Origin of the sequence: Pseudomonas bubulae (genome assembly GCF_900618535.1) — a bacterium.
Lineage (GTDB): Bacteria > Pseudomonadota > Gammaproteobacteria > Pseudomonadales > Pseudomonadaceae > Aquipseudomonas > Aquipseudomonas bubulae.
The window spans coordinates 1,323,797-1,381,152 of record NZ_UYJA01000001.1 but is presented as its reverse complement, the minus strand read 5'-3'; the positions used below and the strand labels follow the sequence as shown (position 1 = coordinate 1,381,152).

The window sequence follows — 57,356 nt, the reverse complement described above, 5'->3', positions numbered from 1 at the left end:
GCTGCGGCTTCCAGGGCTTTTAAATCGACATCGGCGGCCATGGCCGATGTGCACAGGGCAATGCTTGAACCTAACAGTGATGCGAGGAAAAACTGTTTCATCCGAAGCTCCTTGGGCGTTTTCAACGCTGGGTTTTATTGCTCTTTTGCGGTGGGTTGGTCTAGGTCAGCAATACCTGAGCCAATTTAAGCCCGGCAGATGACACTTTAATGTCGGCATTGGTTGTGCAAGGCATATCGCCAGCCAGCGTGTGTGTTCCGGCTAAGCGTAGACCATCGGGAAGGCCCCGGCTGGCAAGGGGTTTGGCGCATTTTGACGGGTATATGAGCGCCCTCTTGTCATCGAACAGTCATATGTTCTGCCTAGGCTGACAGGTTCAGGGAGTGACCGTTTGACGGCCATGTTTGCCCACTTTTGGTGCTGGACTAGTCCAGCCAGGTAACGTTGATGCGAGAAGGTGCACCCAAGGCGGTAACAGCGATAAGTCGCACGCTGCAAGAGCAGATTGAGCACGGTCTACTGGCGGGAGGCAGTCAGCTGCCGGCCGAGCGCAAACTCAGCGAGTTATTCGCCACCACCCGCGTCACCGTGCGCGAAGCGTTGTTACAGCTTGAATCCCTGGGGCTGGTGTATCGGGAGGAGCGGCGCGGCTGGTTTATTTCGCCGCCGCGTCTGGCGTACAACCTGATGCAGCGCAGCCACTTTCATGCCATGGTCACGGCCCAGGGGCGAGTGCCAACCACCGAGGTGATCTCGGCGCGCCTGCTGCCGGCCACGGCTGCGGTGTGTGAGCGCTTGCAGTTGCCGGCGTTATCCAGCGTGATCCAGATCTGCCGGGGCCGGCGGATTGACGGGCGGCTGGTGCTGTATGTGGAGCACTACCTGAATCCGCAGTACTTCCCGCAGATCCTTGACCTTGATCTGACGCAGTCGATTACTGAGCTGTATGCCCGACATTACGATTTGCATTACGGCCGGGTGCGTTTTGAGATTGTGCCTACGGCGCTGCCGGTAGAGGCTGCAGCGACGCTCAAGGTATCAACCGGCAGCCCGGGTTTGCGCATTGCGCGGGTCAATTACGACCAGCACGAACGGCTGATCGACTGTGATCTGGAGTATTGGCGACATGATGCGATTCATGTCGGGGTGGATGTGCAGGAGCGTTGAACAAACCTGCTTTTGTGGGAGCGAGCCTGCTCGCGATGCATACTGCGCGGTCTGTCAGGAGAACCTGGCCGATATCATCGCGAGCAGGCTCGCTCCCACAAGTTATTGGCTCAATCCTTTTGCAGGATACCGCTGCCCGCCGTCACCACCTGCACACTCAAGCGCGGGGTGGCCAGGTCCAGCCCGGCCTCATCCAGGTGACGCTTGAGCGACAGGTTGAACGCCCGCGACACTTCCCATTGCTTGATCGGTGCCGTCTTGAAACGGGCACGCAAAATGGCGCTGCCGGACTCGAAACTCTCGACCCCCTGAATCTCCAGCGGCGACCAGATATTGCGCCGCTGCAGCGGGTCGGTGCGCATCTTTTGCCCGACTTCACGCATCAGCTTGATGGCGTCGTCGATTTCCATGTTGTAGGGGATGGCGACGCGGAAGATGGCGTAGCCAAATTCCCGGGAGTAGTTTTTGATGCTTTTGATTTCACTGAACGGGATGGTATGCACGATGCCGTCGATATCGCGCAGGCGCACGGTACGAATGGTCAGCCCTTCAACCGTGCCCAGATGCCCGCCGACATCGACGTAGTCGTCGATGGCCAGGGAATCTTCGATGATGATAAACAGGCCCGTGATCAGGTCGGCAACCAGTGACTGAGCACCAAAACCGATGGCCAGACCGATTACGCCGGCACCCGCAAGCAGGGGGGTGACGTTCATGCCCATATTGGCCAGGGCGACGATCAGCGCAATGATGAAGATCGCGGCAAACAGGATGTTGCGAATCAGCGGCATCATGGTTTGCGCGCGGGCATTGGCCAGGCCCTTGCGCGATCGGGTCAGGGCATGGTGGATGGCGGTGTCGGCGAGAATCCAGATCAGCCAGGCAAACAGCAGCGTACCGCCAAGGCCGAACAGCTTGACGCTGATCTCGTGACCCTCACCCTCGGTAAAGCCGATCAGCGACATACCCCACACCCGCAGCCCCAGCTCGATAAACACCAGCCACACAATCAGGTGGGCCAGGGTGTAGACGAAACTTTTCAGACGCTCGGAATACAGCGCATGGCGCTTGTGGCCACGTTGCGGCTTTTGCGCATGACGGCGCACCAGCCCGTTGATCACCATGCACAACACCACCAGCACGGTACAGATCAGCGACTGGCGCAGCGCGGTGCTGGTGTCGCCTGCCGAGATAAACGTGGCCGCCAGCGAGATGCCCACCAGAATCAGCGCCGCGACATACCAGTAAGTGCCGAGGATCTCGATGCTGTCGCTCAGGGCGCGACGGGTCAGGCGGCGCGACAGGGGTTGATTGCGGATCAAGTGGGCGATAGGGCGGCGGAAACGGATGATAAACAGGCCGGTGGACAGCGCCGCCATCACATTGGCAAAGGTCGCCGCGGTATGCGCCAAGTGCACGCCCAGGGTGGCCACCAGTCGCGGATCGCTCAGGGCTTCGCCAAAGGCTGCGAAGCTGCCGATCCACCACAGCGGGCGAAATGCCTGGTGCCGCAGGATATGCAAGGCGCGGTGCCGGTGGGGGCCATCGAGCAGCGAGAAAAGGATCACGCAGATGGCCGAGAAACAGGTGCCGATAACCAGCGCGTACGCCAGCACCATTGCCAGGTCCTTGCCCAGCGAAGACGGCAGGGAGTAACTCATGTACACCGTGATCATCAGCGCGACCATCCACGGCCCCAGCTTGCGCAAGGCAAAGCGCAGCATGTCGACGGCCTTGGGGTGTTGCGGCAATTCCTCGCTCAGGCCAAATCGCAATCGCACCCGGTGGCTGACCCAGATCAGCAGGGCGGCCAGCAGGCTCCAGATCATGATGACCAGGGCAAAGCCAAAAATGATCGGCAGCCATTCATTGGCTGGCAGCATCAATGCAGAGAGTTCTTCCTTGGCCTGGGAGATTTCCTTGGTCCAGCGATAGGTTGGACTGTCATCGCCGGAAAACTGCTTTTCGAGATCGGCCAGGGTGCTGCCGATCAGCCCCAGAACGCCTATCTCGGCTTCGGGCTGGGCTTTTTTGGTGGCATCGCGAAGTTTTTTCAGGTCGGCCAACAGCTTGCTGCGCTGCTGATCGTTTTCGAGGTTCTTGATCACCTCGTCCAGCGATTGGCCCAGTGGCTCGGTAGGTTGTGCCTGGGTTTTGTCCGAACTGCCCAGCATGCCCGGCAAACCGACGGCCTGCGCAGAGGTCATGGGCAAGAGCGTCAGCAGGCAAACCAGCAGGAAACAGGGCAGGGCGACAAGACGGGAAAACACTGGGCGATCAACCTCGAGGGGGAGCGAATTGGCCGAGTGTACGCTAGGCCCCGTGATCATTCATTTCTTGTCACATAAATAAATGATCGCGGGCCCGGGGCGGGAAAATGTCGGGGCTACTCATTCAGTTTGGCGAGGATTTTGAAGATGATGGTGCCGAATATCAGCAGCATGCCAGCCCAGATCATCAGCACGCCGATGCCACTACTGCGTTCGCGAAAGTTGAAGCCAATGGTCAGCAGCAGCATGCCGCAGATAATTGGAATCATCATGGAGTGGAAGGCAGTGGTTTCAAACATGGTGAGAGGGACCTGTGCAAGTGAGTGCCCCAAGTCTAGGTCGGTTTGCGCAGATGTGTGGTGATGTGTATCAAAAATGAATCAGCCAGACGCAGAACCTTGAAGCCGCTGCCGCAGTCTGCGACGGGTTGCGCAGCGACCCTGCTTTATCGAAGGTCCTGCGGCCCTTATCGCAGCCTGCGGCAGCGGCTTCAAGGAATATGCCTTACGGCAACTGGTTGCTGGCGTAGAACGCGCTCAGCACTTTGACCAGGTGAGCCAGGTCATGGCTGCCGGCCAGTTCGCGGATCGAGTGCATGGCGAAGGTCGGCAGGCCGATATCCACGGTGCGCACGCCCAGGTGGCTGGCAGTGATCGGGCCAATGGTCGAACCGCAACCCATGTCGCTGCGCACCACAAAACTTTGCACCGGGACTTCCACGGCCATGCACAGGTGGCGGAAGAATCCGGCGGTTTCGCTGTTGGTGGCGTAGCGCTGGTTGCTGTTGACCTTGATCACCGGCCCGGCATTGAGCTTGGGCCCGTGATTGGCATCGTGCTTGTCAGCATAGTTGGGGTGAACGCCGTGGGCGTTGTCTGCCGAGACCAGCAGAGATTTCTGGATCGTGCGTACGTACTCGTCGCCCTCAGGCAACAGGCGCTGCAGGATTTGCTCCAGCATCGGGCCATCGGCGCCGCAGGCCGAGCACGAGCCGACTTCTTCGTGGTCGTTGGCCACGAACAGACAGGTTTCTTCGGTCTCGGTGGTGAGCAGGGCTTGCAGGCCTGCGTAGCAGGACAGCAGGTTATCCAGGCGCGCACCGGCGATAAAGTCGCCGTTGAGGCCGATCACCGCAGCGCTTTGGGTGTCGTAGAAACTCAGCTCGTAGTCCAGCACCACGTCGGCATTGAGGCCGTGCTCGCGGGCCAACTGGTCGGTGAGCAACGCGCGGAAGTCAACGCGCTCATCACCGGCCACCTGGGCCAGGATCGGCGGCAGTTCGGTCTGCGGGTTGATCGCCCAACCTTCGTTGGCAGTGCGGTTGAGGTGGATCGCCAGGTTGGGGATCGTCGCAATCGGCGCCTTGAAATCGATCAGCTGGCTTTCGACCTGGCCATCGCGGCGGAAAGTGACGCGCCCGGCCAGGGACAGGTCACGGTCGAACCAGGGCGCGAGCAATGCACCGCCGTAGACCTCGACGCCCAATTGCCAGAAGCCCTGGCGTTGCAGTTCGGGTTGTGGCTTAACCCGCAGGCAGGGGCTGTCTGTGTGGGCGCCAACCATGCGGATACCGCCGTGCAGGGGCGAATGGCGACCCAGCTTGAAGGCGACGATGGAAGAGTCATTACGGGTGACGTAATAGCGGCCATTGGCTTCGGTGAACCAGGTTTCGCGCTCGTCGAGGCGCTGGTAGCCGGCGGCCTCAAGGCGCTGAACAAGACTGGCAGTGGCATGAAAGGGGGTAGGGGAGGCCTTGAGGAAGTCGATCAGGCCTTGGTTCAACTCTTCGCGCATAAGTTACTCCAGACAGCAAGGCCGCGAGTTTAGCGCATTGATCGCAAGATTTGGCTCTCTAATGCAGCTCTTGTGGGAGCGGGCTTGCTCGCGATGGCATCAGTGCGATGTTCCTGCAAAACCGCGTCGCCTGTATCGCGAGCAAGCCCGCTCCCACAAGGGGTGGTAGGTATTTAGAACGGTGCCGGGCACTCAAAGCGCAGGCGTTCACCGGTTTGCGGGTGGGTGAAGCTCAGCATGCTCGCGTGCAGGCACAAACGCGGCCATGCGGCCAGGGCTTGCGGGTGCGCATACAGGCCATCACCGAGCAGCGGGTGGCCGATTGACAGCATGTGCACGCGCAACTGGTGCGAACGGCCGGTAATCGGTGTCAGCTCAACGCGGCAGTAATCGCCACACCGCTCCAGGATCTTCCAGAAGGTCAGTGCGTTTTTACCGAATTCATGGTCAACCACGTGCCGGGGTTTGGTCGGCGGGTCGTAGCGCAGGGGCAGATCGATGCTGCCGCTGTCCAGCTCGGGCTGGCCCCAGGCTAGTGCGGTGTAGGCCTTTTCGGTTTCGCGGTCGTGAAACTGGCGGGAAAGCTCACGGTGAGTGTCAGCGTCCCGCGCCAGCAAAATAATACCGGACGTTTCCCAATCCAGGCGGTGGACAATGCGCGCCTCGGGGTAGCCGTTTTCTTGCAGGCGGGTAATCAAACAGTCCTTGTTGTCATCGGCCCGGCCCGGCACCGAAAGCAGCAAGGTCGGCTTGTTGACCACCAGAACGCCAGCGTCCTCATGGATAATGTGAATATTGGACAACGGCATTAAAACAGCCTCTTGAAAAACGCCAACGGCGACAAAGGAGCCTCCCCTGCAGGGAAGGCACCGAGGTCGCCGTGGTGCCCGCCGGATCGATTAACGATCTGGCAGTGTGATGTTGAGTTCCAGAATCGAGCAGCTACCTTCGTTTTCAAGGGCGATCTGTACAGAATCGTCGCCGATGTTGACGTATTTGCGGATCACCTCGACCAGCTCTTTTTGCAGGGCAGGCAGGTAGTCCGGGGTGCTGCGTTGGCCACGCTCGTGCGCCACGATGATCTGTAGACGCTCTTTCGCCACCGACGCGGTTGTTGGCGTTTTGCGGGTACGAAAGAAGTCAAAAATGTTCATTGTTTAGTTGCCTCCAAACAGGCGCTCGAAGAATCCCTTCTTCTGTACATCAAGGAACCGGTGCTCCACGGTTTTGCCCAGCAGGCGATCAACGGCATCGCTGTAGGCCTGACCGGCGTCGCTTTGATCGTCAAGGATCACTGGCACGCCCTGGTTGGATGCCTTGAGAACAGCCTGGGACTCCGGGATCACGCCCAGCAGGGCCACGGCCAGAATCTCTTTGACGTCTTCAACGCCGAGCATTTCGCCTTTGGAAACGCGATCAGGGTTGTAGCGGGTCAGCAGCAGGTGTTCCTTGATCGGATCCTGGCCCAGTTCGGCGCGGCGCGACTTGCTGGCCAGCAGGCCCAGCATGCGGTCCGAGTCACGTACCGAGGACACTTCCGGGTTGGTCACGACTACCGCTTCGTCAGCGAAGTACATGGCCAGGTGGGCACCGGTTTCGATACCGGCCGGGGAGTCGCAGACCACGTATTCGAAGGTTTCCTTAAGCTCCATAAGAACTTTTTCGACGCCTTCCTTGGTCAGCGCGTCCTTGTCACGGGTCTGGCTGGCGGCCAGCACGTAGAGGTTTTCCAGGCGCTTGTCTTTGATCAGCGCCTGCTGCAGGTTGGCTTCACCGTTGACCACGTTGACGAAGTCATACACCACGCGGCGCTCGCAACCCATGATCAGGTCGAGGTTACGCAAACCGACGTCAAAGTCGACGATCACTGTTTTGTGGCCGCGCAGAGCGAGGCCGGTACCGATAGCGGCGCTGGTGGTGGTCTTACCCACACCACCCTTGCCGGATGTAACCACTAGAATCTTGGCCAAGGTGTTTCACCCCTAAGGAAAAAGGACTTTTTAGCCCCTGAATAACATCTCTATGAACGACTGCAGGTGAACAGCCTTGGCGGGTCATTGTTCAAGTCGCGTTTACGCTGTGTAAACGCTGCCTGATTGCTTGTCCCTACAAGGAAAAGTCTGTTTTCACTACGATTTTGAGATGCTTGGAAAATGGCGAGAGTATCCGTTAAAGCCGGGTGATGTTCAACATGTCACTTGACAGACTGATCTGAACACCTGTTCCCCACAGAGGATCCCGACGCAGGTCTTCGGATACCTTGTACTTGCCCGCAATTGACACTAGCTCGGCGCTCAGCTGCTGGCAAAAAATCCGTGCCTTGGTGTTGCCCTTGTGCCCGGCCAGTGCGCGGCCCCGCATAGGCCCGTACACATGGATGTTGCCATCGGCCATAAGTTCCGCACCGGGGCTGACTGAAGCGATCACCACCAGGTCACAGCCTTCGGCATACACCGTCTGGCCGCCGCGTACCGGGCTGGTGATGATCCTGGTCGGCTTGATCGCCGGCTCTGGCGGTTTTTCCGGTTTTTTTGCCTCGACCACCACTTCAACCGGATCAATCGGCCGCTCACGGGCGCCGGAGGGTGGCAGTACAGGCAGGTCGATGGCAATGGCAGCAGCGATGTCCTCGATGCGGTTGGCGCGAATGGCCAGGGTGCGCAGGCCATGTTGGCGGCAGACGCGCATCAGCCCCGGCAAATCGATGGCGCCTTCACTGGCGGGCAGCTTGTCCAGCGCCAGTACCAGCGGGGTATTGCTGAAAAAATTCGGGGCCTGGGCCACTTTGGCGGCCAGTTGGCGGTCCAGGGCTTCAAGGTTGTTGTGCGCAAGTTCCAGCACCGTGATGGCGAGCATACTGCCCTTAAGCTGGAACACGGGGGCTTGGTCTAGCGATTCGGTTTGGCTCATGGTTGCTTAACGCGACTTGTCACTTAAAGTGCTGAGACTTATAACGAGAACGCCGGCAGGCCGCAAGCCGGGTCTAACGATGTAGAATGGCCGACCCTTGTGTCTGTCCGGAATCATTAATGGATCGCCCGCGTTTTCGTGCCGCTTTTTTTCATCCGCGTTTCTGGCTGCTATGGCTGGGTCTCGGCGTGCTGTGGCTGGTCGTGCAACTGCCTTATAAAGTACAACTGTGTATCGGCCGTGGTCTCGGCGCCCTGATGTATCGGGTGGCCGGTGATCGCCGACGTATTGCCACGCGCAACCTTGAATTGTGTTTCCCTGAAAAGACCCGCGCCGAGCGCAAGCAGTTGCTCAAGGACAACTTCGCCTCGACCGGTATCGCCTTCTTTGAAATGGCCATGAGCTGGTGGTGGTCAAAACCGCGTCTGGCCAAGCTGGCCCATGTCGAGGGGCTGGAGCACCTGAAGCAGGCTCAGCTTGAAGGCAAGGGGGTAATCCTGATGGCATTTCACTTTACCACCCTGGAAATCGGCGCTGCCTTGCTGGGTCAGCAACACACCATCGACGGCATGTACCGCGAACATAAAAACCCGCTGTTCGACTTTATCCAGCGTCGTGGCCGTGAGCGGCACAATGTAGATTCGCTGGCTGTCGAACGTGATGACGTGCGCGGCATGCTCAAGCTGCTGCGCTCAGGGCGGGCGATCTGGTATGCGCCCGACCAGGACTACGGCGCCAAGCAGAGCATCTTTGTGCCTTTGTTCGGCATCCAGGCGGCCACCGTTACCGCCACCAGCAAGTTCGCCAAACTGGGCAAAGCGCAGGTTGTGCCCTTTACTCAACAAAGACTGGCCGACGGCAGTGGTTACAAGCTGGTCATTCATCCGCCACTGAGGGATTTCCCCGGAGAAAGCGATGAGGCTGATTGCCTGCGAATCAATCAATGGGTTGAGCGGGCGGTGCGTGAATGCCCCGAGCAGTATCTGTGGGCCCATCGCCGCTTCAAGACCCGCCCGCCCGGCGAGCCGAAACTGTACGACAAACGCGGCTGAGGCGGCCGCACTGGCGTGACTGCGGTTGCGCCGGTGACGGGCCTGATACTGTCTGGTGGTGGTGCGCGGGCGGCCTATCAGGTCGGCGTGCTGGCGGCGATTGCCGAGTTGCTGCCTGCCGGTGCCATCAACCCGTTCCCGGTGATTGTCGGGACGTCAGCGGGCGCGATCAATGCGGTCAGCCTGGCTAGCGGGGCGATGGATTTCACCCGCGCGGTCGAGCACCTGACCCTGTTCTGGCAGGGTTTTGAAAGCAGGCGCGTGCTACGCAGCGACTGGTCGGGGGTTTTGCATCAGGCCACGCGTTTTTTTGCTCACAGTCTGCTCGGGCTAGGCTCGCATGTGCCGGTGGCGCTGCTCGACAGTTCGCCCTTGCGCGATCTGCTCCAGGACCGGATCAACTTCCCCGGTGTTGAACAGGCGATTGCCGGGCATCACCTACGGGCTGTCGCGGTTACTGCATTTGGCTATTCTTCCAGTCAGGCGGTGACCTTTTATCAAGGCAAGGGCACCATCAATGGCTGGTTGCGCCATCGGCGCATCGGCATGCCCACCGCTTTGACGGTTGAACATCTGCTGGCCAGTTCGGCCATCCCTCTTCTGTTTGCTCCGGTCAAAATCGGCGAAGAGTATTTTGGCGATGGCGCAGTGCGGCAGTCGGCGCCAATCAGTCCTGCGCTGCATCTGGGAGCCAACCGGGTGCTGGTGGTGGGGGTGAGCGGCAACCTGCACGGGCCGGACCTTCAGGCCGGCCAGTCGCACTACTACAACGCTCAACAACCGACGCTGGCGCAAATTGGCGGGCATATGCTCAACAGTACGTTTATCGACAGCCTGGAAAGCGATATCGAGCTGCTTGAGCGGCTCAATCACTTCAGTCGCCTGCTGCCCAGGCAATCCGACAACCTCGGTTTGTCCCCCGTGGAGGTGCTGGTGATTGCGCCGAGCCAGCCTATAGACGAAATCGCGGCCCGCCATCGGCATGAGCTGCCGGCCGCGCTGCGCATGTTCCTGCGTGGCCCCGGTGCGACCAAAACCAGTGGTGCAGGGGTGCTCAGCTACCTGCTGTTCGAGGCGGGTTATTGTCGGGAGTTGATCGAGTTGGGGCGACGCGATGCGATGGCCAAGCGCGATGCGCTGTGCCAGTTTTTGCGGGTTTGAACTACTCGCTTTTGTAGCCGCTGCCGCAGGCTGCGATAAGGGCCGCCGGCCCTTCCTCGGGGTCGCTGCGCAACCCATCGCAATCTGTTGCAGCGGCTACAGGTTTACTCGGCAATCTGCAATTTGCGCGCTTCAGTGTAGATGTAACGCAGCTTGTCGTATTCGAATGGCGAGTCGAACTGACCATAACGGAAGCTGGTGGTATAGCGTTTGTCGACAGCGCCCAGCACCCAGATCTCGGGATGGCGAGTGCTCTCGTGCGGCACGTTCAGGAAGTTGATCTCCTGGTTGACGCCATAGTCGACCACCAGGCCCGTGGTGTCGCGCAGGTTCGACGGGCCAAGGATCGGCAGCATCAGGTATGCACCGCCGGGTACGCCATAAAAGCCCAGGGTCTGGCCGAAGTCTTCACTTTGACGGGGCAGGCCCATGGCTGTGGCCGGATCCCACAGCCCGCCGATGCCGATGGTCGTATTCAGCAACAAGCGCCCTGTGGTTTCCATCGAGCGATGGCCCTTGAGCTGCAGCAGGCTGTTGAACAGGTTGGGTACATCCCCCAGGTTGTTGAAGAAGTTGCTCACACCCGTGCGCAAAAAACTGGGCGTGACATAGCGATAGCCATTGACCACCGGGAGGAACACCCACTGGTCGAAGCGGTAGTTGAAATGGTAGATCCTGCGGTTGATCGGCTCCAGCGGGTCATAGATGCTCAGAGCGTTCATGGTGGCGCGCTCGAACTCACGCTGATCCAGGCCCGGATTGAACTTCAACAGTTTCAACGGCTGGGTAAACCCGTCGACATCGGGGGTCAGTTCCGTGTGAGCTTTGCTGTTGTCGGCTTGGGCGAAGCCGGCGCCGAGCAGGGCGGCGAGAAGCAATAATTGTTTAGCCACGGAAGAACTCCAGCATATCGTCAGCGTTGACTCGGTAATTGATGTTGCCGCAATGGCCGCCATAGGGGTAAACCGTCAGGCGATTACCGAAGGTTTTACGCAGGAATCCGAGGTCGCCAGGGCCCAGGATGATGTCGTCGGCGTTATGCATGACGGCAATCTTCGGGCTGTTTTTCAGGTAATCCTGCAGGGCGTACAGGCTGACCTGATCGATCAACTGCAGCAGGCTGCCGCCATCGGTCTTGGCGCGCCACATGGGGATCACCTGCTCGGTCAGGTAGCAGTCAAAGTCACACTGCAGCGAACGCTTGAGGAAAGGTGTCAGGCTGGTGCCCTCGGTGATCGGGTAGTTCGGCGGGGTGATCAGGCCACGGCGGTTGATCAGGTCCGAGGTGAACACGATATCGGCTGACGAGAAACGAAACACCGTGCCGATCAGCATGGCCATTTGCTCGTTGGTCAGGCGCTCCTTGGAGTTTTGCAGGTCATACACCAGTGCCGCATTGAGGTCGACCCGGCCTTTATCCTGGAAGTAGCGGGTCAGCTTGCCCAGCACCAGTTCGTAGAACGTGGTGGAGTTGTTGATGCCTTTGACCTCGGTCTGCACCAGCTTGTCGAGGTTGCTGATGGAGGTAAAGAGATTGACCGGCGGGTTGAGCATCAACACTTTTTTGAAGTTGAAGCTTTTGCGTGTTTCATCCAGGTGGCTGACAAAGGCAGCATCCAGCGCACCCAGGCTATAACCCGCGAGGTAGTAGTCGGTAACGGGCAATTTGGCCTGTTGGGCGCGTACAGCCTGCATCACATGATACAAATCCTCGGCGTCGTACTGGCTTATGCCGGGTGTGGCCAGGCGCGAGGCCGAACTCATGAAGTCATAGCTGGTGGGCGATGACAGCTGAACGACGTGATAGCCTTCCTGATAGAAGAGCTTTTTAAGGTATTCGTTGAGGCTGCTGTCGTAGGCAGCACCGGTGCCGGCAATCAGGAACATCAAGGGCGCCGGGTGATCCTGTTTGGCCATGCGGTAAGTGAGCTTTTTCACCGCCCAGAAATTGGCCGGCAGTATGTGCTCACGTTCAGGGCGCAGGTTGAGGGTGTAGTCCGACTGGTTGATATCATCTTCGTCGGGCAGCAGCGGGCGCATTTGCGGCGGAGTGGTGGCAATCGTAGCTTCAAACGGATTGGTTATCGGGTAGCCATACGTTGCGGGGTCGACATCGACCGCCTGCGCGGACGCACTCAAGATAAGGCCGCCCAGTAAGGCAGCGAAGGGCAGAGAACGGAGCATGGAGGCTATCCCTAAATAAGATGCGCAAAAGTTTCGCAGGCTATGACCACAGGGCTCGTACTGAAGTGCCATTCAATGGCACTAAATAATTCCCCAAACAGTCCCGAACAGGCAAAAAGTCACTCAAGATACACGCTGAATGACTTTAGTTAACAGATATCTGATTGCAAGGCTTGTATAGCTGTAGATGGGGATTAAGCTGGGCGCCGTTTTTGCCTATCGGAGTTTGTTATGCGACCTCGTTTGCCGTGGATCTTGCTGCTTATCGCTCTGCCTGTATGGTTGCTCGCCAGTTATGGGCTGCGATACGGCTTGATGGAGGACTCGCAGTGGGTGGGGACCTGTGTGGCAGAGGCTGCGCGCTGGGAATGCCAGTTGCGGGCAAACCTGGGCTTGTTGATTCATTTCCGGGTATTGGGCTGGGTCGCGCTGGTGCTGTCGATTATTGCTTTTTGCGTGCGTGGTCGTGTCGGCTGCGCACTGGCGGTGCTGGCCCTGCTGTTCGGCCTGCCCGCACTGGCGTTGTATAACGCCAGCCTCGCAGTGTTTGCCGTGGTGATCGCCGGGTTGCGCCTGGTGCGGGCCGCGAAGTAAGAGTTTGAAACATTTGTGGGAGCGAGTCTGCTCGCGAAAGGTCTTTGAGGCCTTCGCGAGCAGGCTCGCTCCCACAGGGGGATTGCACTAGAAAGGTGTCATGCGCGCTTGCGCACACTGCGCCACAGCGCCATCACCATCAGTACGCTGACCAATGCCCACATCCAGGCCTGTTCATTGTGCAGGCCTTCGCGGTACAGCTGCACCGGTATGCCTGCCCCGATGATCAAGGCCAGCAGGCCGAACTCACGGCGCGGGCCGCCCACCGGGCGTAGCAGATAAACCAGTGCAGGCAGGAGCAGGGCGGCACTCGGGAAACTTCGATAGCGCGGTTCAAACACCAGCCCAAGCATCATCACCGCTGCGGCAAACCCGGCGGCTGCCAGCCACCAGCCCGCACGGCGCTCCAGTGCGTTGAACAGGCGTTCTCGCCAGCCGTCTTTCTGGCCCAGGGCCAATGCACCATGGGTCAGTACGATCAGGTTCAGGCCAACCAGCAAGCCAGCCCATAGCCACTCGCCAGCAAAGCGGCTGGTGACTGACGCCAGCTCGGCCCATGCCACGATGCTGCATCCCGCCATCGCACCCAGTGCTGGCAGTGTCAGAGCGGCGCGTTTTGTACGGGCCCGGCCGCCAATCAGCAGTGTGCCCGCAAACAGGACGGCGCCAAAGCCCAGCCAGACCCGCCAGTGCGGCAGGTTGGATACCGGGCCGGCGAGGATACCCTTGTCCTGGCGATCGGCATCAAACAAACCCCAGTAACCGCCTACCGCCCCCTCGCTGCCACGCTTCCAGGGTTGGTCGAAGGCTTCGATCAGGTTGTACTTCCAGCCGTTTTGTTCGGCCATAGTGACAAATCCACGAATGAATTTTGCTTCGTTCACCCGGCTTGGCTGGGCAGTTTCCCGCTGGCGACCTTCGCTGGGCCAGCCGGTCTCGCCGATCAGGATATCTTTGGGGGCGAACTTGTTGCCGAATACCTGGCGAACCTGCGCTACATGTTGTACCGCCTGGTCAATGCCGGCAGGGTCATCTTCCCAGTAAGGCAGCAGGTGGATGGTCAGAAAGTCCACGGCCGGGGCAATTTCCGGGTGTTGCAGCCAGAACTCCCAAACGTCTGCATACGTCACCGGTTGCTTGACCTGGCTTTTCACCTTGTCGATCAGCCGGACCAGCTGCGGGGCAGTGACCTCCTTGCGCAGCAAGGCTTCGTTACCGACTATCACTGCGCTGACCACATCCGGGTTGGCATTGGCTGAAGCGATCAGGGCTTGCACTTCCTGCTCCGTGGCCACGGGGTCGCGGCTGACCCAGGCGCCTGCCATCAGCTTGAGCCCGTGTTTGCGTGCCAGCTCGGGCAGAGTTTCAAGGCCCGCCTGGGAATAGGTGCGGATGCATTGAAAGCGCGTGGCCAGCAACGCCAGATCGGCATCCAGACGCTCTGCCCGTGGCACAAAAGGCTGGTCGAACGGCGACTGGTCCTTATCGAACGGCGTATAGGATGCACATTGCAGTTTATGGGTCGGTGTTGCTGCATCGGGCAATATCACCGGTTGGCCCAGGCCGTACCAGAAGCCGGCAATGGCAAATGCGCCCAGCAGGCAGGCAAGGAGATAAGGCAGCACGGGGAAGCGGACAGTCGCAGACATGGTCGGGCCGTATGGGAGCAAAGCCGCGCATCTTACCTGCAATTGAGCAGGCGCAGCGCCTGTGTATGATTTTGACATCTAATGTTTGTCAGTCAGGCCGTCCAGCGTCCGCACGCATCAATTTGGCTGTGATCGCCATGTCGCTGCTGGTTGTATGGGGGTCGTCGTCAGAGCAGGACGCTAAACAGGCGCGGTTGATTATCCGGAGCAAGTGATACGAGGCTGTAAAGCCTTGCAGGAATCTTGAAGTGGCCCGGCACTCGTCGGGCCCGGCACTGTGGGGAATCAAAGATGAAGATGCGACGAATTTTGAGCGCAGGAGCAGTCTTGGTGCTGGCGATGAGTGCGGGTCTGGCGAGCGCGCAGAACAAACCGACCCTGAATATAGGTTATGTGGATGGCTGGTCCGACAGCGTGGCCACCACCCATGTCGCAGCAGAGGTGATTAAACAGAAGTTGGGTTATGACGTGAAATTGATGCCGGTAGCCACCGGCATCATGTGGCAGGGGGTGGCCACGGGCAAACTCGATGCCATGTTGTCCGCCTGGTTGCCGGTGACCCACGGCGAATATTGGACCAAGAACAAGGACAAGGTGGTCGATTACGGGCCCAACTTCAAAGATGCAAAAATTGGCCTGATCGTGCCTGAATATGTAAAGGCACAGTCGATTGCTGACTTGAAGGGCAGCGATGAGTTTAAAAACAAAATTGTCGGTATCGATGCCGGGTCGGGTGTGATGCTTAAAACCGATGAGGCCATCAAGGATTACGACCTCAAGGGTTACAAGTTGCAGGCAAGTTCCGGGGCGGCCATGACCTCGGAGCTTGGGCGTGCCTATGCCAAGAACGAACCGATTGCCGTCACCGGCTGGGTGCCGCACTGGATGTTTGCCAAGTGGAAACTGCGTTTTCTTGAAGATCCCAAAGGCGTTTATGGTGCCGCAGAAACCGTTAACAGCATCGGCAGCAAGGAGCTGAATAAAAAAGCGCCGGAAGTTGCGGCATTTCTGGAGAAGTTTTCCTGGAATTCAAAAGACGAAATTGGTGAGGTGATGCTGGCCATTCAAGAAGGTGCCAAGCCTGAAGTGGCGGCCAAAGAGTGGGTTGCCAAACACCCGGAGCGTGTTGCCCAGTGGACCGATAAATAATCGCGAAGCGTCTAGCTCGCAGTACACAAGACCGCCTGGTGTTTTCGCCAGGCGGTTTTTGCATTTTCGGGCGGGGCAATGGTTGTCATCGTCCTTGCAGACTAGGTAAACCGGGGGCTGCAGCAAATCAGAGGCTCTACTACTAAAGTCGTCTGGAATAGAATTTGCGCCGCCCTAATAGTGAAAACGTTCCATCTCATCTGTGCTGCGAGGACAAAAATAATGAACGACAGCATTTATATCTCGATTCAAAACAGCCCGCGTTTCAAGGAGCTGGTAAAAAAGAGAGAGCGTTTTGCCTGGCTTCTTTCGGCAATCATGCTCGGGTTATATGCCGCTTTTATCCTGTTAATTGCTTATGGGTCACACATCATGGGGACCAAGTTGAGTCCCGATTCGTCCATTACCTGGGGTATTCCGATTGGTGTGGGGCTGATTGTTTCGGCCTTTATCCTGACCGGTATCTATGTGCGCAGGGCCAATGGCGAGTTTGATGAGCTGAACAATGCAATTCTCAAGGAGGCTGGGCAATGATCGGGCGCTTATTGGCAACGCTGGGCGCTACAGCCCTTGCACCGGCAGTTTGGGCGGGGGAGGCCCTGACTGGAGAAGTGCAAAAACAACCGCTCAATATTTCGGCGATCATCATGTTCGTCGTCTTTGTGGGTGCGACCCTGTGCATTACTTACTGGGCATCGAAACGCAACAAGTCGGCAGCCGACTACTATGCAGCTGGCGGCAAGATTACCGGTTTCCAGAACGGTCTGGCGATTGCCGGCGACTATATGTCGGCAGCCTCCTTTCTGGGTATTTCCGCGCTGGTGTACACGTCCGGCTATGACGGCCTGATATATTCGATCGGCTTTCTGGTGGGCTGGCCCATCATTCTGTTCCTGATTGCAGAGCGTCTGCGTAACCTGGGCAAATACACCTTTGCCGATGTGGCCTCGTACCGCTTGGGGCAAACCCAGATTCGCTCGTTGTCAGCCTGTGGTTCGCTGGTGGTGGTAGCGTTCTACCTGATTGCGCAAATGGTCGGTGCTGGCAAGCTGATCCAGTTGTTGTTTGGTCTGGATTACCACGTTGCGGTGATCCTGGTAGGTATCCTGATGTGCATGTATGTGTTGTTCGGCGGCATGCTGGCAACGACCTGGGTGCAGATCATCAAGGCGGTCATGTTGCTGTCGGGTGCCACGTTCATGGCCGTGATGGTCATGAAGCATGTGAACTTTGACTTCAACGCACTGTTCGCCGAAGCAGTGAAGATTCACCCTAAAGGTGAAGCAATCATGAGCCCGGGCGGGTTGGTCAAAGATCCTATCTCTGCATTCTCCCTCGGTTTGGCCCTGATGTTCGGTACTGCTGGCCTGCCACATATCCTGATGCGCTTCTTTACCGTGAGCGATGCCAAGGAAGCGCGCAAGAGCGTGTTCTACGCAACGGGCTTTATTGGCTACTTCTATATCCTGACCTTTATCATCGGTTTTGGCGCAATCATCCTGGTCAGTACCAACCCGGACTTCAAGGACGCGGCTGGCGCCTTGCTGGGTGGTAACAACATGGCGGCTGTGCACCTTGCGGACGCGGTTGGCGGCAGCATGTTCCTGGGCTTTATTTCGGCAGTGGCTTTCGCCACCATTCTGGCGGTTGTTGCGGGGCTGACCCTGGCGGGCGCTTCTGCGGTGTCCCATGACCTGTATGCCAGCGTGATCAAAAAGGGCAAGGCCAACGACAAGGAAGAGATTCGGGTCTCGAAGATCACCACTATTGCATTGGCGGTACTGGCAATTGGCTTGGGTATCTTGTTTGAAAGCCAGAACATCGCGTTTATGGTGGGCCTGGCGTTCTCCATTGCTGCGAGCTGCAACTTCCCGGTCTTGCTGCTATCCATGTACTGGAAAAACCTGACCACCCGTGGCGCCATGATAGGCGGCTGGATGGGGCTGGTAAGCGCGGTTGGCCTGATGATCCTGGGCCCGACCATCTGGGTGCAGATCCTGCATCATGAAAAGGCCATCTTCCCTTACGAGTACCCGGCGCTGTTCTCCATGATCATCGCGTTTGCGGGTATCTGGTTCTTCTCCATTACGGACAAGTCCAAATCGGCAGAGAAGGAGCGTGCGTTGTTCTTCCCGCAGTTTGTGCGTTCGCAGACGGGGTTGGGGGCGAGCGGTGCGGTGGATCATTAATCCGTAATAGACAGTATGTTTAATCGAATCCCCCTGTCGCAAGGCAGGGGGATTTTTTTGTGCCTATTCTCGCTGTGCAAGTGCGAAGTTCCGTAGCAGCTGCTACAAGACGCACACACAAAAAAATACGGCCTCTATAAATAGAGGCCGTATTGTCTGCAATCAGGGCACTATCGTGGGATATGCCTTACTTGCGGTCTTCCAGCTTGGTGATGTCACGCTGCTCGTAGCCGGTGTACAGCTGGCGCGGACGGCCAATCTTGTACGGGCTGGAGAGCATTTCTTTCCAGTGCGAGATCCAGCCCACTGTACGGGACAGGGCGAAGATCACGGTGAACATGCTGGTCGGAATGCCGATCGCCTTGAGGATGATCCCCGAGTAGAAGTCGACGTTCGGGTACAGCGAACGTTCGATGAAGTACGGGTCGGTCAGGGCGATCTCTTCCAGGCGCATGGCCAGTTCGAGTTGCGGATCGTTGGTGATGCCCAGTTCCTTGAGAACTTCGTCGCAGGTCTTTTTCATGACAGTGGCGCGTGGGTCACGGTTTTTGTAAACCCGGTGACCGAAGCCCATCAGCTTGAACGGATCGTTTTTGTCCTTGGCCTTGGCGATGAACTTGTCGATGTTGGACACATCGCCAATTTCGTCGAGCATGGTCAGCACGGCTTCGTTGGCGCCGCCGTGGGCAGGGCCCCACAGTGCAGCGATACCGGCAGCAATACAGGCGAACGGGTTGGCACCCGAAGAACCCGCCAGGCGCACGGTAGAGGTCGACGCATTCTGTTCGTGGTCGGCATGCAGGATAAAGATCTTGTCCATTGCCTTGGCCAGTACCGGGCTGATCGGTTTGATCTCGCACGGCGTGTTGAACATCATGTGCAGGAAGTTTTCGGCGTAGGTCAGGTCGTTACGCGGGTACATCATGGGTTGACCCATGGAGTACTTGTAAACCATCGCTGCAAGCGTCGGCATCTTGGCAACCAGGCGGATCGCGGAAATTTCGCGATGCTGCGGGTTATTGATGTCCAGGGAGTCGTGGTAGAAGGCCGAGAGGGCGCCGACTACACCGCACATGACCGCCATCGGGTGGGCGTCACGACGGAAGCCGTTGAAGAAAGTCTTCAACTGCTCGTGAACCATGGTGTGGTTCTTCACGGTGCTGACAAATTGAGCCTTCTGCTCTGCGGTCGGCAGTTCGCCGTTCAGCAGCAGGTAAGCGGTCTCAAGGTAGTCAGAGTGTTCAGCCAGCTGTTCGATCGGGTAGCCGCGGTGCAGCAGGATACCGTTGTCACCATCAATATAGGTGATCTTCGACTCGCAAGATGCGGTCGACATGAAGCCAGGGTCAAATGTGAATCGGCCCGTGGCCGTCAGGCCTCGCACATCGATTACATCGGGACCCACGGTGCCAGTTAAAATGGGCAGCTCGACGGGGGCTGCGCCCTCGATGATCAACTGCGCTTTTTTGTCAGCCATGTGGCCTCCTATTTATGCTTGAAATCATCAGACAGACCCCCCACGCAGGGCCCGCACCACTATAGTGAGATAAATTCGAATGTCAATTTGCCTAAAGTCTTGCTGTACAAGGCTTTGAGAAGCGTTTTTTCGCGAATATCCCAGCCGTTTACGCCTTTTATGCCAAGAGCGCAATGCGCTATTAGGGGGTGGGTGTTTGCGTTGTCATTAGTAACCTAACTGTCTATACTCGGCAGCCGACCGCCAGAGGCTTTTGGGCCTGTTTAGATGGGGGTCGTCACTCCCGGGTGGTGGGTACCTGACCAGTGCGCATCCCAACAAACTTGCCCTGATTGTTAGGGGCTCTTCAGTGTGAAAAAAGCCGTGAATAGCCAACGACCTGTAAACCTAGACCTAAGGACCATCAAACTCCCCATCACCGGCGTTACGTCATTTCTGCACCGTGTATCGGGCATCATTCTTTTTCTCGGCCTGGGCATCATGCTTTATGCATTGAGCAAATCCCTGGGTTCCGAAGAAGGTTATGCCGAGGTGAAGGCATGCTTGACCAGTCCGCTGGCCAAATTCGTTGCGTGGGGCCTGCTCTCTGCCTTGCTGTATCACCTGGTTGCCGGTGTGCGCCACTTGATCATGGACATGGGCATCGGTGAGACGCTTGAAGGCGGCCGACTGGGCTCGAAAATCGTAATCGTCATTTCCGTGGTGATGATTGTTCTGGCGGGAGTTTGGATATGGTAACCAGCGTTACGAACCTGTCGCGTTCGGGCCTCTATGACTGGATGGCACAACGTGTGTCTGCGGTTGTTCTAGCGGCTTATTTCATCTTCCTGATCGGGTACCTCGTTGCGAACCCTGGCATTGGCTACGCCCAATGGCATGAGCTGTTCGCAAGCAACTGGATGCGTATTTTCAGCCTGCTGGCCCTTGTTGCTCTGGGCGCACACGCCTGGGTCGGCATGTGGACCATCGCGACCGACTACCTGACGCCAATGGCGCTGGGCAAGTCCGCCACAGCAGTACGTTTCCTCTTCCAGGCAGTCTGCGGCGTTGCAATGTTCGCTTACTTCGTCTGGGGTGTGCAGATTCTTTGGGGTATCTGATTCATGGCTAACACAGTTAATACACTTTCGTTCGACGCCATCATCATTGGCGGCGGCGGTGCCGGCATGCGCGCTGCTCTGCAGCTGGCTCAAGGCGGTCACAAGACTGCTGTAATCACCAAGGTTTTCCCGACTCGTTCGCACACCGTATCGGCCCAGGGTGGCATCACCTGCGCGATCGCGTCTGCAGATCCAAACGATGACTGGCGCTGGCACATGTACGATACCGTCAAGGGTTCCGACTATATCGGTGACCAGGACGCTATCGAATACATGTGTTCCGTAGGTCCGGAAGCCGTGTTCGAGCTCGAGCACATGGGTCTGCCGTTCTCCCGTACCGAACAGGGTCGTATCTACCAGCGTCCTTTCGGCGGTCAGTCCAAGGACTTCGGCAAAGGCGGCCAGGCTGCCCGTACTTGCGCTGCAGCCGACCGTACCGGTCACGCGCTGTTGCACACCCTGTACCAGGCCAACCTCAAGGCCGGCACTGTATTCCTGAACGAATACTACGGTGTCGATCTGGTTAAGAACGAGGCTGGCGATTTCGTCGGCATGATCGTTATCTGCATCGAAACCGGTGAAACCTCTTACGTTCGCGCTAACGCGACCGTACTGGCGACTGGCGGTGCAGGCCGTATCTACTCGTCCACCACCAACGCCCTGATCAACACCGGCGACGGTATTGGCATGGCGCTGCGTGCTGGCGTGCCGGTACAGGACATCGAAATGTGGCAGTTCCACCCGACCGGTATTGCCGGCGCCGGTGTACTGGTTACCGAAGGTTGCCGTGGTGAAGGTGGCTACCTGATCAACAAGCATGGCGAGCGTTTCATGGAGCGTTATGCTCCGAACGCCAAAGACCTTGCTGGTCGTGACGTTGTTGCTCGCTCGATGGTTAAGGAAATCATCGCGGGCAACGGTTGCGGTCCTGATGGCGACCACGTAATGCTGAAGCTCGATCACCTCGGTGAAGAAGTGCTGCACAGCCGTCTGCCAGGTATCTGCGAACTGTCGAAAACGTTCGCACACGTTGACCCGGTATTGGCTCCGGTTCCAGTGGTTCCGACTTGCCACTATATGATGGGCGGCGTTGCCACCAACATTCATGGTCAGGCGATCACTCAGGACGCCGACGGCAACGACCAGATCATCCCTGGCCTGTTTGCAGTAGGTGAAGTGGCTTGCGTATCCGTACACGGTGCTAACCGTCTGGGCGGCAACTCGCTGCTCGACCTGGTGGTATTCGGTCGTGCTGCCGGCCTGTTCCTTGAACAGACCCTTAAAGAAGGCGTTGATTACGCTCGTCCACGCCAGTCCGACATCGACGCTGCCCTGGCACGTCTGGACGGCCTGAACTCGCGTACCGACGGCGAAGACGTGGCAACCCTGCGTAAAGAGCTGCAAAGCTGCATGCAGAACTACTTCGGTGTATTCCGTACCGGCGAATACATGCAGAAGGGTATTGCCCAGCTGGCTGATCTGCGCAAGCGCATCGCCAACGTGAAAATCAACGATAAGAGCCAGGCGTTCAACACGGCCCGTATCGAAGCCCTTGAGCTGCAAAACCTGCTCGAAGTGGCTGAAGCGACTGCAATCGCTGCTGAAGTTCGTAAGGAATCGCGCGGTGCTCACGCCCGTGAAGACTTCGAAGATCGTGACGACGTTAACTGGCTGTGCCACACCCTGTACTTCCCGGGTGACAAGCGCGTAGCCAAGCGTGCGGTGAACTTCTCGCCGAAAACCGTTCCGACCTTCGAGCCAATGGTTCGTACTTACTAAGGGTGGCCGATATGTTGAAAGTCAGTGTTTATCGTTACAACCCTGATCAGGACGCCGCTCCGTTCATGCAGGAATTCGAGGTCAATACCAACGGTAAAGACCTGATGGTGCTGGACGTACTGGCCCTGATCAAAGAGCAGGACGAGGGTTTCTCCTATCGTCGCTCTTGCCGTGAGGGCGTTTGCGGCTCCGACGGCATGAACATCAACGGCAAGAACGGCCTGGCGTGTGTAACGCCGCTGTCCGCTGTCGTTAAAGGCAACAAGCTGATCGTTCGTCCACTGCCAGGTTTGCCGGTTATCCGTGACCTGGTCGTCGATATGAGCATCTTCTACAAGCAATACGAGAAAGTTAAGCCGTTCCTGCAGAACGACACGCCGGCTCCGGCCATCGAACGTCTGCAATCACCAGAAGAGCGTGAAAAGCTCGACGGTCTGTACGAGTGCATCCTGTGCGCTTGCTGCTCGACCTCGTGCCCGTCCTTCTGGTGGAACCCGGACAAGTTCCTGGGCCCTGCTGCACTGCTGCAAGCCTATCGTTTCCTGGCTGACAGCCGTGACACCAAGACCAGTGAGCGCCTGGCTTCGCTGGATGACCCGTTCAGCGTATTCCGCTGCCGCGGGATCATGAACTGCGTAAACGTGTGTCCGAAGGGCCTGAACCCGACTAAGGCCATCGGTCACGTGCGTAGCATGCTGCTGCAAAGCGGCGTGTGATCCAAAGCAGTACCGCAGCACCGCTGTAACCGTAGATGCTACGGCGCAGGCTTCAACCGGCGCCGTAGTTTTAACCTGAGCAACAGCTCATAAAGCTGCGGCTCTTATTTTGAAGAAATGAGACCAGCAGGGGCATCCGGGCTGGTACCCGGACTATCAGCGTGATCCTAAGTGGCTTGTTTTAGTCGCTGTATTCGGACTTTCTCAAGCATGCTCTGGTGTTCTCGTCGATGGTGTCCCCTAACCGAGGGTGACCAAGCATGCAAGAAAGCGTGATGCAGCGCATGTGGAACAGCGGCTATCTTTCAGGTGGTAACGCTGCCTATGTGGAAGAGCTCTATGAGCTCTACCTGCACGACCCTAACGCTGTGCCAGAAGAATGGCGCACCAAATTTCAGACGTTGCCTGTTGAAGGCAACTCTGCCAACGATGTTTCGCACTCCACAATCCGCGACCATTTCGTGCTGCTGGCAAAGAACCAGCGCCGCGCTCAACCGGTTTCTGCCGGGAGCGTGAGCAGTGAGCACGAGAAGAAGCAGGTTGAAGTGCTGCGATTGATCCAGGCCTATCGGATGCGCGGCCACCAGGCAGCCCAGCTTGATCCGCTGGGGCTGTGGCAGCGTCCTGCACCTGCAGACCTGTCGATCAATCATTACGGCTTGACCAATGCCGATCTTGATACGACCTTCCGTGCCGGCGACCTGTATATCGGCAAAGAGGAAGCGAGCCTACGCGAAATTCTCGAAGCGTTGCAGCAGACATATTGCCGCACCATTGGCGCAGAGTTCACGCACATCGTCGATTCCGAGCAGCGCCACTGGTTTGAACAGCGCCTCGAAAGCGTACGCGGCCGCCCGACTTACTCGGCTGAAGTCAAAAGCCATCTGCTTGAGCGCGTGACTGCTGCTGAAGGTCTGGAAAAGTACCTGGGGACCAAATACCCGGGCACCAAGCGTTTCGGCCTGGAAGGCGGCGAAAGCCTGATTCCTTTGCTGGACGAGCTGATCCAGCGTTCGGGCAACTACGGCACCAAGGAAATCGTTATCGGCATGGCCCACCGTGGTCGCCTGAACGTATTGGTGAACACCTTCGGCAAAAACCCGCGCGAGCTGTTCGACGAGTTCGAAGGCAAGAAAAAGATCGAGTTGGGTTCCGGTGACGTTAAATACCACCAGGGCTTCTCCTCCAACGTCATGACTGCCGGTGGTGAAGTTCACCTGGCAATGGCGTTTAACCCCTCCCACCTGGAAATCGTTTCTCCAGTGGTTGAAGGGTCTGTACGCGCTCGCCAGGACCGTCGTAACGACAGCACCGGCGAAAAGGTACTGCCAATTTCCATCCACGGTGATGCTGCCTTCGCAGGTCAGGGCGTGGTCATGGAAACCTTCCAGATGTCGCAGACTCGCGGCTTCAAGACTGGCGGTACGGTTCACCTGGTGATCAACAACCAGGTCGGCTTCACCATCAGCAATCCGGAAGACTCCCGTTCTACCGAGTACTGCACTGACGTCGCGAAAATGATTCAGGCGCCGATCCTCCATGTCAATGGTGATGATCCGGAAGCCGTATTGTTCGTGACTCAGCTGGCTATCGACTACCGCATGCAGTTCAAGCGTGACGTCGTGATCGACCTGTTCTGCTACCGCCGTCGCGGTCACAACGAGGCCGATGAACCAAACGGTACCCAACCGCTGATGTATCAGCAGATCGCCAAGCAGCGCACCACCCGTGAGCTGTATGCCGAGCGCCTGACACAAGAGAAAGTGGTGGACGCAGAACGCGTTCAGGCCAAGATCGACGAATACCGCAACGCGCTGGACAACGGCCTGCATGTTGTGAAAAGTCTGGTCAAGGAACCGAACAAAGAGCTGTTCGTGGACTGGCGTCCGTATCTGGGCCACGCCTGGACTGCGCGTCACGACACCCGTTTCGATCTGAAAACCCTGCAAGAACTGTCTGCCAAGCTGCTGGAAATTCCAGAAGGCTTTGTGGTTCAGCGCCAGGTTGCGAAGATCTACGAAGATCGTCAAAAAATGCAAGCCGGCGGCCTGCCGATCAACTGGGGTTATGCCGAAACCATGGCATATGCAACCCTGCAGTTCGAAGGTCACCCGATTCGCATGACCGGTCAGGACATTGGTCGCGGTACGTTCTCGCACCGTCACGCCGTGTTGCACAACCAGAAAGATGCTGGCACCTATATTCCCCTGAAGCACCTGTTCGAAGGTCAGCCTCGCTTTGACCTGTACGACTCGCTGCTGTCCGAGGAAGCGGTCCTGGCGTTCGAATACGGCTATTCCACCACCACGCCTAACGCGCTGGTGATCTGGGAAGCCCAGTTCGGCGACTTCGCCAACGGCGCCCAGGTTGTAATCGACCAGTTCATCACCAGCGGTGAGCACAAGTGGGGCCGTCTGTGCGGTCTGACCATGCTGCTGCCACACGGTTATGAAGGTCAGGGCCCGGAGCACTCCTCTGCACGTCTTGAGCGTTACCTGCAATTGTGTGCCGAGCACAACATTCAGGTGTGCGTACCGACCACTCCGGCACAGATCTACCATCTGTTGCGCCGTCAGGTTATCCGTCCGCTGCGCAAGCCGCTGATCGTCCTGACACCGAAGTCGTTGCTGCGTCACAAACTGGCAATCTCGACCCTGGAAGATCTGGCCGAAGGTTCGTTCCAGACCGTTATTCCGGAAATCGATGCGCAGGATCCGGCGAACGTCGGTCGCATCGTGCTGTGTAGCGGCAAGGTCTACTACGACCTGTTGGAAAAACGCCGTGCCGAAGGTCGTGATGACATCGCTATCGTGCGTCTTGAGCAGCTGTACCCGTTCCCTGAGGACGACTTGATTGAAGTCCTGGCTCCGTACAAAAACGCCAAGCATATTGTCTGGTGTCAGGAAGAGCCGATGAACCAGGGTGCCTGGTACTGCAGCCAGCATCACATGCGCCGCATCATCAGCGGTCACGACAAGTCGCTCGTACTCGAGTACGCGGGCCGTGACGCTTCTGCTGCACCTGCTTGTGGTTACGCATCGATGCACGCTGAGCAACAGGCAAAACTGTTGCAAGACGCGTTCACTGTTTAACGCCTTCGCGCACTGAAACCGAATTTAAGGAACCAAAGAACATGGCTATCGAGATCAAAGCCCCAACATTTCCGGAATCGGTTGCCGATGGCACCGTTGCCACCTGGCACAAGCAACCGGGCGACGCTGTAAAGCGCGACGACCTGATTGTCGACATCGAAACCGACAAGGTAGTGCTGGAAGTACTGGCCACTGCTGACGGCGTGCTGGGCGCTATCGTCAAGAACGAAGGCGACACCGTTCTGTCCGACGAAGTGCTGGGCTCCATCGTTGAAGGCGGCGCTGCTGCTGCCGCTCCTGCTGCTGCCGCTGCACCGGCCGCCCAGGCTGCTGCTCCTGCTGCCGATGGCGAAGACGATCCTGTTGCTGCTCCGGCTGCACGCAAGATCGCTGAAGAAAACGGTATCAACATCGCTTCCGTTGCCGGTACTGGCAAAGGCGGTCGTGTGACCAAGGAAGACGTAGTTGCTGCGGTAGCTGCCAAAAAAGCCGCTCCTGCTGCTGCGCCGGCCAAGGCCGCTGCACCTGCCGCTGCCGCTCCGGTATTCGCTGCTGGCGACCGCGTAGAAAAACGCGTTCCGATGACCCGCGTTCGTGCCACCGTGGCCAAGCGTCTGGTTGAAGCTCAGTCGAACATGGCGATGCTGACCACTTTCAACGAAGTGGACATGACTGAAATCATGGCACTGCGTTCGAAGTACAAGGATCTGTTCGAGAAGTCCCACAACGGCGTACGCCTGGGCTTCATGTCGTTCTTCGTGAAAGCAGCTACCGAAGCACTGAAACGCTTCCCGGCCGTTAACGCCTCGATCGACGGTTCCGACATCGTTTACCACGGCTTCGCCGACATCGGTGTAGCTGTTTCCAGCGACCGTGGTCTGGTGGTTCCGGTTCTGCGTAACGCCGAACTGATGAGCCTGGCTGAAATCGAAGGCGGCATCGCTGCCTACGGTAAAAAAGCCCGTGACGGCAAACTGTCGATCGACGAAATGACCGGTGGTACTTTCACTATCACCAACGGTGGTACTTTCGGTTCGATGATGTCGACCCCGATCGTTAACCCGCCGCAAGCCGCGATCCTGGGCATGCACAACATCCTTCAGCGTCCAATGGCAGTCAACGGTCAGGTAGTTATCCGTCCGATGATGTATTTGGCTCTGTCTTACGATCACCGCTTGATCGATGGCAAAGAAGCTGTAAGTTTCCTGGTAGCAATCAAAAACCTGCTGGAAGACCCGGCTCGTCTGCTGCTGGATATCTAATAGAAGCTGCTGCAAGTTTCAGGTGCCAGGCTGCGGGAAAAAGCAGTCTGGCTTTGGCTTGCAGCTTGCTGCTGACAGCTTGTAGCTAATAGAGGATCTATTTTCATGTCTCAGAAATTTGACGTTGTAGTGATTGGTGCGGGCCCTGGCGGCTATGTTGCAGCCATCAAGGCCGCGCAACTGGGCCTTTCGACTGCTTGCATCGAAAAATACACCGACAAGGAAGGCAAACTGGCGCTGGGCGGTACTTGCCTGAACGTTGGCTGCATTCCATCCAAGGCGCTGCTGGACAGCTCCTGGAAGTACCACGAAGCCAAGGATGCATTCGCCATCCACGGCATCACCACCGGTGAAGTGAAGATGGACGTTGCTGCGATGGTTGGCCGTAAAGCCAACATCGTTAAAGGTCTGACTTCCGGCGTTGCGACCCTGTTCAAGGCCAACGGCGTTACTTCCCTGCAAGGCCACGGCAAACTGCTGGCCGGCAAGCGTGTTGAGCTGACCAAGCCAGACGGCAGCGTTGAAATCATCGAAGCCGAGAACGTGATTCTGGCTTCGGGCTCGCGTCCGATCGACATTCCACCTGCTCCAGTCGACAACAACGTGATCGTTGATTCGACCGGCGCCCTGGAATTCCAGTCCGTGCCAAAACGTCTGGGCGTTATCGGCGCTGGCGTGATCGGTCTGGAACTGGGTTCGGTATGGTCCCGTCTGGGCGCTGAAGTGACTGTTCTGGAAGCCCTGGACACCTTCTTGATGGCTGCTGACGCTGCCGTTTCGAAAGAAGCCTACAAAACCCTGACCAAACAAGGTCTGGACATCAAGCTGGGCGCTCGCGTCACCGGTTCCAAGGTCAACGGCGAAGAAGTCGTTGTGACCTACACCGACGCCAACGGCGAACAGACCATCACCTTCGACAAGCTGATCGTAGCCGTGGGTCGCCGTCCGGTGACTACCGAGTTGCTGGCAGCTGACAGCGGCGTGACCATCGACGAGCGCGGTTTCGTGTTTGTTGACGATCATTGCGCAACCAGCGTACCGGGCGTATTCGCCATTGGTGACGTGGTTCGCGGCATGATGCTGGCACACAAGGCTTCTGAAGAAGGCATCATGGTTGTCGAGCGCATCAAAGGTCACAAGACCGAGATGAACTACGACCTGATTCCATCGGTTATTTACACTCACCCGGAGATCGCGTGGGTTGGTAAAACCGAGCAGGCCTTGAAAGCTGAAGGCGTTGAGGTTAACGTCGGCACCTTCCCGTTCGCCGCCAGTGGCCGTGCCATGGCAGCAAACGACACCGGTGGCTTTGTCAAAGTCATTGCTGATGCCAAAACTGACCGCGTACTGGGCGTCCACGTGATTGGCCCGAGCGCTGCAGAGCTGGTACAGCAGGGCGCGATCGGTATGGAATTCGGCACCAGCGCTGAAGATCTGGGCATGATGGTTTTCTCCCATCCGACCCTGTCCGAAGCCTTGCACGAAGCAGCACTGGCTGTGAATGGCGGCGCCATCCACATTGCCAACCGTAAGAAACGTTAAGACCAGACAATAAGAAACCACGGCGGTTTGCCCGTCGTGAGCCTTGCTAGCAAGCCTCACCGCGGAACTTCCGCCGGACGCAGTCTTGTCTTGTTTTAACCGGGCCCGGCTCCGCTCAAGCGGATGTCGGGTTTGTTGAAACAGCACAAGCAGCAGTCACAGGTGGTGCGGCACTAATAGTAGTGCAGCGCCGAATGCGCAGTACCTAACGAAGACGGTAAAAAGCATGAATCTTCACGAGTATCAGGGTAAGCAGCTGTTCGCTGAATACGGCCTGCCAGTATCCAAGGGTTATGCAGTAGACACCCCGGAAGCAGCCGCAGAAGCTTGCGACAAAATCGGTGGGACCGAATGGGTTGTAAAAGCCCAGGTTCACGCAGGTGGTCGCGGTAAAGCGGGCGGCGTTAAGCTGGTTCGCAGCAAAGAAGACGCTAAAGCATTCGCACAACAGTGGTTGGGCAAGCGTCTGGTGACTTACCAGACTGACGCCAATGGTCAGCCGGTCACCAAGATCCTGGTTGAGTCGTGCACTGATATCGCTAAAGAGCTGTACCTGGGCGCTGTCGTTGACCGTTCGAGCCGTCGTATCGTGTTCATGGCTTCCACCGAAGGTGGCGTGGACATCGAGAAAATCGCTCACGACACTCCAGAAAAAATTCTGAAAGCAACGATCGATCCACTGGTTGGCGCACAGCCATTCCAGGGTCGCGAGTTGGCTTTCCAGCTGGGTCTGGAAGGCAAGCAAGTTGCTCAGTTCGCCAAGATCTTCGTAGGTCTGGCCAAACTGTTCAAGGATCACGATCTGGCCCTGCTGGAAGTGAACCCGCTGGTTATCAAGACTGACGGCGATCTGCACTGCCTCGATGCCAAAATCAACATCGACGCAAACGCCATGTACCGTCAGCCTAAGCTGAAAACTTTCCACGATCCGTCGCAAGACGATCCGCGCGAAGCGCACGCTGCCAAGTTCGAACTGAACTACGTAGCGCTGGAAGGCAACATCGGCTGCATGGTTAACGGCGCTGGTCTGGCCATGGGCACCATGGACATCGTTAACCTGCATGGCGGCAAGCCAGCCAACTTCCTCGACGTTGGCGGTGGTGCTACCAAAGAACGCGTTACCGAAGCGTTCAAAATCATCCTGTCCGACAGCAATGTCGCAGCAGTGCTGGTTAACATCTTCGGCGGCATCGTTCGTTGCGACATGATTGCCGAAGGCATCATCGGTGCAGTGAAAGAAGTCGGCGTGAAAATCCCGGTAGTTGTGCGCCTTGAAGGCAACAACGCTGATCTGGGCGCTAAAGTACTGGCAGAAAGCGGTTTGAACATCATCGCTGCTACCAGCTTGACCGACGCTGCTCAACAAGTTGTTAAAGCTGCGGAGGGCAAGTAATGAGCGTCCTGATCAATAAAGACACCAAAGTTATCTGCCAGGGCATCACCGGTTCGCAGGGCAGCTTCCACACCCAGCAAGCCATCGAATACGGCACCAAGATGGTTGGTGGCGTTACTCCGGGCAAAGGCGGCACCACTCACCTGGACCTGCCTGTTTTCAACACCGTGAAAGAAGCCGTAGAAGCAACTGGCGCAACCGCCAGCGTTATCTACGTACCGGCTCCTTTCTGCAAGGACTCCATCCTTGAAGCAGCGTTCGGCGGCATCAAGCTGATCGTGTGCATCACTGAAGGCATTCCTACCCTGGACATGCTGGACTGCAAAGTTAAGTGCGACGAACTGGGTGTTACCCTGATCGGCCCTAACTGCCCGGGCGTTATCACGCCAGGCGAATGCAAGATCGGCATCATGCCAGGTCACATTCACTTGCCAGGCAAAGTAGGCATCGTGTCGCGTTCCGGCACCCTGACTTACGAAGCTGTAAAGCAAACCACTGACGCCGGTTTCGGCCAGTCGACTTGCGTAGGCATCGGTGGTGACCCGATCCCTGGTTCCAACTTCATCGACATCCTGAAGCTGTTCCAGGAAGACCCGAAGACCGAAGCGATCGTTATGATCGGTGAGATCGGCGGTTCGGCTGAAGAAGAAGCGGCTGCCTACATCAAGGCAAACGTGACCAAGCCGGTTGTTTCCTACATCGCTGGTGTGACTGCCCCTCCAGGCAAGCGCATGGGCCACGCAGGCGCAATCATCTCTGGCGGCAAGGGTACTGCAGACGAGAAGTTTGCTGCCCTGGAAGACGCAGGCGTAAAAACCGTGCGTTCGCTGGCAGACATCGGCAAGGCTCTGTCCGAGCTGACTGGCTGGGCAATGAAGTAAGCCTCGCGCTTAACTGACTGCTCTACCAGGCAAAGGCCACCTTCGGGTGGCCTTTGTGCGTTTGGGGTCAAGCAAAACCCTTGTGGGAGCGGGCAAGCCCGCTCCCACAACGTGCGGTTTTGAGCTATCCAGGGCAGGCAAGACCACACCAAAGCATTTTTCGATGTCGTCCAGGCGACAACTGCGTTCGTTCATCGGACAGTCCGCCCTCTAACAGTGCGCTGTAGGAAAAAACTCGGTAATCTTGCCAGCATTCCGCAGTTCTGCGTGTGCATCCCAAAAGGAAGCCACGCGCTAGAAGGGTTGGTCTTATACGGATCGACAGCATTTCCCACATCCGCACGGGAAATTCCCCTCTAAATCCCGATTCAGTAGTGTGGTATTTCCGTAATGAAAGTATTGAAAGGCCAGGACATCCTGGCACTTGGGTTTATGACTTTTGCCCTGTTCGTTGGGGCAGGCAACATCATTTTCCCGCCAATCGTTGGCCTGCAGGCCGGACCTAACGTCTGGATGGCTGCATTGGGCTTCCTGATCACCGCAGTCGGTCTGCCGGTAGTCACCGTTATTGCCCTGGCCAAGGTCGGTGGCGGCATGGACGCACTGAGCAGCCCGATCGGCAAGATCGCCGGGGGCTTGTTGGCAGCCGTGGCCTATCTGGCTGTTGGCCCGTTGTTCGCGACCCCGCGTACCGCCACCGTATCCTTTGAAGTCGGCCTGGCACCTTTGACCGGTGAAAGCCCACTGGCGCTGTTTCTGTACAGCTCGGTGTACTTCCTGATCGTGTTTTTCGTGTCGTTGTACCCGGGTCGCCTGCTGGACACGGTAGGGCGCTTCCTTGCTCCGTTGAAGATCATCGCCCTGGCCATTCTCGGCATTGCTGCCGTTGCCTTGCCTGCAGGTGATGTTGGCGTCGCGACCCCCGAGTACGTGGCCGCACCGTTCTCCCAGGGTTTTATCAATGGCTACTTGACCATGGATACCCTGGGTGCGCTGGTGTTCGGTATCGTGATCGTGAATGCCATCCGTTCCCGTGGTGTTGAATCACCCAAGCTGATTACCCGCTACGCCATCATTGCCGGCCTGATCGCCGGTGTCGGCCTGGCGCTGGTCTACATCAGCCTGTTCCGCCTGGGTGCGGGCAGCCATGAAGTGGCGGCGGGTGCAACCAATGGTGCGGCGGTACTGCACGCCTATGTACAACACACCTTCGGTTCGCTGGGCAGCGGTTTCCTTGCCGTACTGATTGCACTGGCTTGCCTGGTAACGGCCGTTGGCCTGACCTGTGCCTGCGCTGAATACTTCAGTACTGTGCTGCCACTGTCTTACAAGACGCTGGTGATCATCCTTGCGCTGTTTTCGCTGGCCGTGTCGAACCTTGGCTTGACCCAGTTGATTGCGTTTTCCATCCCGTTGCTGACGGCGATCTACCCGCCTTGCATCGTGTTGGTGGCGCTGAGTTTCTGCAAAGGCCTGTGGAATGCCCAGAGCCGGATCGTTGGTCCGGTCATGCTGGTGTCGTTCTTCTTTGGCTCGATCGACGCGCTTAAAGGTGCTGGCCTGGGTGAGTGGATTCCGGCCCAATTGGCCAATATGCCATTTAGCGAGCAGGGCCTGGCGTGGCTGGTGCCTAGTCTTGTGACCCTGCTGGGCGCAGTTATCTGCGACCGTCTGCTGGGCAAACGAGTTGAAGCAATGGCGTAATTACCCGGTTCGCCAAAAGCGTTGCCGAGTCAATAAAAAAGCCCTGCATCTTAATGGATGCAGGGCTTTTTTAATGGGCGTGTGTTCAAGCATGCAAACACTAGCCATTAACGTTCAGATACAACAAAGCCCGCACTTGGCGGGCTTGGTTTTATATCGCAGAAAGTCGTGTTACTTGCTTTCTGTAGTTGCCGCAGGTGCAACCGGAGCAGTCTGGCCGGCTTCTTCAGCAGCGGCTTTATTGGACTCGGCTTGTGCTTTTGCAGCTTCGGCGTTCTCTTTGGCCGCGTCGTTTACTTTGTCTTGTGCTTCAGACATTTTTTCTTGCGCTTGCTCAGAATGCTGGGCAGCGTCCTGGGCTTTGTCTTCGGATTTTTTGTCGCAGGCAGCCAGGCCAAGCGAAGCAGCCAGCATCAAGGCAACAGCAAAAGTATTACGCATGGGGTGTTTCTCCTTATGAGTAGATCTACGGGGCGTTTGAGCATGGGCTGATGGCTTAAGTTCCATGCTCGAACACATATATAAGTAAAGCAGCGCGGGCGGAAATATTGGTAAAAAACTTGAGCCACTGGTTCGGCCCTTGAAATTTGCATCATTGGCCCCAACTTTCATCACATCCCGCCGCTAACCCTTACGGGCGTGGCCACTGCCATCCAATCGGAGTTTGATAACAATGAGCGTGGAAACTCAAAAAGAAACCCTGGGCTTCCAGACCGAGGTCAAGCAACTGCTGCACCTCATGATCCATTCGCTGTACTCCAACAAGGAAATCTTCCTTCGCGAACTGATCTCGAACGCCTCTGATGCTGTCGACAAATTACGTTTTGAAGCACTGTCCAAGCCAGATCTGCTGGAGGGCGGTGCCGAGCTTAAAATCCGTGTGAGCTTCGACAAAGACGCCAACACCGTCACCCTCGAAGACAACGGTATCGGCATGAACCGCGATGACGTGATCACCCACCTGGGTACGATCGCCAAGTCCGGCACTGCCGACTTCATGAAAAACCTCACCGGCGACCAGAAAAAAGATTCGCACCTGATCGGTCAGTTCGGCGTGGGTTTCTACTCGGCCTTTATCGTTGCCGACAAGGTTGACGTGTACAGCCGCCGTGCCGGTACCCCGGCAAGCGAGGGCGTGCACTGGTCTTCGAAGGGCGAAGGCGAGTTTGAAGTGGCCACCGTCGAGAAGGCCGACCGCGGCACCAAAATCGTGCTGCACCTCAAGCCTGGCGAATCCGAATTCGCTGACGGCTGGCGCCTGCGCAACATCATCAAGAAGTACTCCGACCATATCGCCCTGCCTATCGAACTGCCTAAAGAGCAGACCGTTGCCGAAGGCGAAGAAGCGCCTGCACTGGAATGGGAAACCGTCAACCGGGCAAGTGCTCTGTGGACCCGTCCTCGTACTGAAGTAAAGGACGAGGAATATCAGGAGTTCTACAAGCACATTGCCCATGACTACGAGAACCCGCTGGCCTGGAGCCACAACAAGGTTGAGGGCAAGCTTGAATACAGCTCGCTGCTCTACGTTCCGGCCCGTGCACCGTTTGATCTGTACCAGCGTGAAGCGCCTAAAGGCCTGAAGCTGTATGTGCAGCGTGTCTTCGTGATGGATCAGGCCGAGTCGTTCCTGCCGCTGTACCTGCGCTTTATCAAGGGCGTGATCGACTCCAACGACCTGTCGCTGAACGTGTCGCGGGAAATCCTGCAAAAAGACCCGATCATCGACTCGATGAAGACGGCGCTGACCAAGCGTGTACTCGACATGCTGGAAAAACTGGCGAAGAACGAGCCTGAGAAATATCAGGGCTTCTGGAAAAACTTCGGCCAGGTGATGAAAGAAGGTCCGGCCGAAGATTTCGCCAACAAAGAAAAAATCGCCGGTCTGCTGCGTTTTGCTTCGACCCACGGCGACGACGGCGAACAGAATGTTTCCTTGACCGACTACCTGGCCCGCGCCAAGGAAGGTCAGGACAAGATTTACTACCTGACCGGCGAAACCTACGCGCAGGTTAAAAACAGCCCGCACCTCGAAGTCTTCCGCAAAAAAGGCATCGAAGTCCTGCTGCTGACCGACCGCATCGACGAGTGGCTGATGAGCTACCTCAGCGACTTCGACGGCAAGAGCTTTGTCGACGTGGCCCGTGGTGACCTCGACCTGGGCAATCTGGACTCGGAAGAGGACAAGAAAGCCGCAGAAGAAGTGGCCAAGGCCAAAGAAGGTCTGGTGGAGCGCATCAAGGCTGCCTTGGGTGAGAGCGTCAGCGAAGTGCGCGTGTCGCATCGTCTGACTGATTCCCCGGCGATTCTTGCCATTGGTGAGCAGGATCTGGGCATGCAAATGCGTCAGATCCTCGAAGCCAGCGGTCAAAAAGTGCCTGAGTCCAAGCCTATCTTCGAGTTCAACCCGGCTCACCCGCTGATCGAGAAACTCGATGCTGAGCAGAGTGAAGAGCGTTTTGGCGACCTGTCGCACATCCTCTTCGATCAGGCAGCCCTGGCAGCCGGTGACAGTTTGAAAGACCCTGCGGCCTATGTCCGTCGGCTAAACAAATTGTTAGTAGAGTTGTCGGTCTAACCGCGCTATAAAAACCCGCTTCGGCGGGTTTTTTTTGTTTCAAATTCAGGAGTTTTTGATGAAATCCATTTCGGTCAGCTCTGTGGCTTATCAAATCGACGGCCAACCTTACGAAGGCCGTTTGGCCTTTGATCCGAGCCGTGAAGACCCGTTGCCGGGTTTGCTGATGGCGCCCAACTGGATGGGCATCAGCGCAGGCGCCGAAGAGATTGCCAAGTCGGTGGCAGAACAGGGTTATGTGGTACTGATCGCCGATTTGTATGGCCAGGGCACCCGGCCCGGCAACGCCGACGAAGCCGGTGCGGCGATGATGCCGCTCAAGAATGACCGTGCCTTGCTGCGCAAGCGTATGTGGGCAGCGTATGACATGCTGAAAAATCAGGGCCTGGCCCAGGTCGACAGCAACAAGCTGGCAACCTTTGGTTTCTGTTTTGGCGGGTGCTGTTCACTGGAACTGGCACGCAGTGGTGCACCGTTGCAAGCTGCGGTGTCATTCCACGGCACCCTGGACACACCTAACCCGATCGATGCCCAGAGCATCAAGGGCTCGGTGCTGGTGTTGCACGGCGCGTCTGACCCGTTGGTGCCAAGCGAGCAGCTACCAGCGTTTGAGGCGGAGATGAACGCGGCGGGTGTGGACTGGCAACTGACCAGCTATGGCGGCGCAGTGCATTCGTTCACTGACCCCCACGCCAATGTGCCGGGCAAGATGATGTACGACGCCAAAACTGCGGGTCGGGCGTTCACCGCCATGCATAACTTGCTGGATGAAGTGTTTCGCGATTAATCGCAATCACGACAGTCTGTGGGAGCGGGCTTGCTCGCGATGCTGACGGCTCGGTCTGTCAGACAACACCGGGCGATGCTATCGCGAGCAAGCCCGCTCCCACAGTGGTCACGCCGAACGTTCCATCACCTCGCTCACCGTCAAATCCCGCATCAACAACCCGTAGTTCAAGTCCACCTGTTCGGGGATCGGCAGGTACACCGTGTGGCCATCACCCGGCGCCACTTGGGTCGGCAAGCCTGCACTGTTAAGCAAACGTTCCAGATCAAAGTGATAGTTGCCGTGGGGTGTCATCAGCTCCAGATGATCGCCCAAAGCAAATCGGTTTTTCACTTTGACTTCGGCCAGGCCATTGCGTCGTTCGCCGGTCAATTCCCCGACAAACTGCTGGCGATGGGACAATGAACTGCCATGCAGGTAGTTCTGGTATTCATCGTGGACATGGCGGCGCAAGAACCCTTCGGTATAGCCGCGCTGGGCCAGGGACTCCAGATCGGTCATCAGGCTGCGGTCAAACTCACGACCCGCCACCGCATCATCGATGGCCTTGCGATACACCTGGGTGGCCCGTGCGCAGTAAAAGTGCGACTTGGTGCGGCCCTCGATCTTCAGCGAATGCACGCCCATTTCCGCCAGCCGCGCCACATGCTGTACAGCACGCAGATCCTTGGAGTTCATGATGTAAGTACCGTGTTCGTCCTCGAACGCGGTCATCGGTTCATCGGCACGGTTGGCTTCGTTCAGCACAAACACTTCGTCAGTCGGCGCACCCACGCCCAGGGTTGGCTCGACCACATTGACGATATTGCCCAGCTCGTTTTCTGTACCCGGTTTGGCCTCGTACTTCCAGCGGCAGGCATTGGTGCAGCTGCCCTGGTTGGCATCTCGCTTGTTCATGTAGCCAGATAACAGGCAGCGCCCGGAGTAGGCCATGCATAGCGCGCCATGTACGAAAATCTCCAGCTCCATATCGGGTACTTGCTGACGGATTTCTTCGATCTCTTCCAGCGACAACTCCCGGGACAGGATGATGCGGCTCAGACCCTGCTGGCGCCAGAATTCAACACTGGCCCAGTTCACGGTATTGGCCTGAACCGACAAGTGAATCGGCACATGGGGGAAGTTTTTGCGCACCAGCATGATCAGGCCCGGGTCGGACATGATCAGCGCATCCGGTGCCATGGCAATCACCGGCTCCAGATCCTTGAGAAAGGTACGCAGCTTGGCGTTGTGCGGGGCGATATTGACCACCACGTAAAAACGCTTGCCCTGAGCCTGGGCTTCGGCGATGCCAATGGCCAGGTTGGTGTGGTCGAATTCGTTGTTGCGCACGCGCAAGCTGTAGCGTGGTTGGCCCGCATACACCGCGTCGGCGCCATACGCGAAGGCATAGCGCATATTTTTCAGGGTGCCGGCAGGGGCGAGGAGTTCGGGCGGAGCAAGGCGCATAGTCAGTTCGTTCGCAAAAAAGGCGCGATGGTAGTCGAGCCCTTGCTCCCGGCTATTGATCTGGATCTATGCTTTGCGCGGCCAGGTCAGCATCACAATGCCCGCGACCACAATCAGGCCGCCGATGATCTGGCCGCTGCTGAGCAACTGGTCAAGAATCAGCCAGCCAAACAGCAGGCTCGCCACCGGTTCGACGTTCATTACCGGTGCGTTGCGGGCCATGTTCAGCCGCGTCATGCAGATAAACAACAGGCAGAAGCCCAGCCCGTAAAGCGCAACCAGAAAGGCCAGGGCTGTCCAGCCGGTAGACGAGGAGGGCAGCGACACCCCGCCCGGCAGCACCCCGCTGACCCCGGCCAGGGCTGCCGCACAAAATACGATAAGCATGGTCAGCATGCTACGCACCGTACCGCGCAGGCTCGAGAGTTTGTGATCGGTGATCCATAGCGCACAGGCAAACACGCAAGCGGCAGCAAAGCCGAAAAGGATGCCTTCGAGCCACTGTGCCTCGGTGGAGGCCTGGCTGGACAGTCGTTCGGGCACGTCGAGGGCAAACACCAGGCCGCACATGATCAACCCCATCAGCAGTGCCGCCCGCAGGGTGGGTGCCGCACCGCCCAGGGCCCAGGTCAGCAGTACCAGCAGGATCGGTGCCATATTGCCGATCAACAATGCCAGGGCCACGGGGATACGGGCCACGGCTGAATAAATGCAGAAGCTTTGTGCTGCGATCAGCAATCCCAACAGCAATTGCCAACGCCAGTTGGCGGGGGTTAGCCGAGGGCGCTCGCGTTGCCATAGCACCAGGCCGGTCAATACCAGCAAGGTCACGCCAGCACGACATAGAATCGCCAGCAGCAAACCGGTGTCGTGGTCGAAGGCAATCCGGGCGGCGATATGATTGCCCGCAAAAGCGCAGGCCAGCAGTACCAGAATCAATACTGCGATATGGCGGGGGAACAACGCAGGAGCAGACATAAGCAACCAGCCTCCTTGGCTGGAAATAGAGCCGCTTTAATATCCCTGTGGGAGCGGGCTTGCTCGCTCCCACAGGGGTAAGGCGGGGTTACAGCACCAGGTTTGGCAACCACAGCGAGATGGCCGGAACGTAGGTCACCAGCATCAGCACCATAAACAGTGCCAGGTAGAATGGCAGCAGCGCTTTAACGGTGTTTTCGATGGTGACCTTGCCCACGGCTGCACCCACGAACAGCACCGCGCCCACCGGCGGTGTGATCAGGCCGATGCCCAGGTTGACCAGCATGATCATGCCAAAATGCACCGGGTCGACACCGATACCGATAATCACCGGCAGCAGGATCGGGGTGAGGATCAGGATCAGCGGCGCCATGTCCATCACCGTGCCCAGCAACAACAACATGACGTTGATGCACATCAGGATCACGTAGCGGTTATCCGACAGGGTCAGGAACGCGGTGGTGATCTTCATCGGGATTTCCATCAGCGTCAGGATGTAACCGAAGCTGGCAGCAAAGCCGATCAGGATCATCACGATGGAAATGGTACGCACCGCCCGATGCATCAGCTTGGGCAGATCACGCCACTTGTAGTCGCGGTAAATGAACATGGTGACGAAGAACGACCACACCACCGCGACCGCCGCCGACTCGGTGGCAGTGAAGACGCCAGTGAGGATGCCGCCAAGGATGATGACCATGGCCATCAGGCCCCACATCGCTTCACCGGCGATTTTCAGCGCGGTGCGCAGCGGGATCACTTCACCCTTGGGGTAGTTGCGTCTGCGCGCAAAGATCATGCACAGGCCCATCATCACTGCGCTGAGCAACAACCCCGGCATGATCCCGGCCATAAACAGCGAAGCGATCGATACCGTGCCCCCCGCTGCCAGCGAGTACAGCACCGAGTTGTGGCTGGGCGGGGTGAGCAAAGCCTGTACCGAGCCGCTGACCGTTACCGCCGTGGAGAACTCACGGGGGTAACCGGCGCGCTCCATTTCCGGAATCAGTACCGAGCCCACGGAAGCGGTGTCGGCGACGGAAGAGCCGGAAATCGCGCCAAAGAAGGTCGAGGCGACGATATTGACCAGCGACAGACCGCCGCGCACAAACCCTACCAATACCCCGGCAAAGGCCACCAGCCGACGTGACATGCCGCCTTCGGCCATGATTGCACCGGCCAGGACAAAAAACGGGATGGCCAGCAGCGAGAACTTGTTAACCCCGCCAGCGACTTGAATCATCAGGGCATCGAACGGGATATCGATCCACCAGGCGCCGACGAGTGCCGACAGGCCCAGCGCGTAGGCGACCGGCATGCCGATAAGGATCAGGGCGATAAAACTGCCCAACAGTACGAAAGCGTCCATTTATACGGCCTCTTCGCTGGCTTCTACAATGTCGAACCGCACGGCACGGCGGTGGCTTTGGTCACCCAGGAAGAGTTTTTCCAGGACGAAGATCAGGGTCACGATGCCGCCCAGCGGGATAGGCAGATAGGAGATGCCTACGCGCAAACCCGGCATTTCGCCAAGAAACTGGTTCCAGGTGGTCGCGCACAGTTTGAAGCCCTTGACCGTCATGAACAGGCAGACGATGACCATCAGGATTTGCACCAGCACCGCGGCCAGTTTGCGGACATGGGCCGGCATGCGCTCGACCGCCATCGCCACTGCCATATGGGCACCGGCACGGTAGCTGGCGGCAGCGCCAAAGAAGGTAAACACCACCATCAGCAGAATGGCGGTGGGCTCGGGCCAGCTGGAGCCGCTGCCCAGCACGTAGCGGGCAAAAATGCCCCAGGGGATGATCAAGGTCATGGTCAGCACCGACAAACCGGCGATCCCGATGCAGGCCCTGTACAGCAAGTCATTAAAGCGCAGTACGGTATTTTTCATGGGGCTCACCACTACGCGGCAAACGGGCTTGCGCCCGTTGCGGCGGCGTTATCGGACTGGCTTATTGGACGGCTTCGATGCGCGAGATCAGATCTTTGTAGTTGGCACCGTACTTGTCGCGAACCGGCTGGGTGGCGTCGTAGAAGGCTTTTTTCTGCTCTGGGGTGAGGGTGATGAATTCCACGCCGGCAGTTTTGAGTTTGGTTTCGCTCTCTGCGGATTTTTTGTCCCAGATCACTCGCTCTTCCATTTGCGCTTCACGGGCCAGTTTTTGCACCAGGGCTTGTTGCTCGGGGCTGAGTTTGGCCCAGGTGGTCTTGGCGATCACGATCGGCTCGGGGAGGATCAGGTGGTCGGTCCAGGTGAAGTACTTGGCGTTCTGGTAGTGGTTGTGCTCAAGGAAGGTCGGCGGGTTGTTCTCTGCGCCATCGATCACGCCGGTCTGCAGGGCGCTGAAAATCTCGCCGGTGGCCATGGCAATGCCATTGCCACCCATGTCGTTGATGGTGTCGATAAACACCGGGTTGCCTTGTACGCGGATTTTCATGCCTTTGAGGTCGGCAATCTCACGTACCGGTTTTTTTGTGTACAGGTTGCGTGTGCCGCCGTCCATCCAGGCCAGCGCGACCATATTGAAGTCGGAGTTGGTGATTTTATCCAGCATCTCCTGGCCGATTTCGCCGTCGATGATCTTGCGCATATGGGCTTGGTCGCGGAACACGAACGGCAGGTTGAAGGCATTGGTTTCCGGTACTACCGGACCAAGGATGCCGAGGCTGACCCGGGTCATCTGCACCGCGCCGGACTGCAATTGTTCGACCACTTCTTTCTCTGAACCCAGTACGCCACCAGCAAACATCTTGAAAGAAATATCGCCGTTGCTCTGTTCCTGAAGCTTTTTGCCCATTTCCTGTTCGGCCAGCACCGGCGGATAGCCAGTGGGATGAACCTCGGCGAACTTGATCTTGATTTCGGCCTGGGCCACGCCTGAGAGGCAGAAGGCCAGGGGGAGAGCAGCAATCAGCAGGGTGCGTTTGAAATCCATGGGTCACTCCAAATATTGTTTTTGTTATTTCAAGGTGTTGGATCGGTTGTCAGTTATTCAGTAGTGGCTCCGGCAAGCCCTTGACCCCGGGGCGGAGGGCAAACACGCCTCCTGCCAACGGCTGGTCGGCGAGATCGCCTGCAGGGCGGATCGAGGTCACAAACAGGGTGTCCAGATCAGCGCCGCCAAAAGCGCACATCGCCGGTTTTTTCACGGGTACGGTCAGGGAGCGGTCGAGCTTGCCTTGCGGGGTAAAGCGATGGATCAGCCCGGCATCGTTGCCGCAAATCCAGTAGCAGCCCTCGGCATCCACGGCGGCGCCATCGGGGCGACCCGGGTGCTCGCCCATGTCCACAAACAGGCGACGGTTGTGAGGGGTACCCGTGTCGGTGTCGTAGTCAAAAGCCCAGATTTTTTGCACGTCCGGGTGTGAGTCCGACAGGTACAGGGTTTTGCCATCGGGGCTGAACGCCAGGCCGTTGGGCACGATCAAGCCCTGCAGTTGTGCCTTGAGCGGCTCGGTCTGGCCTACGTTGTAGCGGTACATGGCGCCCACCGGGGCGCCGGCGGCCATGTCCATCACCATGGTGCCCGCCCAGAAGCGGCCCTGGCGGTCGCAGCGGCCATCATTGAAGCGCATGCCTGGCAGGGCATGGGTCACGCTGGCCAGCAAACGACTGTCGAGGCTGCCATCGGCGTGAGGGGTGATAGCGAACAGACCGTTTTCCATCGCGGCGATCCAACTGCCATGACCTGTCTGAGCAATGCAGGCGAGCATTTGCGAGGCTTGCCAACTGTGCTCTTTACCATCGGCGGGGCTCCAGCGATGCAAGCGTTTTGCCGGGATATCCACCCAGTAAAGTGCCTGCTCCGCGATGCTCCAGACCGGGCTTTCGCCGGTGGCATTACGTGCATCGAGAATCAGTTCAGCTGTCATGATGCCTCGACCTCTGTGATCTTGTTTTGGTGGCAGGGGCGTATTTATTCGTCGCCAAACGGGCCGGCAGCCACGAAGGCACCGCCCTGGTAAACCATGCTCGGGTCATTGGCCGCAGGCATCGGCTGAGCTTCGATCTTGTCGCGAAACACTTCAGAGGTGTCTCTGGGCTCAAAACCCAGGTGGGCGGCATAGCGGTTGTCCCACCACACATTGAGGTTGTTGGAGGCGCCATAGACCACGGTGTGGCCGACATCCGGCGTGTACAGCGAGCGCTCGAGCAGCTGTGTAAGGTCAGCAAAGCTCAGCCAGGTGCTCATCATCCGGCGGTTTTGCGGCTCGGGGAACGAGGAACCGATGCGGATGCTGACGGTTTCGATGCCATAGCGATCGAAGTAGAAGGTGGCCATGTCTTCGCCATAAGACTTGGACAGCCCGTAGTAACTGTCAGGCCGGCGCGGGGAGTGGGCATCCAGGGTCTGGTCCTGTTTGTAGAACCCGATGACATGATTGGAACTGGCGAAAATCACCCGTTTGACGCCATGTCGGCGTGCCGCTTCGTAGATATGGAAAATGCCGCTGATATTGGGGCCGAGGATCTCTTCGAACGGGCGCTCCACCGAGACACCGCCAAAGTGCAGGATGGCGTCTACCCCTTCAACCAGCTGGTGGACGGCCTGTTTGTCGGCAAGGTCGCAGATGAACACTTCCTCGCGGCTGTCGGCAGCAGGAGCCATTGCGGCGATATCTGAAAGTCGCAGCACCCTGGCGTAGGGCTTGAGGGTTTCGCGTAGCACCTTCCCCAGACCGCCAGCAGCACCGGTGAGGAGAAGGCGATTGAAGGGGGTTTGGACAGTGTGTGTGGTTGTCATCAAAGGGCCCTGTCGTACTTGTTATTGTCAGTTGTCGTATGACTTGGGTTGGATTATTCACAGTCATTGCGGTGGTTGTCAATGCACAAGTGATCTGGATTATTCACCAAAAGCACCCTCTCCCAAAGGGAGAGGGGACTGAAGGCAAAAGCAGTTCTGCGTAACACCACACATCAGCCCCCTCTCCCTTTGGGAGAGGGCAGGGGTGAGGGTCGCAAGCGCCCCCCGATGGCACAGACATGACTTACAGCAACGACAACGGATAGCTGATAAAGATGCGGTTTTCGTCGAATTCGTGGGTGCTGTAGTCGCGTCGGATACTCGCATTGCGCCAGCGTAGGTTAAGGTCCTTGAACGTACCGGCCTGTACGGTGTAAGCCAGTTCCGATTCGCGGCCCCATTCCTTGCCATCGGTGATGCTGCCGGTGTGGATGTTATCGCCACTGATATAGCGGTTCATCATGGTCAGGCCGGGGACGCCGAGCACCGCGAAATCCAGGTCATGACGCACTTGCCAGGAGCGCTCCTTGGCCAGGTCATAGCTGGAGTTGTAGCTGTCGTTGGCCAGGGTTCCGCCGCTGGTGCCATTGACCCTGAACCAGCCATCGTCGCCACTGATTTTCTGCAGGCCCACATACAGAGTGTTGCCCTTGTATTTGGCCGACAGCAGGGCGTAGGCGGTTCTATTGTCCAGGTCCCCCGCCAGTTTGTTACCGTCTTCCTTGCCCCAGAAATAACCGAGGTTTGCGCCCAGCGTCACATCGCCAACAGGTTGGCTGTGCAACACGTTTAAAAATTGCTGCTGGTAGATGTCTTCCAGCTGGGCATACCACAGGCCGACCTGGGTACGCTTTTCATTGAAGCTGTAATCACCGCCGGCAAAGTTGAAGCGATCGGAGGTAAAGGCACCTTTGCCGTTGAGCGACATGTCTTCCATGCTTGCGTCGTTACGCGGGCTGTTGGCGCGGAACTGGCCACCGTAGAGGTTCAGCCCGGCGATTTCTTTTGAAGTGATCTGGCCGCCACGGAAGGTTTGCGGCAAGGAGCGGCCATCGTCCGAGCGCAGGATCGGCAGTACCGGCATCCACTCGCCGATTTTCAGTTCCGTATTGGAGATTTTGGCCTTGGCCGCAACACCCAAACGACCAAAGTTATCGGCGGGCTCACCATCGCTGTGGGTCGGTAACAGTTGAGTACCGACCGTGCCCTTGCCGCCGTCGAGTTTTTGCGAGTAAAGCCCCAGTACATCCACTCCGAAACCGACAGTGCCCTGGGTAAAGCCGGACTTGACGTCGAGAATGAAGTTTTGCGTCCACTCTTCGGCCTTGCTTTGCGGGTAGTCAGGGTTGGTGTAGTTGCGGTTGATATAGGCGTTGCGCAGGGTCAATGTAGCCTTGGTGTCATCGATAAAGCCTTCGGCCATACCGCTGACGGGCAGCGCCAGCCCCATACTGCCAAGGCCCAGCAACACCAGCGAGCGGGTACCACGGGAGGTTCTTGAGCAAGTGAACAGGGAGGGGGCACAGGTAGGTGTGATCATCCGTAGAGCTCCTGAGTATTATTATTTTTGTTATCTGTCGTCGTACAACCAGGCAGATTATTTACAGAGTGTCTAGGGAGTTGTCAATGTCAGCGGCTACACTGCGTGCACCAGATTCCTACTCGCATCACTGACATGGATGGCTCATGAACGAAACAAGTCTGCAACGTAAAACCCTGCTCCTGTTGCTGGCCTTGGTCACAATTGCATTCATCTGGATTTTATTGCCGTTTTATGGCGCGATTTTTTGGGCTGTTGCCCTGGGGATTCTGTTTGCACCCCTGCAACGCAAGCTGCTACTCAAGCTAAAAGGCCGACGCAACCTGGCAACTTTTACCACGCTGGGGGCCTGTACGGTGATCGCGATCATTCCGGTCATCATCACCACGACCTTGCTGGTGCAGGAAGTGGCAACGCTCTACAAGGATGTTGAAAGCGGCAGAATCAACGTCGCCAGCTATGTCATGCAGTTCAAGGATATCCTGCCGGCCACCGCCCAGGACTGGCTTGACCGTTTCGGTATGGGCAATATCGACGGGCTGAGCGAGAAAGTATCCAAGGGTGCACTCGAAGGCAGCCAGTTTTTTGCCACCCAAGTTTTTAGCTTCGGTCAGAGCACCTTTGATCTGGTGGTGAGCTTTTTCATCATGCTGTATCTGCTGTACTTCTTTATTCGCGATGGCCAGCAAATGGTGCGCACCATCCGCAACGCGGTACCGCTTGCCGAACAGCAAAAACGCCTGTTGCAGCTCAAATTGCGCCGTGTGGTCCGGGCCTCGGTCAAGGGCAATCTGGCGGTGGCAATTACCCAAGGGGCATTGGGCGGGGTGATTTTCTGGGTACTGGGCATCCACAGCGCGCTGTTCTGGGCGGTGCTGATGATGTTCCTGTCGCTGTTGCCCGCCGTGGGTGCTGGCATTGTCTGGGCACCGGTCGCGGTTTACTTCGTGGTGACCGGCTCGGTCTGGCAGGGTGTGGTGCTGGCGCTGTATGGGGTCTTTGTGATCGGCATGGTGGACAACGTGCTGCGCCCCATCCTGGTGGGCAAGGACACGAAAATGCCGGACTTCCTGATTTTGATCTCGACTCTGGGCGGCATGGCGATCTTCGGCCTCAATGGCTTTGTGATCGGGCCATTGATTGCCGCCCTGTTCCTGTCCAGCTGGGGCCTGTTCAGTGGCACCCGGCGCAAGGTGCGGTTGCCAGCCGATATCCCGTCCGGCGATTAACGGAAGCTGTAGGAAACCCCCACGTAGGCGCCCCTGCCTTCACCGGGGGTGGAGCGCGCGGCGTCCAGTCCCTTGTCGTCATACCCTGGCGTAACCGTAGCGGCATAGCGCTCGCCGCTCAGGTTGCGCAGGTCGAGCCAGGCTTGCCAGGCCTGCTTGGGGGCGTTGTAGCCCAGGGTTGCGCCCCAAAGCATATAGGACGAGGTGTAATACGAGTTGGCGTAATCCACCGCCATGCGTGAGGCAACCTGGGTGTTCACCCCGGCATAGAAGCCCTGCGGGTGGTCATAGCGCACTTCGGCCTGGTAGTAGTGTTGCGGGATCCCCGGTAACTTGTTGTCACCAAAGCGCTCGTCGTCACGGTAATGGAAGTCGCTGAAGGTGTAGGCCTGGCGCAGGGATACTTTGCCCACTGCTTGTCTTTCCCACAGCAGGCTGTTGAGTCCTGCTTCGATGCCTTGGTGCACGGTGGGGCTGGCGTTGGACTCGCCGACAATCGGGCTTTGGGTGAGAGTGGCGGCCTGGGTTTCGACGCTCAGCAGCTCATGGCGCACGGCCGAGTAATACCAGGCCAGATCCCACTGCCCGAGCCACGAATCGCCACGGGTGCCGAGTTCCAAGGTAGTAGCAGTTTGATTGTCCAGCGACACGGGGGTGCTCTGGCGACCGGTAGCCGGGCCACTGTTGACCGGGAAGGTAAACGGCGAGCCCCAGATCATCGACCACGGGTGCGGCGGCTCAACCGAACGGCTCAGGTTGCCGTATACCTGCAAGTGCGGATTGAACTCGTAACGCAGGCCAACACGGGGCGCGTAGTCCCAGTCATGCTGGCTGACCTTGCCACCGCTGTCGGGGTAGCTCACGTCGCTCTCGCGGCGGGTGTAGATCAGCGCCATGCCGGTGGTCAGCCACAGGTCGGGGATCAGTTCCAGATCATTGCTGGCGTGCAGCACGGTGTCGGAACCCTGGTAACTGAAGTCGCGAATCTTGGTGCCCGGGGCATAGCCTGCAGTGTTGCCCACAGGGATACGCACATATTCCGATGCACCACTGTTGGGCAAATGCTTGGTGTTGCGCAGGCCCACGGTGGTGTTGCTTTCGAGGCCGAACAGAGTGTCGCGGCGCTTGTAGTTGAGCGTGCCGCTGACATCGGTGTAGGCAACTTTCAAACGGTTAGGGCCTTCTCGCAGATCCATCGGGTAGTCGTGATAGACCAGGCCCACTTCCAGCTGCGAATCGTCATCCAGGTACATCGTGGTCTTGTTGCCCAGCCAGGTACTGCCGGGTTGCGGGCGGCTGTAGTCCCCTGCCACATAGGCCGGGTTGGCTGCGCGGGGGTGATGCTTGATATTGTCTTTGGTCACGCGCCCGGCCAGTTCGTTATCGGTTTCGCGATAGCGCAGGTAGAAGCGGGTTTCCAGTTGTGGACTGAAGCGATAACCGACATTGGCTGCGATGCCTTTGCTGCTGCCAGCGGTATGGTGTTGATAGCCGTCGGTGTCTGAGTCGGTCAGGGCGACATAGTAGTCCAGATCTCCCAGCACCTGCCCGGAGCTGATCTGGCGTTTCTGATAGCCATAGCTGCCCGTTTCGTAACGCACCTGCAATGGCGCGGCGTCGTAGCCGGTGTGGGTGACGTAGTTGATCGAGCCGCCCAGGGCCAGCGAGCCGGTGTCGAAGCCATTGGCGCCGCGCAGCACTTCGGCGCGGCTCAACCATAGCGGCTCGAACAGTTCGTAGGGCGTACCGCCGGGGCCGGTCAGGGGCAGGCCGTCGAACATGACATACAGCCCCGAGCCGTGGGCGCTAGGGGCGCGGTTGATACCCGAGCCACGCACCGAGACCTTGGCCCCGTCATTGCCCGCCGATTGCGCGTAGACCCCTGGCTGGTAGGCCAGTACATCGGCATTGCTGGCGGTGCGACCGTTTTCGACGCGGGCCATATCGATCAGGTTGCTGGCGCCGGGCACTTCATTGAGTGCGTTCTGGGCGGCTTCCAGTTCGCTGCTTTCTTCGCTGCGTACCTGCACCTCACCCAGTTCCAGGGCACTGCCGTAGGCGGGGGTGGCACTGAGGAGTGCCAAAGGTAAAAGCGAGGAGAACACGGATCGCATTAATGGAGCTTCCAGATCGATGGGCGGGCGGCGCGCCAGCCTATACAAGCCCGGAATCACTCGCAACTGTCACGGTTGCAATCCAGTTGTGGGAGCGAGCCTGCTCGCGAAGCTGCAAGCTCACGCTTTTTCGGGATTTATCGCACAGGTTTGGCAATTGCTGGAGGTCTGATGCGGGGCCTATAGTGGGTGCTCGCCGATAAGGCGACCGGGTTTGGCGATCCGCAGTAACTTTAAATAAGTACATAATTGCTATTTACGGTTGAGCGTGTAATTTGCTCGAAATGTTTTATGGCAGTTGTACGTGGGAGATCTTCGGATCTGCCGGGTTTTCTTAAAGTTACCGGTTCGCCAACCCACGTACAGCGGCCACCTTTTTTGTTTGGCGACAAAAATGGATGGCTAAATCCAACTTTAAGAGACTTTCTTATGACGAATTCACCGTATATCCCGTTAACAGCCATTGACTGCACCATCCCCGCCTTGCTGATCGATCGCAACGTCCCCCTCGATGTGCTCCATGCCAACGCAGTCGCCCGCGTTCTGGCTGTAACTCAACTGATGGAATCGTTCTCCAGCCGCGAAGCGCAGCAGGCCGATTCGGTTGATCTCAAACATCTGGCCACGGTTTCAGCGCAATTGCTGCGCGATGGTTGTGACCTGCTCGATGTGCTGGGCTGGCGCTTGCGGCCCGCTTGATCGTGTTTGTTTAACTGATACGTTGAGTACATATCCGGCATTTGTGTCAAACTGAAATAGTGGTTTCGCCCTTACGGCGAGTCCCTTTTTGAAGGACCAAAAAGGAACCAAAAAGTCCTCGCCCCATCGTACGGCCTTCGCTTCGCTCAGGTTCCCTCGCTCCGGCTCTGCTCCGTGGGCACGCCGCCACGGGCCATCCATGGCCCATCGCGGCTCTCCCGGCATCCATGCCGGGAGACCCACTCCACAGAACCTCCTCTCGGCCTCCCGGGAGGGCTGGCAGATCAAAAGCACTGCACCGCGAGGCGGCCGACCGGCCGGCCTGTTTGGCGGCGAGGTCTGCGAGCCCCGCACATCCCCTCTGTGGGAGCGGGCTTGCTCGCGATGGCATCGGCGCGCTTAGCCTGCCAGACCATGCCGTCTGCATCGCAGGCAAGCCAGCTCCCACAGGTTTAGCGTCGCATAGAAATCCTGAGTATTTACAACTTCCACATGATTTGTGGTGCAACAAAAAACCCCGTGAAGGCCAGGCCTCCACGGGGTTTTGGGTACAGCCGCTAACGCTTAGCCAACCAGGCCCAGGGTTGCCTGTTGCACCAGCTGCAGCATCGGCTGCGGGTAGACACCCAGGAAGAACACCAGTACCGAGACCGCCAGCAGCATCACGCCGCCCGCTTTCTGTTCCCAGTTCAGCGGTGCATCGTGGCGATGCAGTTTCGGCTCGACCAGGTACAGGGTCACCATCACACGCAGGTAGTAGAACACGCCAATGGCGCTACCCAGGATCAGGGAACCCACCAGCCACCATTGGTGAGCTTCAACACCGGTGGCAATGATGTAGAACTTGCCGATAAAGCCGGCGGTCAGCGGGATACCCGCCAGCGACAGCATCATCACGGTCATCACCGCAGTCAGGTACGGACGACGCCAGAACAGGCCGCGGTACTCGTACAGGGCGTCGGCGTCACGGCCTTTGTACGGCGAGGACATCAACGTGATCACACCGAATGCACCCAGGCTGGTCAGCACATAGGTGATCAGGTAAACACCAATGGCTTCCATGGCCATGCCTTTGCTCGCCACCAGGGCGATCAGCAGGTAGCCAAAGTGAGCGATGGACGAGTAACCCAGCAGACGCTTGAGGTTGTTCTGGGTCAGTGCCAGCAGGTTACCGAACAGGATCGAGGCAATCGCGATCACGGTCAGGACATCGCTCATCACACCGGTGGTTGCCGATGGGGTGATCTGGAACAGACGCACCATCACGGCAAACACGGCAACTTTCGACGCGGTAGCCAGGAACGCGGCGACCGGCGCCGGAGCACCTTCGTATACGTCCGGCGTCCACAGGTGGAAAGGCACCAGCGACAGTTTGAAGGCCAGGCCTACCAGCATCATGCCCAGGCCCAGTTGGGCAATGGCGCTAGGAGCGCCAGTGGCCGCCAGGGCGTGACCGATACCGCTGAAGCTCAAGCTGCCGGCTTCGGCGTACAGCAAGGCCATGCCGAACAACAGGAACGCGGAACCGGCTGCCGACAGCACCATGTACTTGATGCCGGCTTCCAGGGAGCGCTTGTTGAAGAAGGCATAGGCCACGAGGCCGTAAACCGGTACCGAGAGCAGTTCCAGACCGATAAACAAACCGGCCAGGTGTTGCGCGCTGACCAGCACAATACCGCCGGTCGCTGCCAGCAGCATCAGCAGGTACAGCTCTTCGCGGTTGCCCGGATAGCCCGTGCCGCCTTCACCCAGGTAGGCGTGCGCCAGGGTGACGCAGGCCAGGGTCGCGACCAGGATCAGGCCGATATACAGATAGGCGAAGTTGTCCATCATCAACAGCGGGGTGACAGCCAGTGGAACAACTTTCAACGCCGGGAAGATCGACAACAGGGCCAGGTTAAGACCCGCCACCGAAAGCAGGAAGGTCTGTGAATGGTTGCGGCGCCACGCGATTGCCAGCATCACCACAACAACGGTGAGGCTGGTAATCAGCAGTGGAGCAAGCGCGATAAAGTGTTGGATCGTGAATTCCATAGCGCTCTTACCGGGCCGAAGCGAGTTGAGTGAAGGCGGTGCCGAGCCATTGCTGCACGCCATGCATGGTCGCAGCGGAGGTATCGAGGAACGGTTGTGGGTACACGCCGATAAACACCAGCAGTACCGCCAGACCGAGCACCATGATCAGTTCACGTGCATCCATACCGGCCAGTACATCGTCCGATTTGGATGGGCCGAAGTAGGCACGGTGAATCATGATCAGCGAGTAGACCGAACCAAACACCAGGCCGGTTGTGGCGATCGCGGTGACCCAAGGGAAGCTGGCAAACGAGCCAATCAGGATCAGGAACTCGCCGACAAAGTTGCCGGTGCCCGGCAAGCCCAGGGACGCCGCCGCGAAGAACAGGCTAATGGCCGGCAGGTAAGCGATCTTGGACCACAAACCACCCATTTCACGCATGTCACGGGTATGCAGACGCTCATACAACTGGCCGCTGAGGATAAACAGCGCAGCTGCCGAAACACCGTGGGCCAGCATCTGGATCACGGCGCCTTGCAGGGCCAGCTGGCTGCCGGAGTAGATACCGATCAGCACGAAACCCATATGGGAAACGCTGGAGAACGCGATCAGACGCTTGATATCGGTTTGTGCGAACGCCAGGAAAGCACCGTAGAAAATCCCGATCAGACCCAGGGTCATGGCGATCGGCGCAAACTCGGCCGAGGCATTCGGGAACAGCGGCAAGGCGAAACGCAGCAAGCCATACGCAGCGGTCTTCAACAGGATACCGGCCAGGTCCACAGAACCTGCAGTAGGTGCCTGTGCGTGAGCATCCGGCAGCCAGGAGTGGAACGGTACGACCGGCAGCTTCACGGCGAAAGCAATGAAGAAGCCCAGCATCAGGATGTACTCGGTGGTGAGCGACATCTTGGTTTTCAGCAACTCGGCGTAGCTGAAGGTAATCACGCCGGTGTTGTTGAAGTTGACCAGCACCAGACCCAGGATCGCCACCAGCATGATCAGGCCGGAAGCCTGAGTGAAGATGAAGAACTTGGTGGCGGCGTAGATACGGGTTTTCTTGCCATCCGACGAGCTATGACCCCAGAGCGCGATGAGGAAATACATCGGCACCAGCATCATTTCCCAGAAGAAGAAGAACATGAACAGGTCGATGGCGAGGAACACGCCAACCACACCGCCCAGGATCCACATCAGGTTCAGGTGGAAGAAGCCCACGTGACGCTGGATTTCTTTCCAGGAACACAGCACCGACAGCACACCGAGCAAGCCGGTGAGCAGGATCATCAGCAGCGACAGGCCGTCCAGCGCCAGGTGCACGCTGATACCGAAGCGGGCAATCCAGGTGTGCTGGAACTCAAGGGCCCAGGTCGGATCGGCGCCAGGCGCCGGTGCAAATGAGTAGTTCCCCTGGGACCACAGCCAAAGGCCGAGGGCAAGCTCAAGGGACATGGTCAGCAACGCAATCCAGCGTGGCAGGGTAGAGCCGAAGCGCTCACCCAGCCAGCACAGCAGGCCGCCGATAAAGGGGATCAGGATTAGCCAAGGCAGAATCATGACGGGCTCAATTCCTTTCGCAAAGTCGAAGGTTCATATCAGACCGCTACCAGCACGATGGCGCCCATGACCAGTACAGCACCGGCGGCCATGGATGCAGCGTACCAACGCAGTTGACCGGTTTCGCTGCGGCTCAGGGCGTTATGCCCGGCCTTGGCCATCTTCGGGATCAAACCAATGGTCTGGTCCAGAGGATCTTTGGCCAGCAAGCGGCAGATCAACAGATACGGTTTGACGAACAGTTTGTCGTACAGCCAGTCGAAGCCCCAGGCAGCGAACCACCAGGCTGACAGGAAGCGACCGATGCCGCTGTTGGCGACGGCGCTTACAAAGCGACGCTTGCCCAGGTACAGCAGGGCAGCCAGCAGGATACCGGCCAGGGCGATGGCACCCGAGGCGATTTCCAGGCTGTGCTTGGCTTCACCGCCAGCATGGCCAACGCTTTGTGGCAGTACACCGGCCAGTGGCGGGGTGATCATGGCGCCGATAAAAGTCGACAGTACGATCAGCACGCTCAGTGGCAGCCAGTAGGTCACGCCGTGGCCTGCATGGGCTTCAGTCTTGGCTTCACCGTGGAACGTGACGAAGATCAGGCGGAAGGTGTACAGCGAGGTCATGAACGCACCGACCAGACCGGCATACAACAGTTCGTTGTTACCGCTGGCGAAGGCTTCCCAGAGGATTTCGTCCTTAGAGTAGAAACCGGCCGTCAGCAATGGCAAGGCAGACAGCGCCGCGCCACCGACGATAAAGCTGGCGTAGGCCAATGGCAGTTTTTTCCACAGGCCGCCCATCTTGAAGATGTTCTGCTCGTGATGGCAGGCAACGATGACCGCACCGGAGGCAAGGAACAGCAGCGCCTTGAAGAAGGCGTGGGTCATCAGGTGGAAGATCGCGCCGTCCCAGGCACCCACGCCCAATGCCAGGAACATGTAGCCGATCTGGCTCATGGTCGAGTAGGCAAGGATACGTTTGATGTCGGTTTGTACCAGTGCGGCGAAACCGGCCAGTACCAGGGTCACACCGCCGACGATGCCCACCAGGTGCAGCACTTCAGGTGCCAGGGTGAACAGGCCGTGGGTACGGGCAATCAGGTACACACCGGCGGTTACCATGGTTGCGGCGTGGATCAGTGCCGAAACCGGGGTAGGGCCGGCCATCGCGTCTGCCAGCCAGGTTTGCAGCGGCAGTTGCGCGGATTTACCGACAGCACCACCCAGCAGCATCAGGGTTGCCAGCACGATCCAGAAATCACCGGCCTGGAACTTCTGCGGTGCCAGCACCAGCAGTTCCTTGATGTTCAGCGTGCCCAGTTGCTGGAACAGGATAAACAGGCCGATGGCCAGGAACACGTCGCCGACACGGGTCACGATAAAGGCTTTGAGTGCCGCGTTGCCGTTGTTGCGGTTGCTGTAGTAGAAACCGATCAACAGGTACGAGCACAGGCCCACGCCTTCCCAGCCGAAGTACACGAACAGCAGGTTATCGGCCAGGATCAGGAACAGCATGCTGGCGATAAACAGGTTGGTGTAGGCAAAGAAACGCGAGTAGCCGTCTTCACCGCGCATGTACCACGAGGCGAAGACATGGATCAGAAAGCCCACGCCGACCACGACACCGAGCATGGTGACCGACAGGCCGTCCAGGTGCAGGGCGAAGTTGGGCTTGAAGCCTTCTACCGAGATCCACTGCCACAGTACTTGTGTGTACTCGCCGCCGGGTGGCGGCGCGACATTGAATTGCCAGATCACAAACGCGGCCACGATGGCCGAAAGGCCAATGGAGCCGACGCCGATCAGCGCCGAGAGGTTTTCGCTGAAGCGTCCACGGGAGAACGACAGCAGCAAAAAGCCGATCAGGGGGAATACGAAAGTCAGAAAGAGAAGGTTCATCCGCGCATCTCACTGGCAGCATCGATATCAAGCGTATGGAAGCGGCGATACAGCTGCAGCAGGATCGCCAGGCCGATACTGGCCTCGGCGGCTGCCAGGGTGATCACCAGGATGAACATGACCTGTCCATCCGGCTGCGCCCAGCGTGCACCGGCAACAATGAAGGCCAGAGCAGCGGCGTTCATCATGATTTCCAGACTCATCAATACGAAGAGAATGTTGCGACGTACCATCAGGCCAACCAGACCGAGGCAGAACAGGATGCCGGCAACGGCCAAACCATGTTCGAGAGGTATTCCTGGCATGTTATTGCTCCTTCGCCTCAGTACGGCCCAAGTGGAACGCCGTCACAGCTGCAGCAAGCAGCAGCATCGAGGCGAGTTCGACCACCAGCAGATACGGGCCGAACAGGCTGATGCCCACGGCTTTTGCATCAATGGTGGTTTGACCGATTGCCGCACCGCTCGGGTGAGCGAACAGCACGTACAGCAATTCGGCCAGCAGGATGGCGGACAGAATGCTCGGCCCGATCCAGATGCCCGGCTTGAGCCAGTGGCGTTCTTGCGTCACCGAGGCGGGGCCCTGGTTGAGCATCATCACCACGAACACAAACAGCACCATGATGGCACCGGCGTAGGCGATCACTTCGAGCACACCGGCAAAGGGTGCGCCCAGGCTAAAGAACGTCATCGCCACGGCAATCAGCGAAATAATTAGGTAGAGCAGGGCGTGCACAGGGTTGGTGTTGGTGATCACGCGTAGCGTGGACACGACAGCGACACCCGATGCGAAATAGAAAGCGAATTCCATCGTTCTTCCTTAAGGCAGCAAGCTCTTCACGTTGATCGGCTCGGCTTCGTTCTGGGCAGCGCCTTTCGGCTTGCCTTCCACGGCCATACCCGCAACACGATAGAAGTTGTAATCAGGGTTCTTACCGGGACCGGAGATCAGCAGATCTTCTTTCTCGTACACCAGATCCTGACGTTTGAACTCGGCCATCTCGAAATCCGGTGTCAGCTGGATCGCGGTGGTCGGGCAGGCTTCCTCACACAGGCCGCAAAAAATGCAGCGTGAGAAGTTGATGCGGAAGAATTCCGGGTACCAACGGCCATCTTCGGTTTCGGCTTTTTGCAGCGAGATGCAGCCGACCGGGCACGCCACGGCGCACAGGTTGCAGGCTACACAGCGCTCTTCGCCGTCCGGGTCGCGGGTCAGGACAATCCGGCCACGGTAGCGCGGCGGCAAGTACACCGGTTCTTCCGGATACTGCAGCGTGTCACGCTTGCGGAAGGCATGGCCAAACACCATCACCAAGCTGCGAAGCTGGGTGTAGGTGCCATGCACGATGTCAAACAGATACTTGAACATGGGTCTCTATCCTCACTGAACCGCGCCGGCAGGCGTGTTCAACAACACGACTGCGGCGGTCACCAGCAGATTGATCAGGGTCAGCGGCAGGCAGAACTTCCAGCTGAAGTCCATCACTTGGTCATACCGTGGGCGCGGAATGGAAGCGCGCAGCAGGATGAAGATCATGATGAAAAACGCGGTCTTCAGGGCAAACCAGATAAACGGAATCTGTGGCAGCAGACCGAAAGGTCCGTGCCAGCCACCGAAGAACAAAGTCACCAGCAACGCCGAGATCAACACGATCCCGATGTACTCACCCACGAAGAACATGCCCCATTTCATGCCGGCGTATTCAATGTGGTAACCATCGGCCAGTTCCTGTTCCGCTTCCGGCTGGTCGAAGGGGTGACGGTGAGTCACGGCCACGCCAGCGATAAAGAAGGTCAGGAAACCGAAGATCTGCGGGATGATGAACCACAGGTTCTGCGCTTGATATTCAACGATGTCGCGCATGTTGAACGAGCCAACCTGCACCACGATGCCCATCAGCGCCAGGCCCATGAACACTTCGTAGGACACGGTTTGCGCCGAGGCACGCAAGGCACCCAGCAGGGCGAACTTGTTGTTGCTCGACCAGCCGGCGAACAGCACCGCATAGACCGACAGACCGGCCATGGCGAAGAAGAACAGGATACCGACGTTCAGATCCGCCACGCCCCAGGTCGGGGTGATCGGGATAATCGCAAAGGCGATCAGCAAGGCACTCATGGCCACAACCGGCGCCAGGGTGAAAATCGCCTTGTCGGCAAACGGTGGGGTCCAGTCTTCCTTGAAGAACATCTTGATCATGTCGGCTGCGATCTGGAACGCACCGAACGGGCCCACGCGGTTCGGACCGTAACGGTCCTGCCACAGGGCCAGCAGGCGACGTTCAACCCAGCTCAGCAGCGCGCCGCACACCACTACGGCGAGCAGGATTACCACGGCTTTGACCACCGAGATAATCACGTCGATCACTTCAGGCGTAAACCAGGTCATTGGGCTGCCTCCTGCAAACCGTCAACGGTAAGGCCAAAGATCGCTGGCGGGATACCGGCCAGGCCTGCTGGCAGTGCTACCAGGCCTGCACCCAGCTCTTCATTGATACGCAGTGGCAGACGTAGGGTCACACCGGCAACGTTGAGGCTGAGCAGGGCGCCATCGTTGACACCCAGGCGGTCGGCTTCGGATTTGGCCAGTGCGATATAAGCGGCTGGAATGCGTTCTTGCACCGGTGCGGCTTTCGAAGAGTTCTCTTCGCTGCCCAGCAGATGGTAGAACGGCACGACTTGCCAGGTGCCGCGAGCCGGG

Annotated in this window: 51 protein-coding genes (2 of these 51 running past the window's edge); 21 read left to right on the top strand and 30 right to left on the bottom strand. The window is 58.0% G+C overall.

Annotation, left to right across the window (positions count from 1 at the left end; translation table 11 throughout):
• Positions 1-101 carry the start of an ABC transporter substrate-binding protein gene (locus PPTH39_RS06050; protein ID WP_095002130.1) on the bottom strand. Its footprint begins 967 nt before the window's first position, so the window shows 101 of its 1,068 coding nt (coding positions 1-101); its start codon is at positions 99-101; its stop codon lies beyond the left edge, outside the window.
• 346 nt (positions 102-447) lie between these two features.
• Between PPTH39_RS06050 and PPTH39_RS06045 the strand changes: the two genes are divergently transcribed.
• Complete coding sequence (locus PPTH39_RS06045; RefSeq protein WP_095002129.1) at positions 448-1,167, top strand: UTRA domain-containing protein; 720 nt, start codon at positions 448-450, stop codon at positions 1,165-1,167.
• Positions 1,168-1,277: 110 nt separating this feature from the next.
• Here PPTH39_RS06045 and PPTH39_RS06040 read toward each other — a convergent pair whose 3' ends face one another.
• From PPTH39_RS06040 to minC, 7 genes are all read right to left on the bottom strand, one after another.
• On the bottom strand, positions 1,278-3,437 hold the full coding sequence (locus PPTH39_RS06040; protein ID WP_095002270.1) for a mechanosensitive ion channel domain-containing protein: 2,160 nt from the start codon (positions 3,435-3,437) through the stop codon (positions 1,278-1,280).
• Positions 3,438-3,553: 116 nt separating this feature from the next.
• Positions 3,554-3,736 (bottom strand): hypothetical protein, encoded by a 183-nt coding sequence (locus tag PPTH39_RS06035; RefSeq protein WP_095002128.1) that lies wholly within the window; start codon positions 3,734-3,736, stop codon positions 3,554-3,556.
• 205 nt (positions 3,737-3,941) lie between these two features.
• Positions 3,942-5,231: a M18 family aminopeptidase gene (locus tag PPTH39_RS06030; protein WP_095002127.1), complete on the bottom strand. Its 1,290-nt coding sequence runs from the start codon at positions 5,229-5,231 to the stop codon at positions 3,942-3,944.
• Positions 5,232-5,404: 173 nt separating this feature from the next.
• Positions 5,405-6,040, bottom strand: coding sequence for an RluA family pseudouridine synthase (locus PPTH39_RS06025; RefSeq protein ID WP_095002126.1), 636 nt, complete (start codon positions 6,038-6,040; stop codon positions 5,405-5,407).
• A gap of 90 nt (positions 6,041-6,130) precedes the next feature.
• The gene (gene minE / locus PPTH39_RS06020; RefSeq protein WP_016780154.1) at positions 6,131-6,385 is read right to left on the bottom strand and encodes a cell division topological specificity factor MinE; all 255 of its coding nucleotides are present in this window, start codon (positions 6,383-6,385) and stop codon (positions 6,131-6,133) included.
• Positions 6,386-6,388: 3 nt separating this feature from the next.
• Entirely contained in the window at positions 6,389-7,201 is an 813-nt protein-coding gene (minD, locus tag PPTH39_RS06015; RefSeq protein ID WP_029611321.1) for a septum site-determining protein MinD, read from the bottom strand.
• Between the two features lie 199 nt (positions 7,202-7,400).
• Positions 7,401-8,141 carry a septum site-determining protein MinC gene (minC, locus tag PPTH39_RS06010; RefSeq protein ID WP_095002125.1) on the bottom strand — a complete coding sequence of 247 codons (741 nt, stop codon included), beginning with the start codon at positions 8,139-8,141 and terminating at the stop codon, positions 7,401-7,403.
• A 119-nt stretch (positions 8,142-8,260) separates the two neighbouring features.
• Between minC and PPTH39_RS06005 the strand changes: the two genes are divergently transcribed.
• Positions 8,261-9,193 carry a lipid A biosynthesis lauroyl acyltransferase gene (locus PPTH39_RS06005; protein ID WP_095002124.1) on the top strand — a complete coding sequence of 311 codons (933 nt, stop codon included), beginning with the start codon at positions 8,261-8,263 and terminating at the stop codon, positions 9,191-9,193.
• Positions 9,194-9,208: 15 nt separating this feature from the next.
• On the top strand, positions 9,209-10,354 hold the full coding sequence (locus tag PPTH39_RS06000) for a patatin-like phospholipase family protein (RefSeq protein ID WP_130871756.1): 1,146 nt from the start codon (positions 9,209-9,211) through the stop codon (positions 10,352-10,354).
• Between the two features lie 104 nt (positions 10,355-10,458).
• Here the strand turns inward: PPTH39_RS06000 and PPTH39_RS05995 are convergent, their stop codons facing one another.
• Complete coding sequence (locus PPTH39_RS05995; protein WP_095002122.1) at positions 10,459-11,247, bottom strand: MlaA family lipoprotein; 789 nt, start codon at positions 11,245-11,247, stop codon at positions 10,459-10,461.
• A complete protein-coding gene (locus tag PPTH39_RS05990; RefSeq protein WP_095002121.1) occupies positions 11,240-12,538 on the bottom strand; it encodes a serine/threonine protein kinase in 1,299 nt (432 codons plus the stop codon). Before PPTH39_RS05990 ends, PPTH39_RS05995 begins: the two co-directional genes overlap by 8 nt.
• 231 nt (positions 12,539-12,769) lie before the next feature.
• On the opposite strand from PPTH39_RS05990, the gene PPTH39_RS05985 reads away from it, so the two are divergent.
• Entirely contained in the window at positions 12,770-13,132 is a 363-nt protein-coding gene (locus tag PPTH39_RS05985) for a hypothetical protein (RefSeq protein WP_095002120.1), read from the top strand.
• A gap of 98 nt (positions 13,133-13,230) precedes the next feature.
• Here the strand turns inward: PPTH39_RS05985 and PPTH39_RS05980 are convergent, their stop codons facing one another.
• A complete protein-coding gene (locus PPTH39_RS05980; RefSeq protein WP_130871755.1) occupies positions 13,231-14,781 on the bottom strand; it encodes a glycoside hydrolase family 17 protein in 1,551 nt (516 codons plus the stop codon).
• Positions 14,782-15,072: 291 nt separating this feature from the next.
• Between PPTH39_RS05980 and PPTH39_RS05975 the strand changes: the two genes are divergently transcribed.
• The 3 genes from PPTH39_RS05975 to PPTH39_RS05965 all read left to right on the top strand — a co-directional run bounded on the left by PPTH39_RS05975 (position 15,073) and on the right by PPTH39_RS05965 (position 18,119).
• Complete coding sequence (locus tag PPTH39_RS05975; protein WP_095019110.1) at positions 15,073-15,930, top strand: glycine betaine ABC transporter substrate-binding protein; 858 nt, start codon at positions 15,073-15,075, stop codon at positions 15,928-15,930.
• Positions 15,931-16,152: 222 nt separating this feature from the next.
• Complete coding sequence (locus PPTH39_RS05970) at positions 16,153-16,464, top strand: DUF485 domain-containing protein (RefSeq protein WP_095002117.1); 312 nt, start codon at positions 16,153-16,155, stop codon at positions 16,462-16,464.
• Entirely contained in the window at positions 16,461-18,119 is a 1,659-nt protein-coding gene (locus PPTH39_RS05965) for a cation acetate symporter (protein ID WP_095002116.1), read from the top strand. Before PPTH39_RS05970 ends, PPTH39_RS05965 begins: the two co-directional genes overlap by 4 nt.
• 187 nt (positions 18,120-18,306) lie before the next feature.
• Here PPTH39_RS05965 and gltA read toward each other — a convergent pair whose 3' ends face one another.
• Positions 18,307-19,596 carry a citrate synthase gene (gltA, locus tag PPTH39_RS05960; RefSeq protein WP_095002115.1) on the bottom strand — a complete coding sequence of 430 codons (1,290 nt, stop codon included), beginning with the start codon at positions 19,594-19,596 and terminating at the stop codon, positions 18,307-18,309.
• A 351-nt stretch (positions 19,597-19,947) separates the two neighbouring features.
• Here gltA and sdhC point away from each other — a divergent pair, with 351 nt between their 5' ends.
• From sdhC to brnQ, 10 genes are all read left to right on the top strand, one after another.
• Positions 19,948-20,334 (top strand): succinate dehydrogenase, cytochrome b556 subunit, encoded by a 387-nt coding sequence (gene sdhC, locus PPTH39_RS05955; RefSeq protein WP_019828563.1) that lies wholly within the window; start codon positions 19,948-19,950, stop codon positions 20,332-20,334.
• Entirely contained in the window at positions 20,328-20,696 is a 369-nt protein-coding gene (sdhD, locus tag PPTH39_RS05950; RefSeq protein WP_003446906.1) for a succinate dehydrogenase, hydrophobic membrane anchor protein, read from the top strand. Before sdhC ends, sdhD begins: the two co-directional genes overlap by 7 nt.
• A gap of 3 nt (positions 20,697-20,699) precedes the next feature.
• Complete coding sequence (gene sdhA, locus PPTH39_RS05945) at positions 20,700-22,475, top strand: succinate dehydrogenase flavoprotein subunit (RefSeq protein WP_016780168.1); 1,776 nt, start codon at positions 20,700-20,702, stop codon at positions 22,473-22,475.
• 11 nt (positions 22,476-22,486) lie between these two features.
• Positions 22,487-23,191: a succinate dehydrogenase iron-sulfur subunit gene (locus PPTH39_RS05940; RefSeq protein ID WP_016780169.1), complete on the top strand. Its 705-nt coding sequence runs from the start codon at positions 22,487-22,489 to the stop codon at positions 23,189-23,191.
• Between the two features lie 260 nt (positions 23,192-23,451).
• Positions 23,452-26,283, top strand: a complete 2,832-nt coding sequence (locus PPTH39_RS05935; RefSeq protein WP_020467780.1) for a 2-oxoglutarate dehydrogenase E1 component — start codon at positions 23,452-23,454, stop codon at positions 26,281-26,283.
• Between the two features lie 41 nt (positions 26,284-26,324).
• The gene (odhB, locus tag PPTH39_RS05930) at positions 26,325-27,545 is read left to right on the top strand and encodes a 2-oxoglutarate dehydrogenase complex dihydrolipoyllysine-residue succinyltransferase (RefSeq protein ID WP_083369842.1); all 1,221 of its coding nucleotides are present in this window, start codon (positions 26,325-26,327) and stop codon (positions 27,543-27,545) included.
• A gap of 105 nt (positions 27,546-27,650) precedes the next feature.
• Positions 27,651-29,087: a dihydrolipoyl dehydrogenase gene (lpdA, locus tag PPTH39_RS05925; protein ID WP_016780172.1), complete on the top strand. Its 1,437-nt coding sequence runs from the start codon at positions 27,651-27,653 to the stop codon at positions 29,085-29,087.
• A gap of 226 nt (positions 29,088-29,313) precedes the next feature.
• The gene (gene sucC / locus PPTH39_RS05920) at positions 29,314-30,480 is read left to right on the top strand and encodes an ADP-forming succinate--CoA ligase subunit beta (RefSeq protein WP_016780173.1); all 1,167 of its coding nucleotides are present in this window, start codon (positions 29,314-29,316) and stop codon (positions 30,478-30,480) included.
• Positions 30,480-31,361, top strand: a complete 882-nt coding sequence (sucD, locus tag PPTH39_RS05915; protein WP_095002114.1) for a succinate--CoA ligase subunit alpha — start codon at positions 30,480-30,482, stop codon at positions 31,359-31,361. The genes sucC and sucD overlap by 1 nt, the downstream gene beginning before the upstream one ends.
• A 390-nt stretch (positions 31,362-31,751) precedes the next feature.
• A complete protein-coding gene (brnQ, locus tag PPTH39_RS05910) occupies positions 31,752-33,065 on the top strand; it encodes a branched-chain amino acid transport system II carrier protein (protein ID WP_095002113.1) in 1,314 nt (437 codons plus the stop codon).
• Positions 33,066-33,236: 171 nt separating this feature from the next.
• Here the strand turns inward: brnQ and PPTH39_RS05905 are convergent, their stop codons facing one another.
• Complete coding sequence (locus PPTH39_RS05905) at positions 33,237-33,506, bottom strand: hypothetical protein (RefSeq protein WP_095019112.1); 270 nt, start codon at positions 33,504-33,506, stop codon at positions 33,237-33,239.
• Positions 33,507-33,738: 232 nt separating this feature from the next.
• Between PPTH39_RS05905 and htpG the strand changes: the two genes are divergently transcribed.
• Together htpG and PPTH39_RS05895 are read left to right on the top strand one after the other, a co-directional pair.
• The gene (gene htpG, locus PPTH39_RS05900) at positions 33,739-35,643 is read left to right on the top strand and encodes a molecular chaperone HtpG (RefSeq protein WP_016780177.1); all 1,905 of its coding nucleotides are present in this window, start codon (positions 33,739-33,741) and stop codon (positions 35,641-35,643) included.
• Between the two features lie 58 nt (positions 35,644-35,701).
• Positions 35,702-36,430, top strand: a complete 729-nt coding sequence (locus PPTH39_RS05895) for a dienelactone hydrolase family protein (protein WP_095019113.1) — start codon at positions 35,702-35,704, stop codon at positions 36,428-36,430.
• Positions 36,431-36,538: 108 nt separating this feature from the next.
• Here PPTH39_RS05895 and trhP read toward each other — a convergent pair whose 3' ends face one another.
• From trhP to PPTH39_RS05855, 8 genes are all read right to left on the bottom strand, one after another.
• Positions 36,539-37,879 carry a prephenate-dependent tRNA uridine(34) hydroxylase TrhP gene (trhP, locus tag PPTH39_RS05890; protein ID WP_130871754.1) on the bottom strand — a complete coding sequence of 447 codons (1,341 nt, stop codon included), beginning with the start codon at positions 37,877-37,879 and terminating at the stop codon, positions 36,539-36,541.
• Between the two features lie 66 nt (positions 37,880-37,945).
• Positions 37,946-38,857: an EamA family transporter gene (locus tag PPTH39_RS05885; protein ID WP_095002110.1), complete on the bottom strand. Its 912-nt coding sequence runs from the start codon at positions 38,855-38,857 to the stop codon at positions 37,946-37,948.
• 88 nt (positions 38,858-38,945) lie between these two features.
• Positions 38,946-40,226: a TRAP transporter large permease gene (locus PPTH39_RS05880; RefSeq protein ID WP_095002109.1), complete on the bottom strand. Its 1,281-nt coding sequence runs from the start codon at positions 40,224-40,226 to the stop codon at positions 38,946-38,948.
• A complete protein-coding gene (locus PPTH39_RS05875; RefSeq protein ID WP_095002108.1) occupies positions 40,227-40,754 on the bottom strand; it encodes a TRAP transporter small permease in 528 nt (175 codons plus the stop codon).
• Between the two features lie 61 nt (positions 40,755-40,815).
• The gene (locus tag PPTH39_RS05870; protein ID WP_095002107.1) at positions 40,816-41,799 is read right to left on the bottom strand and encodes a TRAP transporter substrate-binding protein; all 984 of its coding nucleotides are present in this window, start codon (positions 41,797-41,799) and stop codon (positions 40,816-40,818) included.
• Positions 41,800-41,848: 49 nt separating this feature from the next.
• Positions 41,849-42,736: a glucurono-1,5-lactonase gene (locus PPTH39_RS05865; RefSeq protein WP_130871753.1), complete on the bottom strand. Its 888-nt coding sequence runs from the start codon at positions 42,734-42,736 to the stop codon at positions 41,849-41,851.
• A gap of 44 nt (positions 42,737-42,780) precedes the next feature.
• Positions 42,781-43,608 (bottom strand): NAD-dependent epimerase/dehydratase family protein, encoded by an 828-nt coding sequence (locus PPTH39_RS05860; RefSeq protein ID WP_095002105.1) that lies wholly within the window; start codon positions 43,606-43,608, stop codon positions 42,781-42,783.
• A 244-nt stretch (positions 43,609-43,852) separates the two neighbouring features.
• Positions 43,853-45,148 (bottom strand): OprD family porin, encoded by a 1,296-nt coding sequence (locus PPTH39_RS05855; protein WP_095023962.1) that lies wholly within the window; start codon positions 45,146-45,148, stop codon positions 43,853-43,855.
• Positions 45,149-45,294: 146 nt separating this feature from the next.
• On the opposite strand from PPTH39_RS05855, the gene PPTH39_RS05850 reads away from it, so the two are divergent.
• Complete coding sequence (locus tag PPTH39_RS05850) at positions 45,295-46,377, top strand: AI-2E family transporter (RefSeq protein WP_095002103.1); 1,083 nt, start codon at positions 45,295-45,297, stop codon at positions 46,375-46,377.
• On the opposite strand, the gene PPTH39_RS05845 is transcribed toward PPTH39_RS05850, so the two are convergent.
• Positions 46,374-48,491: a TonB-dependent receptor family protein gene (locus PPTH39_RS05845; RefSeq protein ID WP_130871752.1), complete on the bottom strand. Its 2,118-nt coding sequence runs from the start codon at positions 48,489-48,491 to the stop codon at positions 46,374-46,376. The two genes, PPTH39_RS05850 and PPTH39_RS05845, sit on opposite strands and share 4 nt — an antisense overlap.
• 429 nt (positions 48,492-48,920) lie before the next feature.
• Here PPTH39_RS05845 and PPTH39_RS05840 point away from each other — a divergent pair, with 429 nt between their 5' ends.
• Positions 48,921-49,190 (top strand): short-chain dehydrogenase, encoded by a 270-nt coding sequence (locus PPTH39_RS05840; RefSeq protein ID WP_130871751.1) that lies wholly within the window; start codon positions 48,921-48,923, stop codon positions 49,188-49,190.
• Between the two features lie 564 nt (positions 49,191-49,754).
• Here the strand turns inward: PPTH39_RS05840 and nuoN are convergent.
• The 8 genes in view from nuoN to nuoG are tightly spaced (at most 38 nt apart) and all read right to left on the bottom strand, a layout consistent with a single transcriptional unit that may run on beyond the window.
• Positions 49,755-51,224, bottom strand: a complete 1,470-nt coding sequence (gene nuoN / locus PPTH39_RS05830) for an NADH-quinone oxidoreductase subunit NuoN (RefSeq protein ID WP_095003304.1) — start codon at positions 51,222-51,224, stop codon at positions 49,755-49,757.
• A 7-nt stretch (positions 51,225-51,231) separates the two neighbouring features.
• Positions 51,232-52,764, bottom strand: a complete 1,533-nt coding sequence (gene nuoM / locus PPTH39_RS05825) for an NADH-quinone oxidoreductase subunit M (RefSeq protein WP_095003303.1) — start codon at positions 52,762-52,764, stop codon at positions 51,232-51,234.
• Positions 52,765-52,802: 38 nt separating this feature from the next.
• Positions 52,803-54,656, bottom strand: coding sequence for an NADH-quinone oxidoreductase subunit L (gene nuoL / locus PPTH39_RS05820; RefSeq protein WP_095003302.1), 1,854 nt, complete (start codon positions 54,654-54,656; stop codon positions 52,803-52,805).
• Entirely contained in the window at positions 54,653-54,961 is a 309-nt protein-coding gene (gene nuoK / locus PPTH39_RS05815) for an NADH-quinone oxidoreductase subunit NuoK (protein ID WP_019412103.1), read from the bottom strand. Before nuoK ends, nuoL begins: the two co-directional genes overlap by 4 nt.
• Position 54,962: 1 nt before the next feature.
• On the bottom strand, positions 54,963-55,466 hold the full coding sequence (gene nuoJ / locus PPTH39_RS05810; RefSeq protein ID WP_019412102.1) for an NADH-quinone oxidoreductase subunit J: 504 nt from the start codon (positions 55,464-55,466) through the stop codon (positions 54,963-54,965).
• A 9-nt stretch (positions 55,467-55,475) separates the two neighbouring features.
• On the bottom strand, positions 55,476-56,024 hold the full coding sequence (gene nuoI, locus PPTH39_RS05805; RefSeq protein ID WP_016780194.1) for an NADH-quinone oxidoreductase subunit NuoI: 549 nt from the start codon (positions 56,022-56,024) through the stop codon (positions 55,476-55,478).
• A gap of 12 nt (positions 56,025-56,036) precedes the next feature.
• Positions 56,037-57,044, bottom strand: coding sequence for an NADH-quinone oxidoreductase subunit NuoH (nuoH, locus tag PPTH39_RS05800; protein WP_016780195.1), 1,008 nt, complete (start codon positions 57,042-57,044; stop codon positions 56,037-56,039).
• A protein-coding gene (nuoG, locus tag PPTH39_RS05795) for an NADH-quinone oxidoreductase subunit NuoG (RefSeq protein WP_095003301.1) crosses the window boundary here: on the bottom strand, positions 57,041-57,356 show its end. The gene runs 2,399 nt beyond the window's last position; only the last 316 of its 2,715 coding nucleotides appear in the window; its start codon lies beyond the right edge, outside the window; the stop codon is at positions 57,041-57,043. Before nuoG ends, nuoH begins: the two co-directional genes overlap by 4 nt.

Coding starts and splice junctions, on each gene's coding strand:
- PPTH39_RS06045 (WP_095002129.1), top strand. CDS start 448: ATGCGAGAAGGTGCACCCAAGGCGGTAACAGCGATAAGTCGCACGCTG.
- PPTH39_RS06035 (WP_095002128.1), bottom strand. CDS start 3,736: ATGTTTGAAACCACTGCCTTCCACTCCATGATGATTCCAATTATCTGC.
- PPTH39_RS06030 (WP_095002127.1), bottom strand. CDS start 5,231: ATGCGCGAAGAGTTGAACCAAGGCCTGATCGACTTCCTCAAGGCCTCC.
- PPTH39_RS06025 (WP_095002126.1), bottom strand. CDS start 6,040: ATGCCGTTGTCCAATATTCACATTATCCATGAGGACGCTGGCGTTCTG.
- minE (WP_016780154.1), bottom strand. CDS start 6,385: ATGAACATTTTTGACTTCTTTCGTACCCGCAAAACGCCAACAACCGCG.
- minC (WP_095002125.1), bottom strand. CDS start 8,141: ATGAGCCAAACCGAATCGCTAGACCAAGCCCCCGTGTTCCAGCTTAAG.
- PPTH39_RS06005 (WP_095002124.1), top strand. CDS start 8,261: ATGGATCGCCCGCGTTTTCGTGCCGCTTTTTTTCATCCGCGTTTCTGG.
- PPTH39_RS05990 (WP_095002121.1), bottom strand. CDS start 12,538: ATGCTCCGTTCTCTGCCCTTCGCTGCCTTACTGGGCGGCCTTATCTTG.
- PPTH39_RS05985 (WP_095002120.1), top strand. CDS start 12,770: ATGCGACCTCGTTTGCCGTGGATCTTGCTGCTTATCGCTCTGCCTGTA.
- PPTH39_RS05980 (WP_130871755.1), bottom strand. CDS start 14,781: ATGTCTGCGACTGTCCGCTTCCCCGTGCTGCCTTATCTCCTTGCCTGC.
- PPTH39_RS05975 (WP_095019110.1), top strand. CDS start 15,073: ATGAAGATGCGACGAATTTTGAGCGCAGGAGCAGTCTTGGTGCTGGCG.
- PPTH39_RS05970 (WP_095002117.1), top strand. CDS start 16,153: ATGAACGACAGCATTTATATCTCGATTCAAAACAGCCCGCGTTTCAAG.
- PPTH39_RS05965 (WP_095002116.1), top strand. CDS start 16,461: ATGATCGGGCGCTTATTGGCAACGCTGGGCGCTACAGCCCTTGCACCG.
- gltA (WP_095002115.1), bottom strand. CDS start 19,596: ATGGCTGACAAAAAAGCGCAGTTGATCATCGAGGGCGCAGCCCCCGTC.
- sdhD (WP_003446906.1), top strand. CDS start 20,328: ATGGTAACCAGCGTTACGAACCTGTCGCGTTCGGGCCTCTATGACTGG.
- sdhA (WP_016780168.1), top strand. CDS start 20,700: ATGGCTAACACAGTTAATACACTTTCGTTCGACGCCATCATCATTGGC.
- PPTH39_RS05940 (WP_016780169.1), top strand. CDS start 22,487: ATGTTGAAAGTCAGTGTTTATCGTTACAACCCTGATCAGGACGCCGCT.
- PPTH39_RS05935 (WP_020467780.1), top strand. CDS start 23,452: ATGCAAGAAAGCGTGATGCAGCGCATGTGGAACAGCGGCTATCTTTCA.
- odhB (WP_083369842.1), top strand. CDS start 26,325: ATGGCTATCGAGATCAAAGCCCCAACATTTCCGGAATCGGTTGCCGAT.
- lpdA (WP_016780172.1), top strand. CDS start 27,651: ATGTCTCAGAAATTTGACGTTGTAGTGATTGGTGCGGGCCCTGGCGGC.
- sucC (WP_016780173.1), top strand. CDS start 29,314: ATGAATCTTCACGAGTATCAGGGTAAGCAGCTGTTCGCTGAATACGGC.
- sucD (WP_095002114.1), top strand. CDS start 30,480: ATGAGCGTCCTGATCAATAAAGACACCAAAGTTATCTGCCAGGGCATC.
- brnQ (WP_095002113.1), top strand. CDS start 31,752: ATGAAAGTATTGAAAGGCCAGGACATCCTGGCACTTGGGTTTATGACT.
- PPTH39_RS05905 (WP_095019112.1), bottom strand. CDS start 33,506: ATGCGTAATACTTTTGCTGTTGCCTTGATGCTGGCTGCTTCGCTTGGC.
- htpG (WP_016780177.1), top strand. CDS start 33,739: ATGAGCGTGGAAACTCAAAAAGAAACCCTGGGCTTCCAGACCGAGGTC.
- PPTH39_RS05895 (WP_095019113.1), top strand. CDS start 35,702: ATGAAATCCATTTCGGTCAGCTCTGTGGCTTATCAAATCGACGGCCAA.
- trhP (WP_130871754.1), bottom strand. CDS start 37,879: ATGCGCCTTGCTCCGCCCGAACTCCTCGCCCCTGCCGGCACCCTGAAA.
- PPTH39_RS05885 (WP_095002110.1), bottom strand. CDS start 38,857: ATGTCTGCTCCTGCGTTGTTCCCCCGCCATATCGCAGTATTGATTCTG.
- PPTH39_RS05880 (WP_095002109.1), bottom strand. CDS start 40,226: ATGGACGCTTTCGTACTGTTGGGCAGTTTTATCGCCCTGATCCTTATC.
- PPTH39_RS05875 (WP_095002108.1), bottom strand. CDS start 40,754: ATGAAAAATACCGTACTGCGCTTTAATGACTTGCTGTACAGGGCCTGC.
- PPTH39_RS05870 (WP_095002107.1), bottom strand. CDS start 41,799: ATGGATTTCAAACGCACCCTGCTGATTGCTGCTCTCCCCCTGGCCTTC.
- PPTH39_RS05865 (WP_130871753.1), bottom strand. CDS start 42,736: ATGACAGCTGAACTGATTCTCGATGCACGTAATGCCACCGGCGAAAGC.
- PPTH39_RS05860 (WP_095002105.1), bottom strand. CDS start 43,608: ATGACAACCACACACACTGTCCAAACCCCCTTCAATCGCCTTCTCCTC.
- PPTH39_RS05855 (WP_095023962.1), bottom strand. CDS start 45,148: ATGATCACACCTACCTGTGCCCCCTCCCTGTTCACTTGCTCAAGAACC.
- PPTH39_RS05850 (WP_095002103.1), top strand. CDS start 45,295: ATGAACGAAACAAGTCTGCAACGTAAAACCCTGCTCCTGTTGCTGGCC.
- PPTH39_RS05845 (WP_130871752.1), bottom strand. CDS start 48,491: ATGCGATCCGTGTTCTCCTCGCTTTTACCTTTGGCACTCCTCAGTGCC.
- PPTH39_RS05840 (WP_130871751.1), top strand. CDS start 48,921: ATGACGAATTCACCGTATATCCCGTTAACAGCCATTGACTGCACCATC.
- nuoN (WP_095003304.1), bottom strand. CDS start 51,224: ATGGAATTCACGATCCAACACTTTATCGCGCTTGCTCCACTGCTGATT.
- nuoM (WP_095003303.1), bottom strand. CDS start 52,764: ATGATTCTGCCTTGGCTAATCCTGATCCCCTTTATCGGCGGCCTGCTG.
- nuoL (WP_095003302.1), bottom strand. CDS start 54,656: ATGAACCTTCTCTTTCTGACTTTCGTATTCCCCCTGATCGGCTTTTTG.
- nuoK (WP_019412103.1), bottom strand. CDS start 54,961: ATGCCAGGAATACCTCTCGAACATGGTTTGGCCGTTGCCGGCATCCTG.
- nuoJ (WP_019412102.1), bottom strand. CDS start 55,466: ATGGAATTCGCTTTCTATTTCGCATCGGGTGTCGCTGTCGTGTCCACG.
- nuoI (WP_016780194.1), bottom strand. CDS start 56,024: ATGTTCAAGTATCTGTTTGACATCGTGCATGGCACCTACACCCAGCTT.
- nuoH (WP_016780195.1), bottom strand. CDS start 57,044: ATGACCTGGTTTACGCCTGAAGTGATCGACGTGATTATCTCGGTGGTC.